The 57,671-nt window shown below is 51.7% G+C and carries 53 protein-coding genes (1 of these 53 running past the window's edge); 13 read left to right on the forward strand and 40 right to left on the reverse strand.

The genetic code is table 11. From position 1 onward, the window contains the following. Nucleotides 1–250 precede the first annotated feature (250 nt). Complete coding sequence (gene nfuA, locus ACT3XD_RS04085; protein ID WP_018916145.1) at nt 251–856, forward strand: Fe-S biogenesis protein NfuA; 606 nt, start codon at nt 251–253, stop codon at nt 854–856. 164 nt (nt 857–1,020) lie between these two features. After that, nucleotides 1,021–2,733, forward strand: coding sequence for a BCCT family transporter (locus tag ACT3XD_RS04090; RefSeq protein WP_192539028.1), 1,713 nt, complete (start codon nt 1,021–1,023; stop codon nt 2,731–2,733). Between the two features lie 87 nt (nt 2,734–2,820). On the opposite strand, the gene msrQ is transcribed toward ACT3XD_RS04090, so the two are convergent. The 3 genes from msrQ to ACT3XD_RS04105 form a co-directional block, all read right to left on the reverse strand. Beyond that, nucleotides 2,821–3,447, reverse strand: a complete 627-nt coding sequence (gene msrQ, locus ACT3XD_RS04095; protein ID WP_192539027.1) for a protein-methionine-sulfoxide reductase heme-binding subunit MsrQ — start codon at nt 3,445–3,447, stop codon at nt 2,821–2,823. After that, the gene (gene msrP, locus ACT3XD_RS04100) at nt 3,447–4,472 is read right to left on the reverse strand and encodes a protein-methionine-sulfoxide reductase catalytic subunit MsrP (protein WP_192539026.1); all 1,026 of its coding nucleotides are present in this window, start codon (nt 4,470–4,472) and stop codon (nt 3,447–3,449) included. The genes msrQ and msrP overlap by 1 nt, the downstream gene beginning before the upstream one ends. Nucleotides 4,473–4,669: 197 nt before the next feature. Further along, nucleotides 4,670–5,701: a DNA-binding protein gene (locus ACT3XD_RS04105; RefSeq protein WP_192539025.1), complete on the reverse strand. Its 1,032-nt coding sequence runs from the start codon at nt 5,699–5,701 to the stop codon at nt 4,670–4,672. Between the two features lie 248 nt (nt 5,702–5,949). Between ACT3XD_RS04105 and ACT3XD_RS04110 the strand changes: the two genes are divergently transcribed. Both ACT3XD_RS04110 and ACT3XD_RS04115 read left to right on the forward strand, forming a co-directional pair. Next, a complete protein-coding gene (locus tag ACT3XD_RS04110; protein WP_192539024.1) occupies nt 5,950–7,089 on the forward strand; it encodes a tyrosine-type recombinase/integrase in 1,140 nt (379 codons plus the stop codon). Nucleotides 7,090–7,181: 92 nt separating this feature from the next. After that, entirely contained in the window at nt 7,182–7,598 is a 417-nt protein-coding gene (locus ACT3XD_RS04115; protein ID WP_192539023.1) for a SufE family protein, read from the forward strand. 9 nt (nt 7,599–7,607) lie between these two features. On the opposite strand, the gene yidD is transcribed toward ACT3XD_RS04115, so the two are convergent. From yidD to ACT3XD_RS04145, 6 genes are read right to left on the reverse strand one after another with little or no spacing between them, the layout of a single operon-like run. Beyond that, nucleotides 7,608–7,886, reverse strand: a complete 279-nt coding sequence (gene yidD, locus ACT3XD_RS04120; protein WP_225736252.1) for a membrane protein insertion efficiency factor YidD — start codon at nt 7,884–7,886, stop codon at nt 7,608–7,610. 56 nt (nt 7,887–7,942) lie between these two features. Then, the gene (hisI, locus tag ACT3XD_RS04125) at nt 7,943–8,410 is read right to left on the reverse strand and encodes a phosphoribosyl-AMP cyclohydrolase (protein ID WP_192539021.1); all 468 of its coding nucleotides are present in this window, start codon (nt 8,408–8,410) and stop codon (nt 7,943–7,945) included. A gap of 5 nt (nt 8,411–8,415) precedes the next feature. Beyond that, the gene (locus tag ACT3XD_RS04130) at nt 8,416–8,862 is read right to left on the reverse strand and encodes a transcriptional repressor (RefSeq protein WP_192539020.1); all 447 of its coding nucleotides are present in this window, start codon (nt 8,860–8,862) and stop codon (nt 8,416–8,418) included. A gap of 31 nt (nt 8,863–8,893) precedes the next feature. After that, entirely contained in the window at nt 8,894–9,892 is a 999-nt protein-coding gene (locus ACT3XD_RS04135) for an alpha-L-glutamate ligase-like protein (RefSeq protein WP_192539019.1), read from the reverse strand. Beyond that, a complete protein-coding gene (locus ACT3XD_RS04140) occupies nt 9,889–11,412 on the reverse strand; it encodes an inactive transglutaminase family protein (RefSeq protein ID WP_192539018.1) in 1,524 nt (507 codons plus the stop codon). The genes ACT3XD_RS04135 and ACT3XD_RS04140 overlap by 4 nt, the downstream gene beginning before the upstream one ends. Before the next feature lie 38 nt (nt 11,413–11,450). Beyond that, on the reverse strand, nt 11,451–12,287 hold the full coding sequence (locus ACT3XD_RS04145; protein ID WP_192539017.1) for an ATP-dependent zinc protease family protein: 837 nt from the start codon (nt 12,285–12,287) through the stop codon (nt 11,451–11,453). A 281-nt stretch (nt 12,288–12,568) separates the two neighbouring features. Here ACT3XD_RS04145 and ACT3XD_RS04150 point away from each other — a divergent pair, with 281 nt between their 5' ends. The 4 genes from ACT3XD_RS04150 to ACT3XD_RS04165 all read left to right on the forward strand — a co-directional run bounded on the left by ACT3XD_RS04150 (nt 12,569) and on the right by ACT3XD_RS04165 (nt 19,817). Further along, nucleotides 12,569–14,299 carry a putative bifunctional diguanylate cyclase/phosphodiesterase gene (locus ACT3XD_RS04150; RefSeq protein WP_192539016.1) on the forward strand — a complete coding sequence of 577 codons (1,731 nt, stop codon included), beginning with the start codon at nt 12,569–12,571 and terminating at the stop codon, nt 14,297–14,299. Nucleotides 14,300–14,573: 274 nt separating this feature from the next. After that, nucleotides 14,574–18,869, forward strand: a complete 4,296-nt coding sequence (locus tag ACT3XD_RS04155) for a CHASE domain-containing protein (protein ID WP_225736251.1) — start codon at nt 14,574–14,576, stop codon at nt 18,867–18,869. A 10-nt stretch (nt 18,870–18,879) separates the two neighbouring features. Beyond that, entirely contained in the window at nt 18,880–19,149 is a 270-nt protein-coding gene (locus ACT3XD_RS04160) for a response regulator (protein ID WP_318782771.1), read from the forward strand. A 29-nt stretch (nt 19,150–19,178) separates the two neighbouring features. Next, complete coding sequence (locus tag ACT3XD_RS04165; protein ID WP_225736249.1) at nt 19,179–19,817, forward strand: diguanylate cyclase; 639 nt, start codon at nt 19,179–19,181, stop codon at nt 19,815–19,817. A 284-nt stretch (nt 19,818–20,101) separates the two neighbouring features. Here ACT3XD_RS04165 and ACT3XD_RS04170 read toward each other — a convergent pair whose 3' ends face one another. The 4 genes from ACT3XD_RS04170 to gorA form a co-directional block, all read right to left on the reverse strand. After that, nucleotides 20,102–20,497 (reverse strand): ectoine synthase, encoded by a 396-nt coding sequence (locus tag ACT3XD_RS04170; RefSeq protein ID WP_192539014.1) that lies wholly within the window; start codon nt 20,495–20,497, stop codon nt 20,102–20,104. Between the two features lie 78 nt (nt 20,498–20,575). Next, complete coding sequence (gene ectB, locus ACT3XD_RS04175; RefSeq protein ID WP_192539013.1) at nt 20,576–21,844, reverse strand: diaminobutyrate--2-oxoglutarate transaminase; 1,269 nt, start codon at nt 21,842–21,844, stop codon at nt 20,576–20,578. Nucleotides 21,845–21,909: 65 nt separating this feature from the next. After that, nucleotides 21,910–22,488, reverse strand: coding sequence for a diaminobutyrate acetyltransferase (gene ectA / locus ACT3XD_RS04180; protein WP_192539012.1), 579 nt, complete (start codon nt 22,486–22,488; stop codon nt 21,910–21,912). Between the two features lie 270 nt (nt 22,489–22,758). Further along, on the reverse strand, nt 22,759–24,141 hold the full coding sequence (gorA, locus tag ACT3XD_RS04185; RefSeq protein ID WP_192539011.1) for a glutathione-disulfide reductase: 1,383 nt from the start codon (nt 24,139–24,141) through the stop codon (nt 22,759–22,761). Between the two features lie 140 nt (nt 24,142–24,281). Here gorA and can point away from each other — a divergent pair, with 140 nt between their 5' ends. Next, nucleotides 24,282–24,929, forward strand: coding sequence for a carbonate dehydratase (gene can, locus ACT3XD_RS04190; protein ID WP_192539010.1), 648 nt, complete (start codon nt 24,282–24,284; stop codon nt 24,927–24,929). A gap of 108 nt (nt 24,930–25,037) precedes the next feature. Here can and msrA read toward each other — a convergent pair whose 3' ends face one another. The 5 genes from msrA to ACT3XD_RS04215 are packed head-to-tail and all read right to left on the reverse strand — an operon-like array spanning nt 25,038 to nt 33,734. Continuing rightward, entirely contained in the window at nt 25,038–25,661 is a 624-nt protein-coding gene (gene msrA / locus ACT3XD_RS04195) for a peptide-methionine (S)-S-oxide reductase MsrA (RefSeq protein WP_192539009.1), read from the reverse strand. Nucleotides 25,662–25,671: 10 nt separating this feature from the next. Further along, a complete protein-coding gene (tamB, locus tag ACT3XD_RS04200; RefSeq protein ID WP_444280543.1) occupies nt 25,672–29,688 on the reverse strand; it encodes an autotransporter assembly complex protein TamB in 4,017 nt (1,338 codons plus the stop codon). A gap of 9 nt (nt 29,689–29,697) precedes the next feature. Then, nucleotides 29,698–31,548, reverse strand: coding sequence for an autotransporter assembly complex protein TamA (gene tamA, locus ACT3XD_RS04205; RefSeq protein WP_192539008.1), 1,851 nt, complete (start codon nt 31,546–31,548; stop codon nt 29,698–29,700). 53 nt (nt 31,549–31,601) lie between these two features. Next, nucleotides 31,602–32,432: a hypothetical protein gene (locus ACT3XD_RS04210; RefSeq protein WP_192539007.1), complete on the reverse strand. Its 831-nt coding sequence runs from the start codon at nt 32,430–32,432 to the stop codon at nt 31,602–31,604. Nucleotides 32,433–32,441: 9 nt separating this feature from the next. Beyond that, the gene (locus tag ACT3XD_RS04215; protein WP_192539006.1) at nt 32,442–33,734 is read right to left on the reverse strand and encodes a nucleotide sugar dehydrogenase; all 1,293 of its coding nucleotides are present in this window, start codon (nt 33,732–33,734) and stop codon (nt 32,442–32,444) included. A 208-nt stretch (nt 33,735–33,942) separates the two neighbouring features. On the opposite strand from ACT3XD_RS04215, the gene ubiG reads away from it, so the two are divergent. Both ubiG and ACT3XD_RS04225 read left to right on the forward strand, forming a co-directional pair. After that, nucleotides 33,943–34,686, forward strand: a complete 744-nt coding sequence (gene ubiG / locus ACT3XD_RS04220; protein WP_192539005.1) for a bifunctional 2-polyprenyl-6-hydroxyphenol methylase/3-demethylubiquinol 3-O-methyltransferase UbiG — start codon at nt 33,943–33,945, stop codon at nt 34,684–34,686. Beyond that, nucleotides 34,687–35,361, forward strand: a complete 675-nt coding sequence (locus ACT3XD_RS04225; protein WP_192539004.1) for an HAD family hydrolase — start codon at nt 34,687–34,689, stop codon at nt 35,359–35,361. Nucleotides 35,362–35,413: 52 nt separating this feature from the next. Here the strand turns inward: ACT3XD_RS04225 and ACT3XD_RS04230 are convergent, their stop codons facing one another. The 13 genes from ACT3XD_RS04230 to ACT3XD_RS04290 form a co-directional block, all read right to left on the reverse strand. Continuing rightward, entirely contained in the window at nt 35,414–36,175 is a 762-nt protein-coding gene (locus ACT3XD_RS04230) for a YciK family oxidoreductase (protein ID WP_192539003.1), read from the reverse strand. 30 nt (nt 36,176–36,205) lie between these two features. Continuing rightward, a complete protein-coding gene (ybgF, locus tag ACT3XD_RS04235) occupies nt 36,206–37,000 on the reverse strand; it encodes a tol-pal system protein YbgF (RefSeq protein ID WP_192539002.1) in 795 nt (264 codons plus the stop codon). A 48-nt stretch (nt 37,001–37,048) separates the two neighbouring features. Then, complete coding sequence (pal, locus tag ACT3XD_RS04240; protein ID WP_018916118.1) at nt 37,049–37,594, reverse strand: peptidoglycan-associated lipoprotein Pal; 546 nt, start codon at nt 37,592–37,594, stop codon at nt 37,049–37,051. A gap of 41 nt (nt 37,595–37,635) precedes the next feature. Beyond that, nucleotides 37,636–38,928, reverse strand: coding sequence for a Tol-Pal system beta propeller repeat protein TolB (tolB, locus tag ACT3XD_RS04245; protein WP_192539001.1), 1,293 nt, complete (start codon nt 38,926–38,928; stop codon nt 37,636–37,638). Beyond that, the gene (tolA, locus tag ACT3XD_RS04250) at nt 38,928–40,205 is read right to left on the reverse strand and encodes a cell envelope integrity protein TolA (protein ID WP_444280544.1); all 1,278 of its coding nucleotides are present in this window, start codon (nt 40,203–40,205) and stop codon (nt 38,928–38,930) included. Before tolA ends, tolB begins: the two co-directional genes overlap by 1 nt. Beyond that, nucleotides 40,198–40,632, reverse strand: coding sequence for a protein TolR (tolR, locus tag ACT3XD_RS04255; RefSeq protein ID WP_018916115.1), 435 nt, complete (start codon nt 40,630–40,632; stop codon nt 40,198–40,200). The genes tolA and tolR overlap by 8 nt, the downstream gene beginning before the upstream one ends. Before the next feature lie 11 nt (nt 40,633–40,643). Continuing rightward, nucleotides 40,644–41,324: a protein TolQ gene (gene tolQ, locus ACT3XD_RS04260; protein ID WP_018916114.1), complete on the reverse strand. Its 681-nt coding sequence runs from the start codon at nt 41,322–41,324 to the stop codon at nt 40,644–40,646. Nucleotides 41,325–41,396: 72 nt separating this feature from the next. Next, complete coding sequence (ybgC, locus tag ACT3XD_RS04265) at nt 41,397–41,810, reverse strand: tol-pal system-associated acyl-CoA thioesterase (protein WP_192538665.1); 414 nt, start codon at nt 41,808–41,810, stop codon at nt 41,397–41,399. Beyond that, a complete protein-coding gene (gene ruvB / locus ACT3XD_RS04270; RefSeq protein ID WP_018916112.1) occupies nt 41,807–42,844 on the reverse strand; it encodes a Holliday junction branch migration DNA helicase RuvB in 1,038 nt (345 codons plus the stop codon). The genes ybgC and ruvB overlap by 4 nt, the downstream gene beginning before the upstream one ends. 76 nt (nt 42,845–42,920) lie before the next feature. After that, the gene (gene ruvA / locus ACT3XD_RS04275; RefSeq protein ID WP_192538666.1) at nt 42,921–43,526 is read right to left on the reverse strand and encodes a Holliday junction branch migration protein RuvA; all 606 of its coding nucleotides are present in this window, start codon (nt 43,524–43,526) and stop codon (nt 42,921–42,923) included. Between the two features lie 68 nt (nt 43,527–43,594). Further along, nucleotides 43,595–44,119: a crossover junction endodeoxyribonuclease RuvC gene (gene ruvC / locus ACT3XD_RS04280; RefSeq protein WP_412767948.1), complete on the reverse strand. Its 525-nt coding sequence runs from the start codon at nt 44,117–44,119 to the stop codon at nt 43,595–43,597. Between the two features lie 194 nt (nt 44,120–44,313). Further along, nucleotides 44,314–46,095 carry an aspartate--tRNA ligase gene (gene aspS, locus ACT3XD_RS04285; protein WP_192538668.1) on the reverse strand — a complete coding sequence of 594 codons (1,782 nt, stop codon included), beginning with the start codon at nt 46,093–46,095 and terminating at the stop codon, nt 44,314–44,316. Between the two features lie 66 nt (nt 46,096–46,161). Then, nucleotides 46,162–46,440, reverse strand: coding sequence for an FmdB family zinc ribbon protein (locus tag ACT3XD_RS04290; RefSeq protein ID WP_192538710.1), 279 nt, complete (start codon nt 46,438–46,440; stop codon nt 46,162–46,164). Nucleotides 46,441–46,627: 187 nt separating this feature from the next. Between ACT3XD_RS04290 and ACT3XD_RS04295 the strand changes: the two genes are divergently transcribed. Then, nucleotides 46,628–47,569, forward strand: coding sequence for a D-2-hydroxyacid dehydrogenase (locus tag ACT3XD_RS04295; protein WP_192538669.1), 942 nt, complete (start codon nt 46,628–46,630; stop codon nt 47,567–47,569). A gap of 15 nt (nt 47,570–47,584) precedes the next feature. Here ACT3XD_RS04295 and yccX read toward each other — a convergent pair whose 3' ends face one another. Then, nucleotides 47,585–47,860 carry an acylphosphatase gene (gene yccX / locus ACT3XD_RS04300; protein ID WP_192538670.1) on the reverse strand — a complete coding sequence of 92 codons (276 nt, stop codon included), beginning with the start codon at nt 47,858–47,860 and terminating at the stop codon, nt 47,585–47,587. Continuing rightward, nucleotides 47,860–48,855: a YihY/virulence factor BrkB family protein gene (locus tag ACT3XD_RS04305; protein WP_192538671.1), complete on the reverse strand. Its 996-nt coding sequence runs from the start codon at nt 48,853–48,855 to the stop codon at nt 47,860–47,862. The genes yccX and ACT3XD_RS04305 overlap by 1 nt, the downstream gene beginning before the upstream one ends. A 154-nt stretch (nt 48,856–49,009) precedes the next feature. Here ACT3XD_RS04305 and ACT3XD_RS04310 point away from each other — a divergent pair, with 154 nt between their 5' ends. Continuing rightward, nucleotides 49,010–50,107, forward strand: coding sequence for a bifunctional nicotinamide-nucleotide adenylyltransferase/Nudix hydroxylase (locus ACT3XD_RS04310; protein WP_192538672.1), 1,098 nt, complete (start codon nt 49,010–49,012; stop codon nt 50,105–50,107). A gap of 15 nt (nt 50,108–50,122) precedes the next feature. On the opposite strand, the gene ACT3XD_RS04315 is transcribed toward ACT3XD_RS04310, so the two are convergent. The 7 genes from ACT3XD_RS04315 to ACT3XD_RS04345 all read right to left on the reverse strand — a co-directional run. Continuing rightward, entirely contained in the window at nt 50,123–51,040 is a 918-nt protein-coding gene (locus ACT3XD_RS04315; RefSeq protein WP_192538673.1) for a LysR substrate-binding domain-containing protein, read from the reverse strand. 54 nt (nt 51,041–51,094) lie between these two features. After that, nucleotides 51,095–52,513 carry a cardiolipin synthase gene (gene cls, locus ACT3XD_RS04320; RefSeq protein ID WP_192538674.1) on the reverse strand — a complete coding sequence of 473 codons (1,419 nt, stop codon included), beginning with the start codon at nt 52,511–52,513 and terminating at the stop codon, nt 51,095–51,097. 126 nt (nt 52,514–52,639) lie between these two features. After that, a complete protein-coding gene (locus ACT3XD_RS04325) occupies nt 52,640–54,145 on the reverse strand; it encodes a fumarate hydratase (protein ID WP_018916101.1) in 1,506 nt (501 codons plus the stop codon). A 187-nt stretch (nt 54,146–54,332) separates the two neighbouring features. Next, nucleotides 54,333–55,160, reverse strand: a complete 828-nt coding sequence (nei, locus tag ACT3XD_RS04330) for an endonuclease VIII (RefSeq protein WP_192538675.1) — start codon at nt 55,158–55,160, stop codon at nt 54,333–54,335. Between the two features lie 3 nt (nt 55,161–55,163). After that, nucleotides 55,164–57,188: an excinuclease ABC subunit UvrB gene (gene uvrB, locus ACT3XD_RS04335; protein WP_192538676.1), complete on the reverse strand. Its 2,025-nt coding sequence runs from the start codon at nt 57,186–57,188 to the stop codon at nt 55,164–55,166. 20 nt (nt 57,189–57,208) lie between these two features. Further along, the gene (locus tag ACT3XD_RS04340) at nt 57,209–57,616 is read right to left on the reverse strand and encodes an OsmC family protein (RefSeq protein ID WP_018916098.1); all 408 of its coding nucleotides are present in this window, start codon (nt 57,614–57,616) and stop codon (nt 57,209–57,211) included. After that, nucleotides 57,616–57,671, reverse strand: partial view of a hypothetical protein gene (locus tag ACT3XD_RS04345; RefSeq protein WP_018916097.1) — the 3' portion only. Its footprint extends 142 nt past the window's final position; the window shows 56 of its 198 coding nt (coding positions 143–198); its start codon lies beyond the right edge, outside the window; its stop codon occupies nt 57,616–57,618. The genes ACT3XD_RS04340 and ACT3XD_RS04345 overlap by 1 nt, the downstream gene beginning before the upstream one ends.

Consider the following 57,671-nt stretch of genomic DNA (forward strand, 5'->3'; position numbering starts at 1 on the left):
GAATTCTCCAGCGTCTTAATCGAATTTGGCGTTGGTTTTATCGTATCGATAACGAAACAGGCCAATATGATACCAAAGGCCGCCAGACACGGCAGCTATGAATGCAGTCTATGAAGTTTCCTTTGCTGGCCTTAGCTTAAATAGCCTACTAAAACAGTCGGGATTGTGTCGGCGCGCCGTTTTGCTTACCATAGCGTGAAAATGACATGTGAAGTGGTATTGCCACAGTTCACGGGAGGGAAATAGCCTCATGACCACGACTATCGAAGCACCCGGTATCGACATTACCGACAGCGCCCAGGAGTACCTTGCGGAATTGCTTGAAAAGCAAAACGTTGAGGGCATCGCCGTGCGTATCTTTATTACCCAGCCCGGCACGCCTTATGCAGAAACCTGCTTGGCATACTGCCGTCCCGGTGAAGAAGAACCCGCCGATGTTAAGCTTGAGCTTGAAAAGATCAATGTTTTTCTGGATAAAAACAGCTTAGCGTTTTTAGAAGAAGCCGTCGTTGATTTTAACGCCGATCGCATGGGTGGGCAGCTGACCATCAAGGCACCCAATGCCAAGATGCCCAAGGTGAATGCCGATAGCCCCTTGGAAGACCGTATCAACTACGTGCTGTACAGCGAAATCAATCCAGGGCTTGCTTCTCATGGCGGCGAAATCAAACTGATTGAGCTGACTGAACAGAAAATGGCCATTTTAGCCTTTGGCGGCGGCTGTCAAGGTTGCGCGGCAGTAGACTTAACCTTGAAGGATGGCGTTGAAAAAACTTTGATGGAGCGTATTCCAGAGCTTGCCGGAATCCGTGATGTTACTGACCACACTGATACCACCAACGCTTATTACCGCTAAACGATGTTGCCATAGCCTCAAAACCCAGCCTTTCGGCTGGGTTTTTTTATTTTATTTAGGTGCCTTTCAACAGTACCTACTGCGTTGAAAGCGTTTCTAGCACGCTTTATAAAAGCATGTAATTATCCAATAAAGATTGAGCAAACCTTATACATGGACGTCGATTGAGCGTAAGGCTCAATGCCGGTGGTGGGTGCCCGGCAAGCGGCTATCCCCAAGGAGACACCACCATTAATATTCAGTGCGCATTTTCAAATATCCATAAGCCTATCTTTTTTGGCTCACTAGGCCTGCTGCTAATCGTCACGCTGCCATTAATTATCTTTCCTGAAATGGGCCGCGTGTGGGTAATGGCTGCGCAAGGGTTTGTCACTCAAAACCTCGGCATGCTTTACCAAACGATGGGCATCGCGTCACTGGGATTCATGATTTACATCGTGTTTAGTGATATTGGCCAGATCAAGCTCGGCGATGTCGACGCTGAGCCTGAATTCTCGCTATTTTCATGGGGCGCCATGCTGTTCGCGGCAGGGATTGGGGGCGCAGTGGTTTTCTGGGGCATGGTCGAGTGGATGTATTATCTGCAGAACCCACCGTTTCATGTTGAGCCCTTCTCCGAGGAAGCGACGGCATGGGCGGCTACCTATGGCATGTTCCACTGGGGGCCTATCGCTTGGTCTATTTATCTTGTGCCGGCACTGCCTATGGCCTACTTCCTCCATGTGCGTAAGCACAAGGTACTGCGTATCAGTGAAGCGATCCGGCCGGTTTTGGGTGAGAAGCTCGCGCGTAGTTGGCTGGGTAACATTATCGATATCCTGTTTATCTTTGGCATGCTGGGCGGTGGAGCGACCTCATTAGGCATTTTGGTACCGCTGATTAACCAGGGGTTAGGCAACCTGTTTGGCTTCACCCCTAACCCAGTCAGTCAGATCGGGGTATTGGTGGGTACTACTGCGCTATTTGCCATCAGTGCCTGGCGGGGCTTGAAAGGGGGCATTGAGATGCTCTCCGATATCAACATGTGGCTCGGCCTGGCGGTACTGCTGTTTGTGCTGACGGTAGGCCCTACCGTATTTATTCTGGACACGGGCCTTAACTCGATTGGATTAATGCTCAGCAACCTGATTCAGATGGCGACCTGGACAGAGCCGTTTGGCAACTTTGATGGTTTTGAAGAAACCGGTTTTCCGCAGGCATGGACGATTTTTTACTGGGCGTGGTGGCTGGTGTTTGCGCCCACCGTGGGTCTTTTTATTGCGCGTATTTCAAAGGGGCGGCGGATCAAGACCATGGTAGCGGGCTCGATTTTCTTTGGCTCCTTAGGTTGCGCGCTGTTTTTTATCATTCTGGGCAACTATGGCCTTTATCTGCAGCTATCAGGCACGCTGGATGTTATTCAGTTGATGAACGATCAGTCAGCAAACGTGGCCTTCTATGCGGTTCTCGCTGAACTGCCGCTTTCCTGGTTGGTAACCTTAGCTGTCGTGATTTTACTTGCTATCTTCACCGCAACAACATTTGACTCCATTGCTTACATCCTGTCATCCGCCGCGGAAAAGAATCTGGATAAGGAGCCGGCACGTTGGCATCGCCTGTTCTGGGCATTCACGCTTTCACTGTTGCCCATGTCGCTACTCTTTTTGGGCGGCCTTGAAACCCTGCAGACGGCGAGTATTGTGAGCGGGGTGCCGCTGTTGCTGATTGCGCTACTCTTGATGATCTCCATGGTGCGAGCGGCGCAGTATGATTTACGCTATCAACCCAATTACGAAGAGCCGGAGATCAACATTGAGGAGTTCCCGGAAAACGACCCCTGGACAGAAGAGGGCTCATGGGAAGTAACCGATGATGAAGGCTATCAAGAGAAAACCTAAAGCATGTAAACATGCACTTAAGCTAACTACACAAAGGCCACCCAAGCGGTGGCCTTTTTACTTAAGCAGATTAGCGACACAGATTAATTATGCGGAGTGCTTCAGCCGTTGGCGTACCTTGGGCAGCATGCGTGATATGGCGGGAATCCGCAGGCACATTAATAGCGCGCCTGCCATGGCGTATAAAAACCACTCCTGCATATCGGCACGTACTATCCATAAGAAGTGCAGCAGCACTAGCGCTAATATAACGTAGATAAGCTTATGCAGCGTTTTCCAGCGCTTGCCCAGTTTGCGCATAGCCCAGCGGTTGGACGTGGCGCCAAGGGCGGCTAAGCCTAACAGCGCTAGCATGCCCACGATGATGTACGGTCGTTTAATGATTTCACTGCCTAGCTGGGCCCAGTTAAGCCCCAGAATAAACAGCACATAGCACACCTGGTGTAAAAAAGCGTAGGCGAGCGTCCAAAGGCCCAACTGACGACGGATAACGCTAAAGCCTTTCCAGCGTGTCAGCTTGGCCAGTGGCGTAAGTGTCAAGGTAAGCAGCAGTAGCCATAAGGCGGCTTGGCCTATATTTAACAGCAAATAGCGCCCAGGTTCTGGGCCCGCCATATTGTTGGCAACCTGCAAGCACCACCAGCCCAAAGGCACCAAGGCGCCAATGAAAACGCCTATTCGCCATAGCGTAATAAAATAAGTCGGCATAGGCATTAGTAGTGGGTCCGAAGATCCATGTCAGCGTATAAGCTGGCTACTTCATCGCCATAACCATTGAACATGCGCGTATCGATGATATTGGTATTGAACAGGCTGTTAGGTAAGCGGCGCTCGGTTGCCTGGCTCCAGCGGGGATGATCGACTTCTGGATTCACGTTGGCATAGAAACCATATTCATTGGCCGCGATTTGCTGCCACGAATTAAGCGGCTCCTCCTCAACAAGCGAAATGCGCACAATCGACTTGATGCTTTTAAAACCATACTTCCAAGGCACTACCAGGCGCAGCGGTGCACCGTTTTGATTGGGAAGCTCTCGTCCGTACATACCCATGGCGAGAAAACTAAGCGGGTGCATCGCCTCATCAAGGCGTAGACCCTCCACATAGGGCCAGTCGATAAGGCCAAAAGAGGAACGCTGACCCGGCATCTGCTCAGGATCCACCAGCGTTTCAAAGCGTACGTACTTGGCCTTTGAGGTTGGTTCTGCGCGCTGTATAACGTCGGCCAGCGAGATGCCCAGCCAGGGAATGACCATCGACCAAGCTTCCACGCAGCGTAGCCGGTAAATACGTTCTTCAAATTGGGAGGGCTTGGCGATATCTTCAAGGGCGAAGCGTCCTGCGTTATTGACTTCACCATCAATCACCACGCTCCAGGGCTGGGTGACCAGTGATCCCGCTTTTCGGGCAGGGTCGCTCTTGCCGGTACCAAACTCGAAAAAATTGTTATAGCCGCTGGCATCAGCAAAGGGCGCCATTTTGTCCTGGCTGGGGTCGCTAGGCACGATAGCTTGCCATTCGGCCGCATCACGTTTGGCCTTGAACCACTCAGGAGCATCCCCTTCAGGAACATCGGCATAGTCAGAAGGCTGTTCCTGGGCCGTGGCATTGCCTGCTAACGCCAAACCGGCGCCGAGGCCCGCAAGCCCACCCATAAAGCGTCTGCGCGATAGATAGATCGACTCAGGAGTAACCTCCGATTCGTGCAAGTCACTGGGCTTGGCAATTTTTATCAGCATGGTGATGCTCCGGCCAGTCATCACTTGTCGCGTAGAGCGATAAAGCACTGAGTGGCTCTAAAAGTGACGGGCCATTGATAAGTGGATCTAGACATAATGCCTTCTCTATAAATAGCCTAGGTAATGTCTCAAGGCGTAAATTAGAATTCAACGCAAATGCCTTAAATGTTCTGGTTGGCCGTTAGGTTTTAAGTAATTTACTTATCGCCTTTGGGCTGCTTTTCTCTGACGTTTATAGACGCAGGTAGTTCAGAAAGCTGTTGCTGTAGCGCGGCCATCTGCTGAGCCATTTCGCTCTGCCATTTGCGCTCAATATTTGCCTGTTCTGCTTGCTGCTTGCTGCTGGCCTGGGCGTCTGTCAATTGCTGGCTTAGTGACGCAAGGCGCTCTTCCAGTGTCGTAATGTGCTGCTCAAGCTCTTTTGATTGCTGGGCGTATTTGGTTGCCTGAGTCTGCTGTTCGAGTAGATCGTTGCGATTAAGCTTTAGCTCCTCGGTTAACGCCTCAATACGCTGCTGTTTCTGATGCAGCCGTTTCTGCGAAGATTTTTCTTCCTGGGCGCGCTCTTGACGAGCTTCGTCCAGCATTGTCATTAACCTTCCCTCGGCGTTTTCATTGCGCTGTTCTTCTTGAGCCAAGCGTTTTTTCCAGGCGCTCTGCTGATCTTTTAACTCAGCGACATGCTGCTGAGTAAGCGTCGCATTGTGTTGCTGCAGTGCTTCGTGGGCTTTTTTCAGCTGCTGGCTTTCTGCCCGTGCCTCATTAGCGGCTTGAAGCAAATGCTGTTCATTTGCCTGGCTCGCGGCAAATTCGCGGTTAAGTGCTTCCAGGCGCTGCTCTGTATGGCGGAGATGGTCGGCCAGGGCGCTCTCACGCTGCTCTGCATTGGCGGCCAAGTGGGCGGCATCGATAGCCGCTTGCTGGGCTTCTTCTACCTGACGGTTTGCCTCCTCTCGATAGTGGGCCAGCGCTTGGTTGGCGACATCCTGCGCTTCACGCCATAGCTCACTGGCCACGTTGACCACAACTTCAGGAACGCCTTTAGGCGGCGGAATATCCCTGTTCTGCTCACGCTCGGTGCGCCAATGGCGGAAGTGTTCACTAATCGTAGTAAAGCTTCCTGTTCCTAATACCTCGCGGATTCTTTGCACGCTTGGCGTATCACCGCGGGTTAAGAGCGTATCAATTGCCTGCTGAACATCACTGTACTGAATGCCACTGCGCGCCATGCTCTTTGCCTTCCTGAATAGATTACTGAATAACGCTATTTTCTGCGTAATTGCTTACAAACACAATAATTACGTTATATGTAATACGTAATAATATTTATCAATACATGAATAAATTCAAGATTACTCTTATTATCTTGAATTTAATGAATCATATCGCCATACTTATAACCCTAGAAAAACAAACACATGGAATTTAAAACGGCATAGTGCTCATTAGCGCTGCTGATTAAGGAAAAGACCCGGTTATGACGCAATTAGGCGTAATTATTGAGCAAAATGAGGCTTTTCCAGCGCAAAATGGGGCAGGGCAGCCCATCGCATCGGCGCGGATAGACGCCACTGACGATGCTCAAGCCGTTGCGGCATGGCTCGCCGAGTATCAAGACAGTCCGCAAACGTGGAAAAGTTACCGCCGTGAAGCCGAACGGCTACTGCTTTGGCTAGGCAACCAGCAGCAACCGCTAACCGCCATGAACCGTGAAGCTCTGCGCCAATTCGAAGCGTTTCTAGCAGATCCACAGCCAGCCAATCAGTGGGTAGGGCCTTCAAAGCCTCGTTACCACCCAGACTGGCGGCCATTTCGGGGGCCGTTATCGCCAGCCAGTCGGCGGCAGAGCTTGATTATTTTGCAGGGGCTATTCAGCTGGCTGGTGGAAGCTGGGTGGGTAAATCACAACCCATTTCGGCTAATGCGCGACAAATCCCGTCGCTTAAACAATCAGTCGTCGCGTATTGAGCGCTATCTTGAGCGCGACCTGTGGGAATGGCTGTGGCAATGGCTTAATAGGCCTTTAACTCCTGCTAATAGTGGAAAGCGTGCTGAGTACGAGCAGGCCAGACGCCGGTTTATTTTTGGCTTTGCTTATTTGCTGGCACCTCGCATCAGCGAAATAGCGGATGCGCGAATGGGCGATTTTTATCAAGCAGAAGGGCGCTGGTGGTGGTCCGTAGTAGGTAAGGGGAGTAAGTTAGCGCGTGTTCCTTTACCCGATGATATGCAGATATGTTTGGCTGATTGGCGGCAGGCATTAGGGCTTGAGGATAAGCCAGCGCATCTGGATGAAACGCCTGCCGTTCGGGCATTGGATGGGCGGCGCAGTATTGGCCATAATCAGCTATATCGGCTAATTCGAGATACGTTTACGGAGGCGGCCAATGCGCTTGAAATGGAGGATGGCTCGCCTGCTTATGTGGCGGCGCTGCGCAAGGCAACGCCGCACTGGTTGCGCCACACCTCAATTACCCATCAGGCACAGGCCGGAATCAGTTTGCGCCACCTGGCCGAAAGCGCTCGCCATGCACGCCTGGATACTACGTCGCGCTATCTGCACACCGAAGATAATGAGTGGCACCAGGAACAGCAGCGCCATCGGCTTACGCCATAAAGCTAATTTCAAAAGCAAAGCTATCCACGCAAGGTGCGTTGAACCCGTATAATGATGCGACGTTTTTAAATCGAATGTAAAAAGGAACGCGTATGAGCACTTCCGGCGCCGAGCAGGCCCAGCAGGAGCTAATCGAAGATTTTGAAATGTTTGATAACTGGATGGACCGTTATCAATACATTATCGATATGGGCAAGCAGCTCCCTGATTTTCCAGAGGAGTGTAAAACAGAAGAATTCAAGATACAGGGCTGCCAGTCAAACGTATGGATGCGCCATGATGTTCAAGGCGATCAGCTAATTTTTAACGCTACCTCGGATGCGGCCATTGTGTCTGGGCTTATTGCGGTACTACTGCGTATTTATAGCGGGCGTACCGCGGCTGAAATACGCACAACGGAGCCGCATTTTCTAACGGATTTGGGGCTGGACAAGCATTTGTCACCGACACGCAGCAATGGCCTGCATGCCATGCTTGAACGTATTTACCTGGTTGCCCAGCAAGGATAATTGGAACGCTCAGAGGCGAGGGTGGTGGTTACAGCAAGAGGAGGGCGGTGACTGCTCGTCATCCTCTTTGCATAGCTGTTCACTGCGTCCGCCGGGGACCGGGTCCATGCCGCCGGGATTGCCGGGGTGGCATTTGATAATTCGCTTGATCGCCATCCATCCGCCCTTAAGCGGGCCATGAACCTGGATAGCTTCAATAGTGTAGGATGAGCAGCTGGGCCAAAACCTGCAGCGCGGGCCAAGCAGTGGGCTGATAACATACTGATAGGTGCGCACAGCGCCCACCATTAAGCTAATGATCAACTGACGTAAGATCCTGCCTGCCGCCCGCGCCCAGTAAATCACTACTGTTTACCGTAAAGCTCATCAGGATTGATAAGCGGCTCGCTATTAATGGTGGCGTGTTCATGCGTTAGCGAGAGATAAAAGCAGCTTCGCCGACCGGTATGGCAGGCAGGGCCGGTTTGTTCTACCTGCAGTAAAAGCGTATCGCCATCGCAATCAAGAGCGGCTGATTTTAAATGCTGTTGCTGTCCTGATGACTCACCTTTGCGCCAGAGCTTTTTACGTGAACGCGAGTAGTAGCACACCCGGTGGGTATTAAGCGTTTCTTCCAGCGCTTCGCGGTTCATCCAGGCCATCATTAACACTTCTTGCGTATCATGCTGCTGGGCGATGGCGGGTAGCAATCCATCAGCATTGAAACGCACGGCATCAAGTAACGTGGCGGTGGCAGGCAGCTCATCTTGCGGAGAAGCCGACTCAAGTGCCTTAAATAGCTTATCGGTCGGCTGTTGATCAAAACGGGACATAAAGATTATTCACTTTTGGCTCGGCAGTTTTGGCAAAGGCCCTGCAACTCAATTGTTTGCCGCTCAACACTAAAGCCTTGTCGGTTAGCAAACACTGCTAGCTGGTCGCTTACTTCATCTAAATGCAGCTCTTCAACATAACCACAATTACGGCAAATCAGCAGCTGGAAGCCGTGAATATGCTCAGGGCAGGCACATGCCACGTAAGAATTTTGTGACTCAATGCGGTGCACCAGCCCCTGGTCGATCAAAAATTCAAGCGCGCGATAGACCGTAGGGGGGCGAGCGGCCGCATGCTCAGTTGAGAGCTGATCCAGCAGGTCGTAGGCTTTCAAGCCGCCACCATTATTAGCAATCAGCTCAAGCACACGGCGACGAATCGGGGTAAACCGAACGCCGCGGCTATGGCACTGTGATTCCGCTTGTTGAAGTAGCGTATTCGCTTCAGTCATTGGAGCACTCATTAAACGTCATCACTCTAGTCTACGCGCTTGATAGAGTTGTGTCAGAGGTTTCTACCAGCTCACTTTTACGGGCAAAGTGATGCTGGGCAAACGCCACACGCTCTTCAACGGCGACTCCTTCAGGCTGACGTTCAATCAGGTCAAGCCGACGGCGCAAACCTTCGCCATTGGTCATTTGAATCGCAAGGCCAGGGCGCGCATTTAACTCAAGCAGCATGGGTCCATGTTGCCGATCCAAAACCATATCCGTGCCCAAGTAGCCCAGGCCGGTCATTTCATAACAGCCTGCTGCCAGGTTTAACAAGGTGTCCCACTGGGGAACCACCAGGCTTGCCAAGTCATGACCTGTATCGGGGTGGCTAAAGCAGGGGCGGTCAAACTGAACACCACGCAGGGCTTCGCCGGTGGCGATATTCAAACCCACTCCTACGGCGCCCTGGTGCAGGTTGGCTTTACCATCGGAGGCGGCAGTAGATAGCCGCATCATTGCCATGACGGGATAGCCTTTGAATACGATAACCCGGATATCCGGCACGCCTTCGTAGGTATAGGCCATCAGACTTTCTTCGAAATTAATCAGCGTTTCGATAATCGCCACATCGGGTGAGCCGCCCAGCGAATATAGCCCTGATAGGATGTTGGAAACATGGCGCTCCACGTCTTCAAGGGTCTGTTGCGCACCACTGGGCTTCACAAACTGATTATCGACGACTTTTTCGATAACCAGAATGCCTTTGCCGCCACTGCCTTTGGCAGGCTTGATCACAAACCCGTTATGGCCAGTGAGCATATCGCCAATATGTTTGACGCCAAACTGCGTGCCAACGGTGCCAATCAGTTCAGGCGTAGTAATGCCATACTGCTGTGCTAACAGCTTGGTTTTCAGTTTGTCATCGACCAGCGGATAAAGGCGGCGTGAATTATAGCGGCCGATGTAACGAATATTACGCCGGTTCATCCCGATGATACCCTTATCCCGCAACCGCGTTGGCCACGTCCAATTCTGCAGCCAACTCATGATGGCTTCTCATCGTCGGTGATCGGCTTAAAGCGGCGTAGTTCCAGCAAGCGGTAGCCGGTGTAGTTACCCAGCAGCAGAATAAGCGCCATTAAAATCAGTTGAACACCCAGGAAATTAAAGGTGATGTGGCGCACCCAGGGATTGTTCATAGCCAAGTAGGCGAGTACAGCGGTTAATAAGCTGCCGCCCCCTTGGATGAGTACCTGTTTGGGACCTTCTTCTTCCCAGAGAATCGACATCCGTTCAATAGTCCAGGCCAGGATGATCATGGGGAAAAAGGTAACCGTAAGCCCGGCACTTAGACCCATGCGATACGCCAATACGGTAAAAATAGAGATAATGGCGATAACCGTTATGATGACTGCCGAGACCCTGGCCACCAATAGAAGGTTTAGATAAGATAAATAGTTACGTATAACTAAACCAACTGCAACGATAAGCAGAAAGCCGATCAGGCCGGTAAGCAGCGTTGTTTGAATAAAGGCGAGGGCAATAAGCACCGGCATAAACGTGCCCGATGTTTTGATACCCACCAATACGCGCAAGAGCACTACCACCAGCGCACCAATCGGTATTAGTAGAATAGTTTGGAAGAGCGCCTGCTCTTCAAGCGGTAGGCTGTGAATTGAGAAATTCACCAGCGTATCGTCAGAGTAGTGGTTACGCACTGCCGCTGAGGCCGGTTGATAGTGCGTAAGCATGGAGAACATCACCCGCGAGTTAGTGCCGCCTTCAACTTCCAGTACCGCGCGGCCACCCGTTTCCCACAGCAGCAAGTTTTCAGGCTGACCCTGCTCTCCAGTGACAGGATTGAAGAGCGCCCATTGATTAGCAGGTTCATCAAAGACCTGGATCCAGCTGCTCAAGGCTTGCCGGCGGCGGCCATCTTCAAGCAGTAGGCCACTGACTTCACGGGCTTGCACACCCGCTTGATTGAGCAGTCGCACTATTAGCGTTGAGGGAGCTTCTTGGGTAAGCAGGAGTCGAGCATTTTCACCCTGACGCTCGCCGTTTATATCAAGAATAAGCTCACGTGCAAACGTGGCGTTATTAGCGCTACGTGCCCATGCTCTATCAATTAGCTGGCTAGCTGCAGAGTCATAAGGGCTTTCCCAAGGCGTTGACGACGTTAGCCCCGGCGGTGTTTGTATGGGAGGACGTGCATCAGGTGAAACTAACATTTGTACGGAGTAGTAAAGCTGCTGACTACCCGCCGCGTCCCGAATGGTCCATTGTGCCTGACGACCTAGCTCATCCGCCTGATATGCTAAGCCATAGCCAGAAGAGGCGGTATTTTCGGTAAGCACCCGAAAGCCTGTCTGGTGAGAGGGTAGCGCTAGATCAACCTGTACCGGGCCATTTTGAGCATTGAAGTTAATCACTGCCTCAATTTCCCACACCTGACGCTGTTCGCCTGGTACCCAAGGAATTTCAAACTGAAGATGCCTATGCACACTGGTGGCAATACCTGCCACCAGAAGTAAACCTACAATGATATAAAACGGAAGCCGGGACATGAAAATTCCTTTTAGCGAAAAGCGGCGGGGGAGCGCGGTTACTCTTCGGTATCGTCTTGATCAACCGCTTCGTCTTCAGCGGCTTGTTCAGCGGGTTCGCCACCAGGAAATTCCGGGCGCTCATGAATATAGTTTTGCGCCACATCAATGATCGCAATATCCATCAGGAAACGACGACCCAGCAGTATCGGATAATCCAAATGGGTGCGATCGTTTAGGGTAAACTGAACGTTTTCGCGGATGGGGCCAAGCGTCATCAATAAGGAAATCACTGGGCGCGATGCTTCGCCGGAAGCTTGCACTATACGTACACGACGCTCGACAGGCGCTTCAATCCACTCATCACGCAGTGATTCCACAACAACGTCATCGTCATTGAGGGCCAGCTTGAAGCGTACCCAATCTTCGCCGTCACGCTCGAACCGGGTAATCTCAGAGGCTGACAAGGATGACGTGTTGGCACCAGAATCGACGCGGGCTTTTAAATAGGTACCGATACTGGGTAAACCGACCCATTCGTTACGGCCCAGCGTGGCCTTGGTTTCAAGAGACTCATCAATATTACACTCTTCGCGAATAACAATCGGCTCTTCGCCGCGAGCCTCAAGCTCTTGTATATCGCTGCGTAACAGACGCACAAGACTTCCAACCTCACGAACGTCGGCTGTCAGAGTCTTTTGCTGGCTGAGCTGCTGGTCTTGATGCTGTGCGTTAGCACCGCATTGCTGCGTTAGCGTGTCTTGCAGTTCGAGTATTCGCGAATTAAACGACGCTTCGCTTAATGGCGGTGGTTCATTTGATTCTGGCGGCTGTAGGGCACAGCCTGAGAACAAAAGTGATAAACCAGCCATCAGCCACAAAACACCTGGGCGCATAACGAGTGACATCCTTGAAAAATAAAAAGGAATGATAAGGAGATGGGGGACTAGTGTCCAACGACATCACATTATTTCGAGTATCTTAATTACGCAAAGTGATTCAATATAATTAGCCTGAAAGACTGGGCCTAGCGTCAACATCCTCGCACTTACGGAAGGTTACATTGTGGCGGAGGCGCAAACTATTGCTATCCAACATTTCTATACCATCCAATTCAACGCTAAAGCTAGTAGACATGCACTATGCTGCAAAAAAATACAACGACAGGGACTGTTAGATGCTGAGTAAAAAATTTAACTTACCTTCGGTCATTCTTATTGTGGAAGATCAAGCCTCTGACGCGCTTGCCCTAGGAGAGCTAGTACGAGATCTAGGTGACGTTTATATAGCCAGCGATGGCTTTTCGGGTCTGGCTATGGCAAAAGAGGCCAAACCAGACCTTGTGCTTTTGGACATTGAAATGCACGGGATGGATGGTTTTGCGGTTTGCAAAGCATTGAAAACCGACCCTGATTTATGCAATGCAGCTGTCATTTTTGTTACCTCGCATGCCGAAACGGGCAATGAGTTGCGTGCGCTGGAATATGGGGGCATTGGCTTTATCCGTAAACCACTAAATTTTCCTGTGGCAAGAGCGCATATAAAAGCACACCTGGCATTACGAAGTGAGGCAAAGAGACTAACCCACCATGATGCGCTGACAGGCTTACCAAATCGAATTTTACTTCAGGAGCGCTCAGAACAAGCCTTGAACATTGCGCGTCGTAATCACTGTCGCGTAGCAATGTTGTTATTAGATCTAGATAATTTCAAAGGTATCAATGATTCATTAGGACACTCAATTGGCGATGCAATACTAAGAGAAACCGCTACGCGCTTGTTAAATGCATCGCGGGCACTAGATACCGTCAGCCGACAAGGAGGTGATGAGTTCACTATCCTCCTGTTGGATGTGAGTAGCTTTGAGGTTGTAGCAAGCTTTGCTAACAGGATATTGGCTGAAATTGCAGTACCATTCTCTCTTGAAGGGTATCGTTACGACCTTTGCGCTAGCATCGGGATCAGTTTATTCCCCGATGATAGTGAAAACGTTGAATCGCTTTACCGCCATGCTGGTGCTGCTATGCACCAAGCAAAACTCGAAGGACGTAATCGCTTTCGTTTCTTCTCATCTGACATTGACAGTAGCATTCGCCATCGACATTTTCTTGAACAGCAAATGCGCAGCGCGCTTGAGGATGGCATTTTTGAGGTGTTTTACCAGCCTAAAGTTGATAGCAAAAGTGCCTCAATAGTAGGGATGGAGGCGCTGGTACGGTGGCGCGATGCAAATGGCTGTTTAATTTCGCCTATGGATTTTATTCCTCTGGCCGAGGAGACTGGGCTAATTATACCCATCGGTAAATTTGTGCTGCAAAAGGCCTGCCATGATACCCAGGAACTAATTAAAGAAGGCAGACAACTCGTCGTCAGTGTGAATATTTCAACCGTTCAGTTTCTTCATGAATCCTTTTTGCAGATGGTCAACAACACGTTGCTTGAGTCGGGGCTAAGACCTGAGTTTCTTGAGTTAGAAATTACAGAGGGAGTGCTGGCAAAGGATATTAGTCATACTCAGCATATCCTTTCTTCCTTGCGCGAACGGGGCATACGTATTGCTATTGACGACTTTGGTACAGGATACTCGAATTTAGCTTATCTCAAACGCTTCCCAATTGATGTTTTGAAGATCGACAAAAGTTTTGTCCATGAAATGCTCTTTAATAAGAGTGATATAGCCATTATCGAAGCCATTATTAACCTTGCTCAAGCGCTCGACCTTGAGTTAGTTGCTGAGGGGGTTGAAACTCAGGAGCAGGCAAATTCTTTGCGCAGCCTTAACTGTCAAATCCTGCAAGGCTATTTATTTTCCCGACCACTCCCGTTCATTGAGTTTAGAGATTTACTTTGGGAAACCACTACCTCCATTGAGGCACCCGGCAAGCATAGTAGGTATTGGAGGGGTTAACGGCTCTCTTTGTAGGCCTCACTTTTTCGCATTGGGGCAATAATTGTCTATGAATAATAAAATCGCGCTAGTCCCTGCAAATCGCTGGCCTATTGCTAGTTTAATCGCTGGCGTGGGATTTAGTGTTGCTGCCTGCTGGATAGTTGCACACTTCAATCAGGTCCAGCGTGAAGAAGCGTTGACTGCGGCAGCCGAAACGGCTGCAGATGGGGTAGTTAGTCGCATTGAGCTTTATCAATACGGATTGCGCGGCGCGCGCGGTGCTATTCAAACAATGGCAAGCAGTCAGGCCATCACACGAGAGGGTTTTGACCTCTACAGTAAGACGCGTAATGTTGACGAAGAGTTTCCTGGCGCGCGTGGGTTTGGCTTTATTCGCCGAGTGCCGCTGCAAGACGAAGCTGAGTTTCTCACCCAGGCCCAGGTCGATGGGTGGCCTGAATTCGCCATTCGCCAAATCGCCCCGCATCAATCTGAACGCTACATCATACAGTATATTAATCCGGTGGAGCGTAACCTCGCCGCCATAGGTCTGGATATAGCTTCTGAGGCTAACCGTCGACAAGCAGCGCTGTCTTCAATGCGCAGCGGTGAAGTACGTCTAACAGGGCCTATTACGCTGGTGCAAGCCACAGGCAAACCACAGCAATCTTTTCTCATCCTGATGCCTATCTTTCGTAGCGGCACCCCACCCGACACTCCCGAAGCACGAGAAGCACAAACACTGGGCTGGAGCTATGCAGCGCTGAGCATTGATGCCGTACTCAACGGGCTGCGGCAACCCGAGCAAGCTATTAGCCTTAAATTGCAAGATGTTACCGATCCTGAAAAGAGCGTTGAGTTTTATTCCAGTGGCGATGAAAACCCTAACGATATCGTGCTTTCACGTACGGTCGAACGAGATGTGTATGGACGAAGATGGCAGCTTCGGTTCGAAGCCCATCCACCGTTTATCCGTGAGCTTAATCAGCTCTCTCCGCTTCTGGTATTAAGTATCGGGGTGTTGTTTTCCATGCTTATGGCGGCCCTGATGGGCGTCCTCAACATCAGTCGTAAACGACGACGCGGCATTATCGCTGAACAGGCAAAACTTGCGGCAATTGTCGAGAGTTCGGCCGACGGCATCATTGGAATGGACCGTAATGGCAAAGTCACCAGCTGGAATAAAGGAGCTGAAGAATTATTTGGCTACAGCAGCAAAGAGACTTTGGGACAGCGTATTGGCCATCTGATTATGCCTGAACAAAAATTAGCTGAGGAGGAAAACGTACTTGCTTGCATTCAGGCTGGAAAGTCGACATCAGCCTTTGAAACACAGCGACAGCACAAAAACGGAACGCTCATTTCAGTTTCAGTCACCATGTCACCTATTTTCAATTCAGAAGGTCGTGTTATAGGAGGGGCAAAAACTGTTAGAGATATTTCAGAAAGAGTCGCCGCTGATGCACAGATTCATAAGCTGAATAGCAGCCTAGAGGCCCAGGTAGCACAACGTACATCTGAACTGCTTCAGCTCAACGTGCTATTAGGCAGCGTACTGAGCTCAGCTTCTGAGGTGGCAATTATTGCCACGGACTTGCTTGGTGTCATTAAAGTTTTTAATACCGGTGCTGAGCGCATATTAGGCTACGAGGCAGCTGATGTGATTGATCAGCACAATTTGATTGATTTCCATACAGAGGCAGAAATGGCACTTCGTGCCAATGAATTGGCATCCCAGTATGGATGCACGGTGAACGGATTTTGCGTATTAGTACATGAGGCTGAACGGCACGGCGCCGACACGCGCGAATGGACCTACTGTTGTAAAGGCGGCGTTCCTTTACCGGTTTCGGTCTCTATTACCGCTATGTATGACGATCATGGAGACATCAACGGTTATCTCAGCATCGCTGTAGATTTAACGACACAAAAAGCGTCCGAAAGTGCAGTCTCATCGGCGCGTGACCAACTGCTTATGGCCGCCGATGCGGCGGAATTGGGGATTTGGTCTTGGGACATGGCCGATAATTCACTCAGCTGGAATGCACGTATGTTCCAACTCTATGGGCTATCGTCGAACGAGGTACCTTCAGGCTTAAGCTATCAACACTGGCATGAGCGCATCCATCCAGACGATATGGATATGGCCGAAAGCAAGCTACACAGCCTGCTAGAAAAAGGGGAGGCGTATAATCCTGTTTTTCGGGTGGTACGCCCTGATGGCACCCTGTGCACGGTGCAGGCAGGTGCACAGGTCGAGCGCGATGAGTACGGTACACCAATAAGAGTGACAGGTATCAACCGTGATATAACTGCCCAGCTTGAGTTGCAAACACGCCTGCAGCATGCGAAGGAACAAGCGGATGCCGCTAGCGCAGCCAAATCATCATTTGTAGCGAATATGAGCCATGAAATTCGCACCCCTATGAATGCAGTGTTGGGAATGCTTCAGCTTGTTCAGAACACCGAGCTGAATACCCGCCAGCTTGACTACATCAGCAAAGCCGAGTCGGCGGCAAAGTCGCTACTGGGATTACTCAACGATATTCTCGACTACTCAAAGATCGAGGCTGGAAAGCTGCAGTTGGATATACATGTTGTTGATCTTGAAAACCTGATGCGTGACTTAGCCATTATTCTTGCGGGTAATCTTTCAGGAAAAGACGTTGAGGTCATGTTCGATATTGACCCTCAATTGCCCAGCGCATTATATGGTGATGGACTGCGCTTACAGCAAGTGTTAGTCAACCTAGCGGGCAATGCGCTGAAGTTCACGCAACACGGTCATGTAGCTGTCAAGGTCGGACAACGGCACCGGCAGTCAGAGGAGGTGCGCTTACGCGTTGAAGTAATTGACAGCGGAATTGGCATTAACCCTGAACATCTCAAGCGTATCTTCGATGGTTTTACCCAAGCTGAGGCGTCTACCAGCAGACGTTTTGGCGGCACGGGGTTGGGCCTGGTGATATCGCAGCGGCTTATCGAATTAATGGGAGGAGAGCTACAGGTCAGCAGCCAAGTCGGGATAGGCAGTTGCTTTTGGTTTGATATCAATATGCGCATTGCTCAAGAACCGCCGTTAGGCACCTTGCTACCGGGAGCAGATCACACTAAGCATCTGCTGGTTGTTGATGATAATGAGGTGGCCGGTGAGCTGTTAGTACGCATGACTCAGTCTATGGGATGGCAGGTGGATCTTGTCCGCGATGGCCGACAAGCCGTGGATCGCGTTCAGCAAATGCAGCGTGGCGGCAATGACTATGACATCATACTGATGGATTGGCGTATGCCTGAACTGGATGGCTTAAGCGCAGCACGCAAAATACATCAGCAAAGTCTGCAAAAAAAACCGCCCATCATTATGATCACTGCTTGCGGCCAGGAAGTACTATCTGATTCACAGCAGTTGGGTGATGCTCCCTTTGTCGACGTTCTTAGCAAGCCTGTCACACCCCAACAATTGATTAATTCGATCAACAATGCGCTTATATCGCCAAGTATGCCGCAGCCCACTGCCTCCAACATGCGGTCATTGCTTCCAAAGCGCTTAGAAGGACTGCGCTTTTTGGTTGTTGAGGACAATATGTTAAATCGCGAGGTCGCCTTTGAGCTATTAACCCAAGAAGGTGCTGAAGTAACTCTCGCAGAGGGAGGGCTTGAGGGTGTGACGTTAGCCACCAAGTCTACCCCCGCTTTTGATGCGGTATTAATGGATATCCAAATGCCTGATATTGACGGATTGGAAGCTACCCGTCTAATTCGCGCTGACGGCGACCAAGGTGGTGTAAAGATCATTGCCATGACGGCCAATGCGTCGGAGCAAGACAAGCAAGCATGTTACGCTGCGGGTATGGATGATCATCTCAGCAAGCCGGTTGACCTCGAGCGACTGATTGCCACGCTATTAAGCCATACAACACAGGAAGTGGCCGGAGCAGAAGTAGCGCCACCTCCAACCGAGTCGATTAATACTATTGTCGAGCCGGAATCTTCGATTAGTCGTCGCTTTGGCGGTAACTACAAGCTGATTCGTACTATGCTGGGAAAATTCGCGGATGAGCAAACCAAGCAGCTTGGGCGCCTGAAAGAAGCCTTTGAGCAGGGCGATAGGGTAGGCGCTATCAGTTTGTTGCATGCTATCAAGGGCAGTTCCGCAACGATGGGCGCCACGGCGTTTGCAGATCGTGTAGGAGCCCTGGAGCAAGATTTACGAAATACCGAGTCCAGCAAACAATCGCAAGGACTGAACCAGAATGATGTCGATACTGATCATCTATTTACGCTGTTACAAGCCAGTGACGGTATGTTGAGGGCGATGTTTGACCTTCCGGTAATGGCATCCACGGCATTTGTACCAGTGAATGAAGACAGTGCAGACTTATCCATTGAGCAGTGGCATGAAGTACTGCGAGCTATATTGCAGCTTTTAGAGGTAGGCAGCCTGCAAGCGATCGAAAAGAGTGAATCGCTTCAGGGACTCACTCCACAGGCTATGCGGAGTGAGTACGATGCTTTTCTTGATCTGGTAAGATCTCTGGATTTTGCGGCAGCGCTACTCGCAGGTCATGACCTGCTGCATTCAAACTGAGGGACGATTAGTGCAACAGTGGCAAGCCGTTTCAAAAAACAAGCCTAAATTACTGCTAGTCGATGACCAGCGCATTAATATTATGGTGTTGTATGAGCTGTTTCGTGAGGAGTGTGAGGTATTCATGGCCACGGATGGGGCTCAAGCCCTAAATATGTGCCAAACGATAGCACCGGATTTGATTCTGCTTGACGTTAATATGGACGGCCTGGATGGCCATGAGGTCTGTCGTAGACTCAAAGCCGACCCTGGACACGCGATATCGTCATTATTTTTGTAACGGCTCTAGGCGCGGTAGAGGATGAAGTGTTGGGTCTCGAACTTGGAGCGGTTGATTTTATCGTCAAGCCGATCAACCCCGTTATTGTCAAAGCACGGGTCAATACGCACCTAACGCTCAAGCGGCAAAGTGACATCTTGCGCTCGTTTGCATTGATCGATGGCTTAACAGGTGTCGCTAACAGGCGCATGTTTGACGAACAGCTAAATCGAGATTGGCGCCAGTGCCTGAGGGAGCAATATACGCTGTCGGTGATCATGATTGATGTCGACTATTTTAAGCGTTACAACGATCTTTATGGACACTTGAAGGGCGATAATTGCTTGCAGCAGGTAGCTGAAGCTCTAGTCGGTGTATCCTTCCGGCCGTATGATTTGATAGCGCGTTATGGTGGTGAAGAGTTTGCGTGCCTGTTGCCTAAAACAGATTTGGCGGGGGCTTTACATGTTGCAGAGCGTATTGAGGCAAGCGTGCAAGCATTAAAGCTTGAACATATGGGCTCGGAGGTAGCGCAGCATGTGACTATCTCATTAGGTGTGGCATCGGTTATCCCAGACAGCAACATGGAGCAACAAGCGCTGTTGGCGGAAGCGGATAAGCAATTGTACAAAGCGAAGCAGGCTGGTCGAGCTCGTGTCAGTTATGGCGCATTAGCAAGCTCGTCATAATGGTTATAAAAGACCCGCCAGAGAATAGCGATCCGACACTAATAGAGCAAAAGTATATTGCGTGATAATGAATATCATATTTAACATAATATATATTATGCGAACAACTAGAGGATCTTTGTGAAGCGCACAGAACCCGCAGCCTACTATCCTCAGTATCTAGGTTGAAGGCCGCCTCTAACCCCTGAATTGGGTCAGGTACATAGACATTAAAAAGCAGCCTGCTTGAGCAAGGCTGCTTTCCAAGGACATATGTCCAAGCACTAAAGGCTGTGTATCAGTGCTTATTCATCAGCTGGTGCGTAGGAGCCGTCTTCGCGGTGCACTTCTTTACCTGACAGCGCGGGAGTAAATACGCAGGCAACGGTCATGCCTTTTTCTTTACCGCGCAGTAGGTGCTCGTCATGCTGATCCAGCAGGTAGATATCGCCTGCTTTAATGGGCCAAATTTTGCCATCGGCCAGGGTTTCTACTTCACCTTCGCCTTCATAGCAAAAAACCGCTTCATAGTGATGTTTGTACTGAATATGGGTTTCAGTACCTGGAAAAATGCGCGTGATGTGAAAAGAAAAACCCGCGTTGTCTTCAGCAAGTACTAGACGCGTGCTGTCCCAGTTGCCGTTTTCAGCGGTTACCAGACGATCAGTTTTGCGCGCTTCTTCTAGATTACGAACAATCATAATTTACTCCATCCCTGAACGGCTGGCAGTACCAGCCGCTGAGTTTTTCGTTAGGGTGATTCGTAAGACTGCGTCAAATTACCTATTAATAACCGTTTTGACAGCCGCTTCCAGGATATCCAGCGCTTCAAGCAGGTCTTCATCGGTAATGGTTAACGGGCAAAGACATTTAACGACTTCGCCGCCCTGGCCACTCGTTTCAATAATCAAGCCGTTTTCAAACGCTTCGCTGGTGATTTTATCGGCAAGATCACCTGAGACAACGTCGATACCGCGCATCAAGCCGCGGCCGCGCTCGGTAGCTGGCATACCGTTTTCAGATAATAGAGTTGCCAGCTTCTGGAAACGCTCTTCTACAATACGCGCTTTGCGCTGAATATCGCGCTCAAACGTATCGTTAGACCAATATTTTTTAAGCGCTGCGGTCGCCGTTACCATGGCAAGGTTAAAGCCACGGAAGGTGCCGTTATATTGACCCGGTTTCCACATATCGAGCTCTGGGCGTATCAATACATGGGCAAATGGCAAACCAAACCCTGAGAGAGACTTAGAATTAGTCACGATGTCAGGCTTGATACCCGCATGTTCAAAACTGAAAAACTTCCCAGTACGGCCACAGCCGGCCTGGATATCATCCACGATCAATAGGATATCGTGTTCGCGGCAAATGCTTTCAAGGCGTTTCAACCAGTCCAGACCTGCCACGTTAATACCGCCCTCGCCTTGCACGGTTTCAACAATGACGCCTGCCGGGATATCCAGTCCACCTGATTGGTCACCGAGTAATTTTTCAAAATAATCAAGCGTATCGGCATGCTCACCCATGTAACCATCGAAAGGTAAAAAGCTTGCGCCCTGAGTAGGAATACCGCCGGTTGCTTCACGGAATTTACGGTTACCTGTCGTTGCCAATGCACCCATGGTCACACCGTGGAAACCATTGGTGAAAGTCACAATATTGTGACGGCCTTTGGCAACACGTGCCAGACGAATAGCTGCTTCAACGGCGTTCGTGCCCGTTGGGCCTGGCAGATGAACTTTATAATCCAGCCCGCGCGGTTTAAAAATGAGTTCTTCTAATGTTTCGAGATATTCCCGTTTTGCTGCCGTCCACATATCCAGGCCATGAACAATGCCGTCGCTGGATAGGTAATCAATCATGGCTTGCTTGAGATGCGGGTTGTTATGGCCGTAATTAAGCGTTCCGGCACCCGCCAAAAAGTCGATATATTCACGACCGTTTTCGTCGGTTAAACGAGCATTTTGCGCTTTGGTAAACACAACAGGAAATGAACGTGAATAGGTACGAACATTAGATTCCATACGTTCAAGTGTTTGAGTCTTCATTAGCGACCTCCTTGTGATCATTAAGCTGGCAAGAGTGTGACGAGATAATGCAGCGATAGTGCAGATTAGATGTGATCAGCCTGAAATGGGCCGATGCGAACCAGGTTCTCCGGATCATGTTCTCCACCCAGCTGTTCGGTAGAGAAATATTCTCGGCTATTAAGCGGCGCATGCCAGCGAGCTGCTAAGCGGCGAAACAAGCCCCAGGATGCCAGATTGTCAGGCGTAATCGTGGTTTCAAGATGATGAACGTTAGTGAGTTCAGGGCGTGACAGGATGGCTTCAACCAAGCGGCGAGCAAGTCCGGTGCCGCGGGCCTTTTCACCTACTGCCACCTGCCACAGAAAATAAGTGTCTGGGGCGTTATCTTTTACGTAACCAGAAACAAACCCGACAATTTCGCCCTCTTCGTTAGTGGCAACGGCGCATGTATCACGGAATTGCGTCGCAAGTAATAAGTAGGCGTAAGCAGAATTGACGTCCAGAGGAGGACACGCTTTCACTAATTCATATACTCCCCAACCATCTTCGGCATTCGGCTTACGGATAAACAGCGGTGTTTCAGAAAAACCAACCACTGCATCGGCTACCGTGGGGCGTGCAAGCTCAGATGACGATGTAAAAGGCTGTATTGGCGTATTCATAGTTATGCTTCGCTGTAGCGAATTTGATGCCCATTATAACAACTGATTCTTAACAATTCAAAAATCATATTATCCACCGCCCTATTTTCCATAATTTTTGATTATAGTTGGCTCATTTAAGCCGCTCTTGGTGCCCTAAGTGGTGGTCTGCGTAATGAGACAATATGAGTTTAGTCTGACTTTGCAAAAGGTGAGGCATAAAAAAAGCGAGCCTGATGCTGGCTCGCTTTTTTAAACACTTCTTTTTGAAAAGTTAGAAAAAAAGGGGGGTCAATGTCGAGTCACTGTTCTCATGGTGACAAATTCTTCGGCCCCGGTCGGGTGGATGCCAATAGTTAAGTCAAAGTCACGCTTGGTAAGACCTGCTCTAACAGCAATGGCAATACCCTGCATAATTTCCCCCGCTTCATCTCCTACCATATGGACACCGACGACTCGATCGGTCTCATCATCCACAATGAGTTTCATAAGCGTGCGTTCCTGACTTCCCGAGAGGGTATGTTTCAGCGCTCGAAACTCAGTGGAATAAACCCGAATCTTGGCCAGTTTTTGCCGTGCTCCCTCTTCACTGAGCCCTACTGTGCCGATATTAGGATGACAAAAGACAGCAGTAGGTACCGTAGCGTAATCAAGAGGAGTTGGCTGCTTATCTTTAAAATGGTAATCAACCAGTTGCATGGCTTCAGCAAGAGCGACAGGCGTTAATTCAGGGCCGGCAGTTAAGTCGCCTAGCGCTAAAATAGATGGCACTAACGTTTCATAGCGCTCATTGACGGGAATTTTTCCGTCTCCATCCAAACAAATTCCCAGCTCTTCCGTGCCCAGCCCTTGAACGTTGGCTACACGCCCCGTGGCTGCCAGTACCGCATCCACCTCTAACACTTCACCGGTGGTCAGGTGGACGTTATAGCTGGATCCCGTGGCCTCGATACGCTCGATATTGGCATTAAAATGAAGGTTGACCCCCTTTTTGTCCATTTCGTTACGGGTGAACTCGCGCACCTCGTGGTCAAACTGCTTTAAAAATAGATCACCACGATAGATTAGATGGGTTTCGCTACCTAAGCCGTTAAAGATACTTGCAAATTCAACCGCGATATACCCACCGCCCAACACCAGGAAACGTTTTGGAAATTTTTCTAAATCAAACACCTGGTTTGAGTCCAGCGCATGCTCGTTACCTGGAAAATCGGGCACCCATGGCCAACCGCCTGTCGCCAGCAAAATTTTATTCGCCGTGATATGAGTAACGCCATTTTCATCTTTCAATGCCGCCGTATGGCCGTCAACCAGCTGTGCGCGGGCATTGAAAAGTGTGACGTCTGCTCCTTCAAGCATGCGCTGATAAATTCCGTTTAAGCGCTTAATTTCACTAGTTTTATTATCTCTTAACGTGGCCCAGTCAAACGTAGCAGGTTCTGAAAGGCTCCAGCCAAATCCTGCGGCGTCGTCGAAGCTGTCGTGAAAATGGGCCGCATAGGCATAAAGCTTCTTGGGGACACAGCCTACATTGACGCAGGTGCCGCCTAGATAGCGGTCTTCTACGATAGCGACCTTAGCGCCTGTCGCAGCTGCGGTACGGGCAGCACGCACGCCGCCTGATCCTGCACCGATCACTAGCAGGTCATACTCATATTCAGAATCGGCTACCATTATCTGCTCCTAATAAGTTTTTATACGCATTAAACGCTTAGCTGCGCCCGCTTATTGACCTTCGTCGCAGGGAAGGTTAAAACCTTCTCCACTTACTTGCATTTCGCCTTAACCTGACGATGTAATGAAACGGAGATTCAATGTCTGATTCTATTTCGACGCTTCTCGACAATAATCGTGCCTGGGCTGAACGCATGTGCGAAGAGGATCCCGAGTATTTTAAGCGCCTTTCAGATCAGCAAAATCCTGATTATTTGTGGATAGGCTGCTCTGATAGCCGGGTTCCCGCTAATCAGATTATTGCACTCCCCCCCGGTGAAGTCTTCGTTCACCGTAATGTTGCCAACCTTTTGCATCATACTGATATGAACGCGCTTTCTGTCGTTCAGTATGCCGTTGATGTACTCAAAGTAAGTCATATTATGATTGTCGGTCACTACGGCTGCGGCGGAATTAGAGCGGCAGTAACAGGCGGCGAGTGCGGTGTGGTTGATTACTGGCTACATTCGGTGCGTGAGCAATACAACCAGCATCGAAACACACTTGGACATCTTCCCCTGGATGATCAAATAGACCGTATGTGCGAACTCAACGTTAAAGCACAGGTTAACAGCTTATGCCGTACTAAAATTTTGCAGCGGGCCTGGCAGCGTGGCCAGTCCATTTCCGTGCACGGCTGGGTCTATGGTTTAAGCGATGGTCGTGTAAAAGACCTTAAATGTACGGTCACTGGCTTAGATCAGGTAGAAACGCTTTACCGTATCGATCGCATACAGTCTGGCGATTAAGCACCAGGCGACTATGGCTAAGCAGCACTTATAGCTAAGTAGTACTGTATTTAAGTAAGTACTATGGCTCAGCAGCATAGTCGCCTTTATTTGACTGTATTTGAGCGGTTACCCACCAATAGGGCAAACCACCCCAGTGCCCTTCAAACCACAATAGCCGTTCGGATTTTTATCGAGATATTGCTGATGGTACGTTTCTGCAAAATAAAACGTATCCAGCGGTTCGATGTCCGTGGTGATTGCTCCCCGGCCTACTTTACTCAAAGCACTTTGATAAGCTTCTGCGCTCTGCCTCGCTGCGGTTAGCTGCTCATCGGTGGTCGTATAAATCACCGAGCGATACTGTGAGCCAATATCATTGCCCTGACGATTTCCCTGAGTGGGATCGTGCTGCTCCCAAAACACCTGAAGCAAGGTTTCAATGGCCACTTTGCTTGGGTCATAGATCACGCGGACAACCTCAGCATGCCCAGTTCGCCCGGAACAAACTTCCTGGTAAGTGGGATGCTGGATAGTACCGCCCGCATAGCCTGCAGCTGTAACGTAAACACCGGGCTGCTGCCAGAAAAGACGCTCAACACCCCAGAAACACCCCATCCCCAGTACGATTTCTTCATGGTTTTCAGGATAAGGCGCATGTAGTGAGTGACCATTGATAGTATGGTGCTCACTGGTTTCGACGGGCGTTGTACGTTCTGTTTCTGCGCCTTTACCATCGTTTAATTGCGTCATGTCAGTCTCTCTATTGCTGCTTATAAATTACAGGGTTGCCTTGGCGGGAGAAGGTGTAAATCAAATCCACCGCCTGATTAGCACCTGACACAGCCTGTACATATAGATTACGCCATAGCGTATAACGTAACGTTAGTTCGGCAATCGGTGAGAAAATTCCCACCCCATAGCTAATACGCAGATCATCGGATAGTTGACCACTCAAGGCTACCTGACTGTCATCCCCTACACCGGTCGTATCCAGTGCCAGGTCATCGATACCAAACGCTTCACCAATGGAGCCAACAGCTCCACCCGTGCGGCCCAGTGACATGCCAATCAAGGCTGTGGTCAGGGCACTGTCCATACCGCCGCTGGAATCTGATGCTCGACCTCTTAATAGATACGAGAGGGCCTGGTTTTCAGGCATTGAAGGCTCCGAGAAAATCGTCACGTTGGGTTCTTCAGCGCTACCCGTTACGCGTAGTCCTGCAATGACATCGTCTGCGGTCACGTCCGGATTACGGATAGCTTCGAAATCAAGAGATGGCAGCGACGGCGGGCCGCTAAACAGTAGCTGGCCGCGTCGGATCAATAGGTCCTGGCCAAAGGCCTGGAAACGGCCATCAACGAGATTTACATCGCCAAACAGCTGAAGCCCGCCGCTGTCTTGGCGGATTTCCAGCGTGCCACCCAAGCCTGATTCAAGCCCATAGGCCGAAATTAGCATGTCTCTGCCCAGCGTCAAGGTGATCAGAACATCTAGCTCCATACCCGCTTGAGCTAACTCATCGGCGGCACTTGGCCCGCCATTTTCAGCCACGCGCCGCGCTTCTTCTTCAGCTTCGCGATCCTCGCGCTCGGTAATAATGATTTCATCCGAGCTGGGTTCAATCGCAGAGGAGGACTTTGAGCCAATCTCGAGCCGCGCCCAGGGTAAGTCGACATTACCCCGCACCTGGAGTAGTTCTGGCGTAATGCGTACTCGAATATCCGGTGCGGCCTCTAATCGGCCAAACTGGGGCAATACCAACAGTAACGGCTCTTGCGTGGCGTTCAAGTCGATCCCAATCCGCCAGTCGTCCGCGCCGGGCCAATAGGCGTCCCCGGTAATGTTCAGTCGGCCACGCTCGGCCGCCACGAAGCCATTAATATCCCCTTGCTCACCATCAAACGAGAGGGCTAACTCGCCATCGCGTACATCAACAGGAATATCGGGGCCGTGAACGCGCAACCCACGTAGTGCCAACGTGCCCTGCAAATCCGGCTGGCTGGTGGTGCCGCCAATCTGCACTCGGCCGTTTAGTTCACCCTCAAGACTATCCATGCTCACGACCATAGGACGATAAGGGGCAAGAGAGAGATTGTTGGCTAGCAGCTCGCCATCTAACGTGCCTCGTCCAAGCGGGTCATTGAGCGACAGGTTAAGCCTTAAATCGCCCGCTTCAGAGAACGATAGGACTATGTTGGTATCCGCCTGTGCCTGGTTCGCCTGAAGGTTTGCATCCAGATTAATAACCGGCAGTTGAACAGGCTGCCCATAATCGTTGATCGCGGTAATCGCAAGCTCACTAAGCACTTGAACATCGGCCTGCCAGCGTGCGCCTCCTTGGCGCCAATCAACGACCATGTCCGCCGTTGTATCCCCCTCGAACGACCACTCTTCAGGTAAGAAAGGTTCGAGCATCTCCATAGGCACTTCGCGTACGGTTAATACCGCACGCCCCTGGTCGGGGGAAGCATTGATCGGTTCCTGAGAGCAGACCAGACCGCCCTCTTCACGCCGTAAGCAGAAAGGCGACAGGCGTGCCTGCCCATTAGCCAGGTTGTAACTCAAATCAAGCGGCGCCTCCAGACGAATATTGCCCGCTTCTGAGTCAATTTCCAGAGGAGTTAGCCGGCCTTGATACTGCTGACCCTGTTGATTGAATCGCCCGTCCAGCGCTAATAGGGCTCGGCTAAGGGGGCTATCAGGCTGTCCCTGCACATTCACTTCCAGACGGTGTTGAGACAGCCGCCCTGTCAAATTCAGGTCGGCAGAGGATAGCCGTTGGCCGCCTGCAAGAATTTCCTGCAGGCCAAGCTGAATATCTAGCCTTGGGTCTTCAAGCCCCTGCACATTGGCATTCATCGATAGCCGTTCTACGCGGTTATCCGCAAAGCGCAGGTCGCGCCCCGATAGATCGGCAAGCAGCGCTGGTTGCTCGAAGCTACCGCTTGCCTGTAGATTGCCGGTTAAAGTACCCGCCAAGTCAGGCGATAAGGTACTTAACTCCCGCAGGTCTATGTCGGCATTTAATGACATTGTCTGCTCGCTAAGCTGCCCTGACGCTTGAAGACGGTTATTCCCCTGAGTGAATAACAGCTCGTGGATATCCACTTCTAAATTGCTGTTAGCGTCAAGCGCTGCCTGCAGCGTTAATGGGTAATCGCGCAGCTCACCTTCAATGTCGATATCCGCGATGCTAACGGACCACAGATCACCTAGCTGGCGCACGTTCAGATCAATATCGCCGGTTAAATTGCCGTCCATCTGATCAACAAAGTGGGCCGGATCAAATCGATCAAGGCGTATGCGGGTATCAATGGTTAGAGGAGCCAGCCAATCGATGCGCCCTTCACTACGCAGCGTGCTTTCCTCGACTTGTAGCGCTAAAGGGGCCCAGCGGAAATGGCTAAAGTCGCCATCGCCGTTAAGCGTTATCTGGGTAGGCGGCAACTGTGGCCCTTGTGCCTGAAGGCTGACCTCGGCACGGTAGGCTTCCAGGCTACCCGCAACCGTCAGGTCAACCGCTTCCACCACGTAGGGTTCATTGGTATTTTCGCCCTCCGTCTGTGGCTCCTCCGTTAGCGGCCATTGCAAGCGCTCGCTTTGTAGGCGAACCTGAAAGGGTAAATCCGGTGCCAAGGCATCTATTTGCGCATTAAGAGAGGCAGCTACCACGCCTGCAGCATTCAGCTCAGCCTGCAGGTTATTGAGTGGCCCGGAAAGGTCGAGCACAAGCGTTTCGCCACTTAACGCGGGGAATAACTCGGGCAGAAACAGCTCAGCATTTAACTGCGCTTCTAACGGATAATTGCCCGTCAGGTTAGCGTTACCCACAAGCGTTGCCTGAACATCGTCAGTCACTACTTCGAAGGTGTCGATTGCCACTTGGCTTTCCTGGGTGCTGCCCGCTAGCTGTAGCCGCTCAATAGAGTATTCGAAGGCACCTTCAAAATTTACATCGGTGACGGTCAGGTCGCTAACCTCCACATCAACCGGCAGTACTATCTCAGGTAAGGTAATCGGCTCGCGCGCGGCTAAACGCTCGTTGACAGGAACTGCTTGTGACGCATCTTCTTGGGGCTGGGTAATGGAAATAGCACCATCAATCCCTTCAGCGGTTAACGGCGTCTGCGTATCCTGAGTGAGCTGTACGCCAGACGATGGCGGTAAATAAACGTTTAGCTGATCGAGGCGAGTCGGTGCTAACGCCACCTGACTTTGTTCAGCGGTGGCCGAGGATTCAAACGATACCCAGTTGATATGCGTTCCATCCGCAAGCTGAACATCGACATTGTCTAGACGGACAGAGCGCAGCTCAATGGGAAAAGGCAAATGCAGCCTGAAGGGATCACCCGAATCCTGGGGCGGCTCTTCAGGCGTATCGCTGGCGCTTAAACGAATGTCTGCCCCATCAACCTGCAGGGTATCCAGACACAGTCGCCCTGAAAGCACGCAGTCATCGGCCCAGGCAAGCTCCAGGTCATCAATGACTACCCTGATATTGCCTAGCTCAAGGTGAAAGCCTTGTAGCGTGAATTGATCGAGAAGCGCCCCGTCCTGATGTTCAAATGAAAAATAGCCGCGCTGTTCCCCCTGAGAAAACAGTACCCCTGTTCCCCAGGGAGATAATGCTGTACCCAGCAGTACTGCGATTAAACCAAACAGCCAGAGTGGCAGCACGATAACCAGACGTACCAAGCTCCATATCAATAGCCACATACGATGGCGTGGTGAGTATTGATGGCGCGGCGTGGCGGTAGAAGATTCAACCTGGGACAAAGCGTGCTCCTAGAATTCCGGGCCGATGGAGAAATGCAGACGAAACGCATCTTCATGATCGAAGGGATGTGCTACGTCCAGGCGAATAGGCCCCACGGGCGATATCCAGCGGACGCCTACCCCGGCTCCGGTTTTTAAATCATTCGGCCCCCAGTTATCGAAAGCATCGCCGGTATCGATAAATGTAGCTCCCCACCAGTTTTCTCTAACACGGCGCTGGTACTCAAGGCTTGAGGTAATCATCTGTTGGCCGCCGCGTAGCCGACCATCGGCATTACGTGGAGAAAGGCTTTCATAAGAGTAGCCGCGCACGCTGCGATCACCGCCTGCAAAGAAACGCAGTGACGGTGGCAGTTTGGAAAAATCGTCGGTTTCAATCGCACCAATACTCAAGCGGGCAGAAAAGCGGTTGTCGTTGTTGATGGTGCGTATCCACTCCGTATCGCCTGTTACACGCGTAAACTTGGCGTCCGAGCCCCAGATTCTGTCCGAATATTCGACTGAAAGCTGCTGACGGTCGCCCCAGAGAGGAAACCGCTGCGGGCGGGTACGCGTACGCGACCATTGAATACCTGGGTAAAAGAGCCACACCTCGTCAGCCTCTCCGCCTTGGGTAAAGTCTTCATAGGTAGTCCGGAAATACAGCGTTTGTACCCAATCGTTTTCAAATTGCCAACGGCGAGCCACTTCAACAGAGCCTTCCAGCGACTGAGTGTCGCTATCGTCGATATTACGGATCCCGTACTGCAACCGGTAACTATCGCGCAGTGGATCTTCAAGCGGAATGTTGTATACCCCAGTGAAACGTTGCTCGGGCGCGGAGAGATAAAGGTCGTGATCAAGGCTGTGGCCTAAGCTGTTAATCCACGGCTGATGCCAGCTAAAACGCAAGCGTGGACCTACATCGGTTGCATAGCCGATACCCACTTCAAACTGATGGCGATCGGCAGGCTCAACGCTTACATCAATGGGTAGCGTAGTATTGTCACGCTTATTGATGTTCAGTACGCTTAACAAAGCTGCGCTGCTGATCAGTGGCCGCTGAGGTTGAGAGGCAGTGGCCTCGCTAAACCAGGGATCACCGCCCCCTGGAGGGGTAATAGTAAGTTCTTGGGCCGTTTCCAAGCGTGGGCGTACGGTAACGGACTTAAACCAACCGGTTTCTCCAAGGCGCTGATTATAAGTGGCCAATGATTCTGCCAGATAGGGATCATTTTCTTCAAAGGTTTGCATCTGCTGCAAACGGTCGGGATCGATATGGCTACCGGTAATATTTACCTTGCCAAACCGGTAACGGGTTCCGCTATCGAAATCCATATAAAGTCGGGCACTTTGCAGATAAGGGCGCACTTCCATACGTCGATCTGTAAAGCCCCAGTCAAAATAACCGCGCTCAATGGCAAGCCCTGCAAATTGGGTCCGTAAACGATCCCAGGGGGCATGACGCAACGGATCACCCTCGCTTAAGGGAAAATTATCCAAGGCTTCTTGAAAAGGCGGGTCGTCTTGAGCATCGCCTTCGATATTGATCGATAGCACTTCAATTTCAACACGCGGGCCAGGCTCAATCGTTAGCCTGATAGGTGGCGTAAGTTCAATGGTAATATCCGGCTCATAGTAACCAAAGACACGCAGGGCTTCTTGCGTGCGGCTACGTATCTCGGCTTCCAGGCGCACATCGGTATATTGCTCAGCGTCAATATTCTCCAGATATGCACTCACGTTTGCCTCAACATCGCCGTCGATGCCACTGATGTCGGCAGTGAGCGCCCATGCAGGCATCACACTCGCCGCGCATAGCGGTAATATGATAAAACAAGCCACCTGAGTGGCGGAACGCCATCGCCGTTGTCTTCCCATACATAAAATCCCTAATAAATCAGCGACTCAGAGCTGTTTTGTTACGTAACCTATTACCGAAGCATTTCTATTTGAGCACTAAACGCTAATTGAGCTTGGCGAATCTGGCGTATATCGCTTTCAAGAGCCGCTAAACGTTGACTCCACTGTTGTTCAAATGCTGCCATCTCTTCATTATTAGCCGAGGCTGACTCTAACTGTAGCGTATTTAGCTCAGTTTCTAGCATATTAAAGCGCTCATTCATGGCCTCATTCTGGGCATCCAGCCGCTCGTCTAACGTTTGGCTCAACTGGTTGGACTGCTCTTCAATTGAGGTTAGCTGTTGCGTTGTGGTCTGCTCCAGATAATTGACTTCTTCAACAAGATTCTGTCGCCCCGTCGTGCCCGCCTGCTCAAGCGCATCTAGCGAGCTACTCAGCGCCGCTAGTTGACTGTCGCGTAAGGCAGCCTGCTCCTGATATTGACTAAGGCGCTGTGAAAAGGTTGCCATGGTTTCACTGGAAGCTTGATCCTCATTATCAGTAAGCACGCCGTAAAGCTCTTCTCGAGTATTCGTCAAGGCTATAGAAAGCTGCTCTTGCTCTTGAAAAAGTGTCGACATCTGAGCTTGTACAAAGGTTATCGTATCTTGTACGTCAGTGTCACCCGACTCCAGCCGAGCATGAACATTAGATACCTCACCACTCACCCGATGAAGCTCGGATTGAAGACGCTCACGTTCTAACCACAGCCCAACCGAGGCGGCGGCGAGTAAAGCAAACAGCAGGAATATCCCAAGCCATAATGGCCACACAGCCGGGCCTTTACGGTGGCGTAAATGCTGGGCCGTTAAGCTTTGGTCCACATCGGGAACAATTCGCTGAGAAGGCGTCGAATTGGGCATGGCGTTTCCTCAAAAAGACGTAGGGTCGGCGCGACGACCAATACCACGGTACTTTAACCCGCAGCTGGCAACAAATGTAGGGTCGTAAATATTTCGCCCGTCTAACACTAACTTAGCACTAAGTAACGCGGCCAACCGATGCCAGTCTGGGTTCCAGTAGGGCTTCCACTCGGTCACAAGCATTAATGCATCGGCGCCTTCGCAGGCTTCATAAGGGTCCTGGTCGAACGTTTGCAGGTCTTCCCGATAGCCGACTTCCTGATGCAGGGCCGCCGTCGCCGCTGGGTCATGTAGCCTTACCTTAACGCCCTGTGCCCAGAGTGCTTCCAGAAGTGTCAATACGGGGGCGTGATCAATACGTGCCGTTCCGGGTTTAAATGCCGCCCCCCAAATAGCCACCGTTTTACCTTCAAGCTGGCCCTCAAAGTGGCTCCAAAGCTTGCGAAACAGGGTCTCTTTTTTCTGCTCGTTGATATCCATGACTTGTTCAAGCAGAGCAGAATAACGTCCGCTTTTGGATTGGACGTCTGCCAAGCGCATTAAATCGCGAGAGAAGTTAGGGCCGCCAAAGCCACAACCGGGGTATAAATATTCAAAACCAATGCGCGTATCGGCGCCCATGCCCTGACGTACATGTTCGACATCAACGCCTAACGTGTCTGCCAAACCGGCGATTTCATTCATATAGCTAATACGCGTGGCCAGCATGCCATTAATGGCCAGCTTAGTAAGTTCGGCTGCCCGGCGCGGCATAGGTTGAAACACTTCTTGGCGTCGATTAAAAGCACGCAAAAGCTCGCGTATTACATGTTCGCCCTGTGCGTCATCGCAACCCAGTAGCCAACGCGTTGGCCGAGTAAAGGAAGCCCAGGCGCGACCTTCTTCCAGCGTGTCAGGTAAGGCAACGCTGCTATGCTGGTCTTGCATTAAATCGTGTAAACGCTCCGTTTCACCCACCGGGAACGTTGAGTTATTGACTAGAACGGCGCCTTGCTGAACGTTGAGGTCTGGCTGCTGAAGTAGCGTGCTGGCCGCATTACGCTGGCTTGGGGAAAGTGCAAGCCAGATAACATCGGCGGGAGACGCCTGCGCTATATTATCAATAAGTTCCAGCGTACCATCGGTCAGGCCTTGCTCAATATGCGGCATTAATTCAGGTTCACGACGAAGCCAGTCAACTTGAGAAAGCACCGCCCAAGGGGCGCTTTCGTGGGGTAGCCACTGAACCTGATGGCCTACCCAGGCTAACGCAGCAGCAGCGGTCACAGCACTTAACTCGCTGCCATAAAGTAATACTCGCATTTACCAGACTCCTTGCGCGACGGAAAAGCGAGAAAGTATCGCCATGAAATTCATACAATGGTCCTTTTCATGCGTTCTGACCCAGGAGTGGTTAGAATGCCCATAATACTGAACGATTGAGTGGATACCACTCACCACTTGACGTCAACACCCAGGCTGGATGGAAAAAGTAATCATCCATTGCTGATTGAATATGGGAGCCAAACACATGCAAGCGACACCTCAGGATAGCACTGCTGGCCACTATCAAGGCAACGTCGATGCAGCGGAAGTTGCTAAATTTGAAGCACTTGCTAGCCGCTGGTGGGATCCTAAAAGCGAATTTAAACCGCTGCATGATATTAATCCACTGCGCCTGAACTTCATTGACGCTCGCGCGGGCCTTGCGGGCAAAAAGATACTGGATGTTGGCTGTGGCGGCGGCATCTTAAGTGAGTCCATGGCGCATCGCGGTGCCGATGTAACGGGTATCGACCTTGGCGAAGCACCGCTTGGCGTGGCCAGACTGCATGCTGAAGAGAGCGGCGTCTCTGTGGACTATCAACATATTAGCGTTGAAGCATTAGCGGCCCAGAAGCCGGGCCATTTTGATGTAGTGACCTGTATGGAAATGCTGGAGCACGTGCCCGACCCTGCCTCGGTTATCCGTGCTTGCTGTGCCTTGGTGCGCCCGGGTGGCTATGTATTTTTCTCCACGCTAAACCGTACGCCCAAGTCTTACGCCTTTGCGATTTTAGGCGCGGAATATGTCTTGAAGCTGCTGCCGCGTGGAACTCATGACTATGCCAAATTTATTCGCCCCTCAGAAATGGCCGCCTGGTCGCGTCAGGTTGGGTTAGAAGTGCGTGAGCAAACGGGATTGACTTATAACCCTCTTACTCGCCGCTACCGCTTGGTGTCTGATGACGTCTCGGTTAACTATATGATGTATTGCCGCAAGGTGAGCCAATAGATGTCGACCACTGCACCACTAGCCATTCTGTTTGATCTTGATGGCACGTTAGTCGATACCGCGCCCGACTTGGCACAGGCAACCAACGTATTGCGCGAGCATCACGGGCTGGCGCCGCTGCCCTATGAACAGATTCGCAGACAGGTTTCTAACGGAGGAAGCGCGCTGGTGACGCTGGCGCTGGGGCTTAAACTTGGGGCTCCTGAACACGATACGGCGCGTCAGTTTCTGCTGGATACCTATGAGCAAGCCGTAGCGGTACAGAGCCAGGTATTTGATCCGCTGAATCAATGGTTGATTGAATGGCATGGCAACCAGCGGCTATGGGGCATTGTTACCAACAAACCACGCCGCTATACCGAGCCGCTATTAGCCGCTTTGGCACTAGAGCCGGGTGCACTGCTGTGCGCGGATGATCTAAGTGTCAAAAAACCTGATCCTGAACCCTTATGGGAGGCAGCACGCCGTTTGGGAGTTGCACCTAATCAGTGCTGGTATGTCGGCGATCATGTGCGGGATATGCAGGCCGCAAAAGCCGCCGGAATGACGGCCGTTGCGGTGGGCTACGGTTACATTAGCGAAGAAGATGACTATCGTCAGTGGCCAGCGGATCTTTGGTTTGAAAAGTGCTCAACGCTAGTCGAAGCATTAAACGCATTCAACATCACGTCCTAAGAAGGCAAACGTAAGAAGGCCAACATCTGTTTAACCGCTGGGCTCATAAGATTTATGCGCGTGGCGGTTGAGCATCAAATTTCTGCCCGCTAATACCAGTACTCGCCGGCCCCATTAGCCATAAATAGGTAGGCATGATGTCTTCAGGGGTACGTAAGGTGTCGGGGTCTTCACCTGGATAGGCGCTTTGGCGCATTTGCGTACGTGTGGCTCCAGGGTTCAGCGTGTTGATACGTATATTAGCCTGACTTTCGAACTCATCGGCTATCACTTCCACAAACCCTTCTGTCGCAAACTTAGAAACCGAGTAGGCTCCCCAGTAGGCACGCCCTTTTCGCCCTACGCTTGATGATGTGAAAATAACCGAGGCATCCTGTGACTGCTGAAGCAGGGGTAACAGTGCCTGGGTCATCCAGATTGGTCCGTTAATGTTGACCTGCATGACCTGCTCCCATAACTCTGGGTCATACTGTTCAAACGGTGTAATACGACCTAGGAGCCCCGCGTTATGCAGCAGCCCATCCAAACGGCCAAATTCCTTATCGAGCGTGCTTGCCATATCGTGAAAGTCATCAAGCGTAGCACCTTCGAAATTAAGCGGAAAAATAGCCGGCTGTGGCCCCCCCGCCGCTTCTATTTCGTCATAAACCCGCTCTAACTTTTCGATGGTGCGACCCAGTAAAATCACGGTTGCCCCATGGCGTGCATAGCTTAACGCTGCCGTACGGCCAATCCCATCACCGGCCCCGGTTACCAGTATGATGCGGTTCTCAAGCAAATCAGGCGATGCTTGATAGTCGATTTTGCAGCTCATGATACGTCCTAACCAACTTAAAATGCGTTGTTACCCAGCCGACTGACGAAGAAAATCACTCGCCAATCCTGCTGCACTACTTTGCGGGTAATCATCACGCACTTGCTCTAACAGCTCGCGACTACGTTCTGCCTCGCCCTGACGCGCTTTTACCAAGCCAAGTTTATACAGTGCATCAGGCACTTTGCTACTGCTACTGAAGTCTGAGATGACACGGCTAAAGGACGCATCAGCGTCGCTTAGCTGGCCTTCGGCGGCATAGAGCTCACCCAGCCAATAATAGCCGTTAGACGCCAGACTGCTGTCAGCATGAGTGGTGACGAAGCCTTCAAAGGCTTTAATTGCTTCGTCAAAGCGACGTGCCTGAACGTGAGCAAACGCCGCCTGATAGTCCGATTGGGCATCTTCGCTGACGTTACGCGCAGAAGGCGCATTGACCACTTCCTGCGCCGCTTCCGGCTCTACCTGAGGAGTCGCCTGCTCAATTTGAGTCGGGCCGCTGTTCATCAGGCGATCTTCGATATCCAGATACTGCTGCTGGGATTGACGCTTCAATTGCTCAAGCTGGTGACGCAGCTCTTCAATCTGCCCACGCAGCTGCTGGATTTCCTGCTGGTGCTCTTCTACTTGATTAAACAGTACAAGATTACCGCCGGCAGATTCCTGACGCTGGGTCTGCTGATAGAAGCCGCTTGAGCTACCGGAAGAAAGATCTTGAACGAGCGGCTGTTGGGCAACCGCCGCGAGTGGCAATACGGACAGCGGGAGCACTAAGGCTCCCGCACCGCACAGCCTCTCAAAATAGCGTTTGAGACTGTGATTCATGACAACTCCGTAGATAACATCGGCGTGCCCTAAGGCACGCCAACGGAATCAGTAATTAAATACAACGCGACGGTTCTGGGAGTAAGCGCTTTCGCTTTGGCCGCTAGCTGCAGGACGCTCTTCACCATAGCTCACAACGCTCATTTGCGAGTTGGAAACGCCCTGAATGTTCAGGAAACGCTGAACGGCACGGGCACGACGCTCACCTAGCGCCATGTTGTATTCACGGGTACCGCGCTCATCGGTATGACCATGTAATACAACTTGTGCATTCGGGTTGGCACGCAGATAACGCGCATGGGCCATTACGGCAGACTCGTATTCGCTTTTGATAGTGTCGCGGTCGTAATCGAAGTAAATGGTACGTACTTCAGGGATACGAGAATCAGCTTGCTGACCAGCACCTGAGCCAGAACCCGTAGTAGAACCATACTGACCACCTGTACCAGCGCCCGAGGTGCCTGCACCCATGCTGCTGCCATCTTGGCTTCCGTAAGAATCACCATCTTGGGTTCCGCCGGTGCTGGAACAGCCAGCGATAACTACGATAGATAACGCGACTGCCAATGAGCGAACCAACGGTTTAAGTTGCATAATCAGACTCCTTGCCTGAAAGAAATTAACACTATCAATCATTAGTTTAAAAACGGCGACCATGCAGGATCCCGCACATCGCCTTGTGCTGCAGGAAGCCGGAATGACGACCGCCCATCGGCAGAAACGGCACTCAGCACCCCGTTGTTACCCTGTTGGGTAGCGAAGATTACCATGGTCCCGTTCGGCGCAACACTAGGAGATTCATCTCTTGTTGAATCACTTAGTACCACAAGCCGTCCGCCGTCTAAATCCTGACGAGCCACCTGATATCCACGGCTGGAACGGTGGACCAAAAAGATTTGATCGCCATCGGGAGAATAGCGTGCTCGAGCGTTGTAGTTGCCGGTAAACGTTAGGCGTTTTGTCTCACCGCTGCCTAGTGAATACTGGTAAATCTGCGGGCCACCACTGCGATCAGAGGTGAACAGCAGGCTACGACCATCGGGCGACCAAGCGGGCTCGGTATCGATGCTGTTGCTGTTGGTAAGACGTTCCACTGAGCGATTGCCAATATCCATGATGTAAATCTCAGGCTGGCCATCTTTGGATAAGGACATCGCAATACGACGGCCATCCGGCGACCACGTCGGCGCGCCGTTGATACCATCAAACGATGTTGCCATTACACGCTGGCCGGTGGCGACATCCTGAATATAAATCGCTGGACGCTCAGTTTCAAAGGAAACATAGGCAAGTTTGCGGCCGTCCGGCGACCAGGAAGGTGACATGATAGGCTGATCAGAGGTTAATACCTGCTGGCTATTACGCCCGTCTGCATCGGCTACGTAGAGCCCGAACTGCATATTGTCGCCAAGCCCTTGAGCCGTTACATAGGCGATGCTGGTAGAAAAAGCGCCGCGAATATCGGTAATCGCTTCAAATATCTGGTCGCTGATGTAGTGAGCCGCACCACGCAGGTCATTGGCATTGGCCGTAACGCTTTCACCAATCATACGGCGCTGGCCACTGATATCCATCAGGTCAAACTGAAGCTGATAGCCACTACCTGTCTGCTCAGCGCGACCTACCACTAGATAACGCACATCGAGCGAACGCCAGGTGCCGAACTCAACGTCATCGGCTTGGCTGGGCTTTTCAAACATGGCACTACGCTCTAGCGGTTCAAATAGACCGCTACGCTCCAAGTCATCCTGAATAATCTGAGCGATATCTTCGGACATCCCCTCATTGCCGGCAAAAGGCACCACGCCAATAGGCAAGGCCTGATCGCTGCCTCGCGTAATTTCAATGGTCAAGTTTGCGTTTGCAAAACTACTGAAAGCTATCAGTAAGCAGAATAACCAAAATTTCTTAAACAATTTAGTTTGCATCAACGGACTCCCCCTGGGGAAAAGTTCAAAGTAATTCTTGGGCGTATTTCGCGCTGCTGCGCTTCTGACAGTTGAAGTAGCTCGGAATAAGGAGCCGCTTGTTCAATAGCTTGAATGGCTGACTGATCAAACGCACTATCACCACTTGAAGTCGCTATAGTTGCTAGTAATACCTCCCCTGATGGACCTAAACGAACATTTACTATCGCCCGCATTCCATCGCTAGCCCCACCAGGGATGATCCAAGCTTGCTCAACTGCACGGCGCATTATATTGCTGAAATTATTTACAGCCTGCTGCGCTTGTTGCGCATTTGCCGCGGCCTCCGCTTCACCGGCTAGCTGACGCTGCATGGCGGCTTCCGCTGCTTCCGCTGCCTGGCGTTGACGTTCAGCTTCTTCACGTGCGCGCCGCTCTTCGGCCTCCCGCTCACGCTGTGCTTCTGCTTCACGTTGACGTGCGGCTTCTGCTTCTGCTTCGGCCTCTGCTTCAGCGGCAGCTTTGGCCTCTGCTTCAGCGGCAGCTTTGGCCTCTGCTTCAGCGGCAGCTTTGGCTTCTGCTTCAGCGGCAGCTTTGGCTTCTGCTTCAGCGGCGGCTTTGGCTTCTGCTTCAGCGGCGGCTTTGGCTTCTGCTTCAGCGGCGGCTTTGGCTTCTGCTTCAGCGGCGGCTTTGGCTTCTGCTTCAGCGGCGGCTTTGGCTTCTGCTTCGGCGGCCGCTTGCGCTTCTGCCTCTGCAGCGGCTTGCGCTTCTGCCTCTGCCTCTGCCTCTGCCTGTTCACGAGCCTGCTGGACTTCAGCTTCGCGAGCCTGCGCTTGTGCCGCCTGCTCCTGAGCTAGGCGTTCGGCTTCCTCAGCGCGTCGTTGAGCTTCGGCTTCGGCAGCCTCTTGCGCTTGCTCTAATGCTTGCGCCTGCGCTTCGGCTTCACGACGAGCGGCTTCTTCAGCCGCTTGCTGTTCGGCCGCCTGGTTATCCGGCTCCGGCTCAGCTGCCTCGGGCTCGCTTACGCTAGGCTCGGCCGTTGGCTCCGTTGCGCTATTCATCGCCGCTTGCTGCTCGGTTGCTTGCTGAGCCTGGTCGGTAAACGTTTCTGTACTGACCAGCGTTGCTTGTACGATGGAGGAAGAGTCCGGTTCTGCCGTTGAGCTGGGCCAATTAATAAAACTAAAAACAATAATAGCCAAATGCACGCCCACCGCGAGTACGGTTGGCAACTTATAGCCAACATCCTGCGGGTCGCGCGGCGTATCAGCGGTCACTTGCGTCTTGCCCTTACCCATCTTGCGGCGGCTCTGAAAGCAATCCTACATTTTCAACGCCGGAACGCTGTAGCGTGCTCATTAGCAAAACGATCTGGCCATACTGCACGTTACGGTCACCGCGCACCATGACAGGCGTGCCCGGGCGACGTTGTAGAATCGCCCCGACGCGTTCCGACATCTGCTCAAGTGAAACTGAGGTTGAGTCTTCGCCCAGGGTAATGAAATACCCGCCTTCGCGATCAACCGAGATAATGATGGGATCACTATCCTGGGTATCTATCGGCTGCGATGAGACCTGCGGCAGATCGACCTGAACGCCTTGAGTCAGCATAGGGGCAGTAATCATAAAAATGACCAGCAGCACCAACATAACGTCGATAAAGGGGACGACGTTAATCTCCCCCATCGGTTTATTCTTGCCGCTACGGTTGAAAGGACCTTGCATGGCGAACTCCCTTAACTGGCGCTAGGCTTGCCGTCGCGGCCTTGCAGGTTACGGTGCAAGATGGCGTGAAACTCTTCGGCGAAGTCTTCATATTTACCGAGTAAGCGAGACGCATTGTTGGAAAGACGGTTATAGAAAATAACCGCAGGAATCGCGGCAAAAAGCCCCATGGCGGTGGCAATCAAGGCCTCGGCAATCCAGGGCGCGACCGTTGCCAGGGTTGCTTGCTGCGTCATGGAAAGGGATTGGAAAGAACCCATGATGCCCCATACGGTGCCGAAGAGGCCGATGTAGGGGCTTGCAGATGCGACCGTGGCGAGAAACACCAGATGCTGCGTTAGACGATCCTCTTCACGAGACCACGCCACGCGCATACTACGCTGTACGCCTTCAAGCACCGTATCGGCGTTGCGGGTTTTAGGCATCAGGCGATTGAATTCACGAAAACCCGCCTGAAAGATATGCTCAGCGCCGTGGCGCGGGTCATCAGCAGGAATTTCCCGGTATAGCTCATTCAAGTCGACACCTGACCAGAACGACTCTTCGAACTGGTTATACTCCTGCTTAGCTCGGCGCAAGGCGATACTGCGCTGAAAGATGACTACCCAAGACAGGATTGACCCCACCACCAGTAGTAGCATCACCAGCTGCACAACAACGCTGGCATTCATTATAAGGTGCGGGATGGACATGGTGTTATCGTTCACAGGTGCCCTCATCAATCAATTAAGTCGGTAATACCCGACAAAGTAGTGGTTTCCAGGTTACGAAACCGTGGTTGCTGTTTGTAGACCTGTTTTAAATGCAGCGGGCCACGCTTTGGGCCGCATGCGTTCTGCACTTAGGCAGGCTATCTCGACTGTCGCACTGCAAAGGAGTTCCTCTCCCCGCATTACACGTTGCTCAAACGTTACCCGGCAGCGGCCTATTTCGGTGATATGTGCCGTGACGTCGACCACGTCATCGAGACGCGCCGGTTTCGCATAGTGACAGGCTAAGCGATATACCACTAGCTGTGTACCTTCGTCTAGTAACGTTTGCTGATCAAGACCTTGCTCACGTAGCCATTCACTGCGCGCGCGCTCCATAAACTTCAGATAGTTAACGTAGTAGACAATGCCACCGGCATCAGTATCTTCCATATAAACACGTACGGGCAGCGAGCGCGAAATACTCATGGGCGTCGCTCTCCTTCCATATCAACAGAGTGCTCATTGGGAACGCGGTTAAAATGCAGCCAAGCCTGACGCGTGACGGTACGCCCGCGGGGCGTGCGCATCATTAGGCCTTGCTGGATAAGGTAGGGCTCGATAACGTCTTCGATGGTATTACGTTCCTCACCTATGGCCGCGGAGAGTGAGTCAACACCTACCGGACCGCCCTCGAACTTATCAATCATTGCAAGCAGCAGGCGCCTGTCCATGTGATCCAGGCCATAGTGATCCACGTTGAGCATATTCAGCGCAGCATCAGCCAGGGAAACATCCACCGTGCCGTTGCCTTTCATTTCTGCATAGTCGCGCACCCGGCGCAGCAAGCGATTGGCGATACGCGGCGTGCCCCGAGAGCGGCGGGCAATTTCGATAGCGCCCTCAGCGCTGGTTTCCACCCCCAGCAAGCGCGCTGAGCGAGTGACGATTTCGGTCAGCTCTTCGAGATTATAAAATTCCAGCCGTTGAACGATGCCAAATCGATCGCGTAACGGCGATGTCAAAAGCCCTGCCCGGGTTGTTGCACCCACCAGCGTGAAGCGAGGCAAGTCCAGTTTGATCGACCGAGCCGCCGGGCCTTCGCCAATCATGATATCGAGCTGAAAATCCTCCATGGCCGGATAGAGCACTTCTTCAATCGCAGGAGATAAGCGGTGAATCTCGTCAATAAACAGCACGTCACCGGGCTCAAGGTTGGTCAGCATGGCTGCCAAATCCCCTGCCCGCTCGAGCACGGGCCCTGACGTTGACTTGAGTCCGACGCCCATTTCGGTAGCGATAATATTGGCAAGCGTCGTTTTACCCAGCCCTGGTGGGCCAAACACCAGGGTATGGTCGAGACTCTCTTCGCGAAGCCGGGCCGCGCCAATAAATATTTCAAGCTGCTCGCGAACCCTCGGCTGGCCGATATAGTCATCAAGTCGCTTGGGACGAATGGCATAATCAATTCGCCCTTCTCCCTGCTCTGGTTCAGCCGCTATCAACCGGTCATGTTCTAACATAGATGCTCTTCTTGAATACTGTCTTAAATACCTGGCAATCTGCTTACTCTGGGTTACTGCAAAACGACGGGGTAGCTCAGCCGCTCATTCGCTGTGTTAATGCTGCCTTGATCAAGGCCTCTGTCGATTGCTTGGGGTCAAGATCTGCCAGCATTTTGCTGGCTTCGGTTAGCTTGTAACCTAGGCTTACGAGCGCGGACTCAGCGTCGGCCAAGCTATTGCGGGTAGGTCGCCCGTTGGTAGCTTCAAGGGGAAGCGGCGAATCAGAGCCATGCTCCCACTCGGGGAAACGATCGCGCATTTCAATAATAAGCCGTTCGGCCGTTTTCTTGCCGACACCAGGCAGCTTGGTTAGCGCTTTGCTGTCATCATCACGAACACAGCGCATAAACGCGTCTTCATCCATGCCGGACAAAATAGCCAGAGCCAGTTTAGGGCCAACGCCGTTAACCTTGATGAGGGCTCGAAACAGCGCCCGCTCATGCTCACGCGCAAACCCGTAAAGCAGGTGAGCATCGTCTCGAATGGTTAAGTGGGTATAAAGCGATGCTTTCTCACCCAATGCCGGTAGCGAAACAAGCGTATTCATTGAGGTCTCAAGCTCGTACCCCACGCCCTGGACATCAATTACAATCCAAGGCGGTTGTTTTTCCAGCAGATAGCCACTCAGACGTCCGATCATAAATACGCTCGCGATAGTAAAAACAGGCGTTTACTATAATGCTACTCTGTACAAGTGACCAGTAGTGGTTAAAGACGCCAACGCCCGGTTGAGGCACGCCGGCTTCGCCCACTGGAAGCGCTGGGAAGCCTATTGCCCGTATAGGAGTGGGTTAACGCAATAGCTAATGCATCAGCAGCATCGGCTTGCGGCGTGGCGGAAAGTTTTAATAGTGCAGTAACCATATGCTGCACCTGCAGTTTATCCGCACCGCCATGCCCCGTTACGGCTTCTTTAATGCGTCGCGCCGCGTATTCCGCCACGCTTAATCCGTGGTTGGCCATACATACCAGGGCCGCGCCCCGGGCTTGGCCAAGCTTAAGTGCTGAATCAACATTTTTAGCCAAGAATACGCGTTCAATGGCAGTGTCCGTCGGTTTGTATAAACCCACCACTTCGCTTAGCCCCGCATATATTTGCGCCAAACGCTGCTCCAGCGGCCCGTCTGATGTACGAATACAGCCGCTGGCCACATAGGTGGGCTTCACCCCGACCATATCAATGACACCGTAACCGGTAATTCGGGAACCAGGATCGATACCCAGAATGCGCACCGGTAACGCAGTGCGTGTTTCGTCCATATACGTTTACTCGTGCTATGCGACAAAGCCCTAGGCGACAAAAGCGCTGATGCAAAAACACCGACGCCAGAGCGTCGGTGTTTTTAGTCAGCTTACGATCGAAAGCCTGTCTATTAGAGGGTTCTATCTCAAGAACCATCCCAAGGGCTGTCTCAAGGGCTATCGATTTACTCGCCAGCCGTTTCAGGTTTGGCTTTTTGACGTAAGCGGATATTGAGATCTTTTAGCTGATCAGGGCTAACCTCACCCGGTGCGTCGGTCATCAAGCAGGCCGCGCTTTGCGTTTTCGGGAAAGCGATAACTTCACGGATAGTCTTGGCACCAACCATCAGCATGACCAGGCGGTCCAGGCCGAATGCCAAGCCGCCATGGGGCGGCGCGCCGTACTGAAGCGCGTCCAGCAAGAAGCCAAACTTCTCTTGCGCTTCTTCTTCACCGATACCCAGAATTTCAAACACGGTGCTCTGCATGGTTTGATTGTGGATACGGATAGAACCGCCGCCAAGCTCGGTACCGTTCAACACCATATCGTAGGCACGCGATAAAGCTTTGGCCGGGTCGGCCTTGAGCTCTTCCGGCGAGCAGGAAGGCGCAGTGAACGGATGGTGTAACGGGCTCAAACGACCGTTATCATCGGCTTCGAACATCGGGAAATCGACGACCCACAGCGGCGCCCAAGCTTGTGTGTAGAGATCCAGATCTGCACCCAATTTGACGCGCAGCGCGCCAATGGCTTCATTGACGATGCGCGTTTTGTCGGCACCGAAGAAGATGATATCGCCATCTTCTGCGCCAAGACGGTCAAGCAGCTCTTCAACGATATTTTCCATGAACTTGACGATAGGCGACTGAAGCCCTTCAAGCCCTTTAGCACGCTCGTTGACCTTGATCCAGGCCAGTCCTTTCGCGCCGTAGATACCCACGAACTTGGTATATTCGTCGATCTCTTTACGCGAAAGCTTGGCACCGCCCGGTACCTTGAGCGCGGCCACTCGGCCATCTTCAGCACTGGCCGGGCCTGAGAATACTTTGAAGTCGACCTGCTTCATCAGATCGTCAACGTCGGTCAGTTCAAGCGGAATACGTAGATCCGGCTTGTCTGAACCAAAGCGGTCCATGGCTTCTTGCCAGGTCATGCGCGGAAATTCGGGAAGTTCAACGCTGAGCACTTCCTGGAAGAGCTGACGAATCATGGCTTCGGTAATGCCCATGATGTCGTCTTCTTCAACGAAAGAGGCTTCGATATCAATCTGAGTGAATTCAGGCTGACGATCGGCGCGTAGGTCTTCGTCACGGAAGCACTTGGCAATTTGATAGTAACGGTCAAAACCCGCCACCATTAATAGCTGCTTGAAGAGCTGCGGTGACTGAGGCAGTGCAAAGAAGCTGCCCGCATGGGTGCGGCTAGGCACCAGATAGTCACGGGCGCCTTCGGGCGTCGCGCGCGTAAGGATTGGCGTTTCGATATCCAAAAAGCCCTGGTTTTCCAGGAACGCACGCACGGTATGCGAAATACGCGAACGTAGACGCAGTTTCTCGATCATGTCTGGGCGACGCAGATCAATATAGCGGTGCTTCAGGCGAACTTCTTCACCTACTTTGCCATGTTCGTCAAGCTGGAACGGCGGTGTGGAAGCGGTGTTCAGCACTTCAACGTCTTTGGCCAATACCTCAATCATCCCGGTGGGCATGTTGGGGTTCTGGGTGCCTTCCGGACGCAGTCTGACACGACCCGTAATACGCAGCACATATTCGCCGCGGGCACGGTCGGCAGTTGCAAACGCTTCGGCAGTATCCGGGTCTACCACAAACTGAGCGATACCATCGCGGTCACGCATATCGAGGAAAATAACCCCACCGTGGTCGCGACGACGATGTACCCATCCGCAAACGGTGACCGTTTGATCCACCAATGTCTCGTTTAGCTGGCCGCAATAATGGCTGCGCATGTCAAATCCTGTTCTGTTTCGTGGCAAATAAAGTGTCGCGGGCCAGGCTGGCCCAGGCAACCGCAGTTAGGCCGCAGTGCCTGTAGACTTGGAAGTAGTGTCGCTTTTAGCGCTGTCTTTACCCGCCGTGCCTTTGGCATCGGCGACTAAGTTCTTTTTACTTCCCGTTTTAAAATCGGTTTCATACCAACCACCGCCCGCTAGGCGGAACCCTGCTGCGGATACGAGCCGCTCAAGGTCATTACGGTTGCACGCAGGACACTCTTTTAACGGGTCTGCGCTGATTTTCTGTAATTTTTCCATGCGATGGCCGCAGGCCTTGCACTCATATTCATAGATAGGCATGTTGATGACTCCTAAAAAGCTCAACGACGACAGGATATTGGCGAATATAAACACAGCCAGCTGCGAATATTTGGCCTGCCGAGATAAAATCCAAGGCTGCGGTTGATAAAGCGACAATATTATACCCTTTTGTGCCCCCTGCCGAGCAAGGTTAACTAGCCCCCGGCACTTAACTGGAGAGAATAAAATGCCTAACGCAGTAATGTTAGATGCTAAAAGCCTTGGACCCCAGATTGATTTAAGCGCTATCCGTGACGCGGTTACGCATCTTGAAGTATTTGATCAAAGCACCACCCAACAGGCAAAAGAACGCCTGGCCAATGCTGAAATCGCGCTGGTTAATAAAGTAGTGCTAGATGCTGAAACCTTAAAACAGCTGCCGTCACTGCGCTTGATTTGTGTGATGGCCACTGGACTTAACAATATCGACCTTGAGGCGGCTAAAGCACAAAAGATCAGCGTTAAGAATGTAACGGCGTATGGCACGGCCAGTGTGTCCCAGCATACGCTGATGTTGATGCTGGCCCTGGCTAACCGGCTTCCGAAATATCAGCAGGAGGTAGCAAATGGCGCCTGGCAGCGCAGCGACTTTTTCTGCCTTCAGGACCACCCCACTCTGCAGCTGGCAGGCAAACGCCTGGTGATGGTTGGCCAGGGCGAACTGGGTACGGAAGTCGCACGTTTGGCAGAAGCGTTTGGCATGCAGGTAAGCTTTGCAGCACGTCCTGGCAATGAGGCAAATGATTCACGCCCTTCACTGGATGATTTACTGCCCGAGGCGGATATCATCAGCCTACACTGCCCGCTAAATGCCGATACGCAGCACCTAATTGATCAAAAGCGCTTAGCAGTGGCTAAACCGTCACTACTACTGGTTAACTGCGCTCGTGGCGGTATTATCGATGAAGTGGCTGCCCTTGAAGCATTACGTCAAGGCAGCATTGGCGGATTAGCCGTTGATGTGCTGCCCGTAGAGCCGCCGAGAGAGGGGCATCCACTATTGGACGCGTTAGAAGAGCCTCTTAACCTGATCGTGACGCCGCATAACGCATGGATAACGCCGGAAGCGCGACAAAATATTATCGCGCTTACGGCGGAGAACATTACTCAGTGGAAGCGTGGCGAGTAATCGTGAAATGGTTAATTAATGCATTGAGAAGTGCTCAGGCACTGAACTAGCGTCCACTGCCTCGCATTCAATATGGGTTACCCGCGCTTGCGCGGGCCCCTTCCAAAGCCACTCACTAAGCGCTTTAACCTTTTCGCTATCGCCACACATGAGCACCTCAACCCGACCGTCGGCCAGGTTTTTGGCATGGCCGGTTATCTTGGACTGCAACGCCTGTTCCTGGGTGGCGTAGCGATAGCCAACACCTTGTACTTTTCCTGAAACAAACGCGCGCAGGCAACAGGCTTTCATCACCGTTCACCGGTATCTTGTACGTGGTCTTTGTGGACATGGTCTTTGTGAACATGGTCTTTGTGAACGTGGCCTTTAGGCTCTAGCGGCTCAACGCCCAGCAGCTCGTGCTTAACCAGCACCGCACTATTGCGCGGAATCAGCTTTCTGCCCCGACGTAGTAAAAGAGAACGCGTAAACGCAGCACCGAATAATAAAATAAGCGACGAGTAATAAACCCATAGCAATACCATTACGACTGAGCCGGCGGCTCCATAGGTCGACGCCGTCGCGGTATACGCTAGATAAATCGCGATTAGCGTGCGGCCAATGGTAAATAAAACGGCAGTAACCACGGCGCCAATAAATACATCCTGCCATCCCAAGACCACATCAGGTAACACTTTGAAAATGGTCGCAAAGAGTAACGTCACTACCGCTAAAGAGATCAGTGATTCCACAATAGTGGTCAGATAACCGGCTAGCGGAAAAATATCGTTTGCGGCTTGCAGCATACCGCGTACCACTACGCCTAGAACCAACGAAACCAGTAAAATAAAACCGATTGAAAGAACCACGGTGAGCGATAGAAGCCTGGTTTTGACGAATATAAACATGCTATTGCTGGTAGGTTTCGCCGTCACCCCCCAGATAGTGTTTAGAGAAAACTGCATTTGTGCAAACACCGTGGTAGCACCGACTAAAAGCGCACCAAACCCCAATAGCGTTGGCAGTAAACCCGATTCTTCAATCCGCGACTGGGCTACGGCACCCTCAATTGCTGACGCTACATCCGTTCCTAAAGAGCCTTGCAACTGGGCGACAATTTGCCCTTGAGCAGCATCTTCACCCAACACTATGCCGATGACCGTCACGGCAATAATAATCGTAGGGGCCAAAGAAAAAAGTGTATAAAAGGCCAATGAACCTGCGTAGCTAAACGCATTACGCTCAAGCCATAGGGCTACAGCATCCTGTACTACCTTCCACCAAAAGATGAGGGTGCTTTTAATCATATTCATTCCCTTGAGCAATTTAATAGTTACTTTATGCGTAATAGTTTATCAGCATAGCGAATGCTGGCGCAGCGCGCAGTATTGATCACATTGCACGCTATAATCTTGCCCTCCATAATGGTCTTCTTATCAACCAAACGTTCAAGGAAGCAACATGGCCCCTGCCGCAACAAGCTCTAAGCCTGCTTACGCCTTCGATTGTTTGGTATTTATTGGTCGTTTTCAGCCTCCCCATCTGGGCCATTTAGCGATTATTCGCGAAGCATTAAAGCAGGCACGTCAGGTTATTGTACTGGTTGGCTCTGCTTGGCAGGCGCGTTCGCTGCGTAATCCATGGAGCTTTGATGAGCGTCAAACAATGATCCGTTCAGGATTTGATGACGCCGATAATCAGCGCTTGGAAATAAGCCCCTTGCTTGATGCGCTGTATAACGACGATGTATGGGTAAGGGATGTTCAGAGAAAAGTACGTGACCTAGCGGCTCCGGCCAATGCACGGCTGCCGCGAATCGGCTTGATTGGCGCAAGCCGAGGTCAATCAAGCTATTACCTTTCGCTCTTTCCCCAGTGGGAATCGGTGAGTGTACCGCTGGTTGAAGGCATTTCCGCAAGCCAAATCCGTGAACGGCTGTTCCGATCGCCCGGCTCCACCGGCGATTACCTAACCACGGGGGCTTACCACGACCTGCCGCCTGGAGTAGTGAATAGCGTCAGTGAGTTTTGCCAGGGAGAGGCTTACTATCAGCTACTAGAAGAGCAGCAATTGCTCGATCAGTATCGCCAAGCCTGGGCGCAAGCCCCCTATCCGCCTATTTTCGTCACTGTTAATGCCGTTGTGGTGCAATCAGGCCATGTGCTTTTAGTGCGCCGCACAGCGGCACCCGGCAAAGGTCTTCTCGCCTTACCTGGAGGGTTTATCAACCCCCATGAGCGGTTGCTGGATGCCTGTATGCGTGAACTTAGGGAACGGCTGCGCCTTAAAGTCCCCGAGCCCGTGCTGAAAGGTTCGCTGCGCGGGCAGCGTCTGTTTGACGAGCCACACCGCAGCTGGCGTGGCCGCACGCTGGCTGAAGCCTTTTACTTTGCGCTACGCCCAGACCAACAGCTGCCCCGCTTAAAACCTGTTAAAGGCGGCGACCATGCGCGCTGGGTCGCCTTGGCGGATTTAGAACCGGATAGCCTGTTTGAAGATCACTTCTTTATTATTCAGAATTTTCTTGGCTTGCCCGCGGATTTTAGCGCTCGGCCCTAATTCAGGCCCTAGCCGTTACGCCTGTAGAAAATCACGCGGTAGCTTCATCATCTGTCGCCAGAGCTTTTCGACGCCGGGCTTGTGAACAAGTGAGCAGCGATAAAGTCGGATCTCAAGCGGAATATCCCAGCTTTCATCGCCCGCTCTTACTAAACGGCCGCTTTTGAGCTCTTCACGTATACAGAAATCAGGAATCCAGGCAGCGCCAATGCCTTGAAGTACCATGCCCTTTAGCCCTTCTGCCATGGCTGTTTCATAAACTGTGCGCAATCTCATACGCAGTGGATCATTTTTCAGCAACATGCGCACACTTCGCCCCAAAAAAGCCCCTTGGGTATAAGCCAGATAGGGAATGGACGCATCACTGTGTAGCGAAAAGCAGGGCTTGCCCGTTTCATCCGGCAGTGAAACAGGTAGCATATTGACCTTGCCTATCGAAAATGACGGAAAAACTTCCGCATCCAGCTGCATGGTGGCAAAGGGGTCGTAATACGCCAGCATCAGGTCGCAGTTGCCTTCACGCAGCACATGAATAGCCTCCCCGACGTTCATGGCGACCAAGCGTGTGGGAAGCTCGCCCAGGCCTTTTTGAAGACGCGAGATCCAGGGAGGAAAAAAGCTGAGTGCCAATGAATGGGCCGCTACGATATCAAGCGCCTCATTGGCGATGGATAACCCCCGCAGATGGCTCAGAGACTCATTAAGTTGCTCAACTAGATTACGTGCGGTAACTAGGAATAACTGCCCTTCAGACGTGAGTCCTACCGGCGTAGTAGAACGATCAACCAGAGTAACGCCAATAGCCTGTTCCAACGCACGAATACGTCGGCTAAAGGCAGGTTGAGTGACATGCCGCTGACGTGCAGAAGCAGAAAAACTGCGTGTATTGGCCAGCGCGACAAAATCTTCTAACCATTTTGTTTCAAGATTCACCCAACACTCCTTTGCCCATCAAACATTTTGTAATTTGACCATTTACAGCGCCAACTACTGAACGGGTGACATTAGATAAGCCGCTCTTGAAACCACTTTTTTCCATAACGGACGCTGCTGTACTTCATCTATTGTGACACGCCGGCACTGGGCTAAATCCTGCTCCAGCATGGTGTGTACTTTCTCAGCAAATTCCGGGTTAGGAATAAAAGCAGTAATTTCGAAATTTAACCGAAACGAGCGGTTATCTAAGTTTACTGTACCCACGGTTGCTGCATCATTGTCGATAAGAATTACTTTTTGATGTAAAAAACCTGGAAGATAACGGTATATTTTAACACCTGCTTTTAACATGTCCGGTAAAAATGCAAAGGCTGAGAGAAACACAAGTAGATGGTCTGGGCGCTCGGGAATCATAACGCGTACATCTATACCGCGCATGGCCGCAAGGCGTAGCGCATCCTGTACGCCCTGGTCAGGGACAAAATAGGGGCTGGTAACCCACAGCCGATGCGTGGCGCTATGAATTAACTGCTGAATTAACAGGCTTGCTGTGTCTTGCCTGTCTGCAGGCCCTGAAGGAACAATAACTACGTGCTGATCATGATCAGGGTGGCTTTCCGCCTGCCAGTTTAAACTGGCTACCTCGCCTGTTGCCCAGTGCCAATCTTCCCAGAAAGCTTCCTGCAAGCCTAATACACTGGGCCCTTCCAGCATTAAATGTGTATCGCGCCAAGGCCCATGGCGTGGATGCTGGCCAAGGTACTCTATGCCGACATTGAACCCACCTAACCATCCACGCTTACCGTCTACAACGGCAACCTTACGGTGATTGCGGAAATTTAGCTGAAAGCGATGCTTAAAGCCTCTGGATGAACGAAAAGCGCTAACCTCTACTCCCTCAACGGATAAATCTTTAAGGTAACCTTCGCCCAGCTTACGGCTACCGATTTCATCGTAAAGAAAATACACCCGCACACCGCGGCGAGCGGCGTCAACAAGATGCTTCTGCAGGCGACGTCCCAGCGCATCGTCGCGGACAATAAAAAACTGCAGCAATAAGTAGTGCTCTGCCCTGTCGATCCCTTCAAACAGGCTGTCAAAGGTAGCATCACCATCAATCAGCAATGTGGCGTTATTGCCCCGTGTTAGCGGCATCATTGCTAACTGCTCAACGGCTTGAGTATCCGAGTTGGTAGGCGGCGCTAAAAAAGGTAACGCGCTTTCTTGATAGCGGGCCAATACACGCCTAAGGACGGTATCGCGTTCGCCACGGGCCATGACATAGCCATAAAAACGCGGACGCCCAAAAAACCAGTACGCCGGCAGCGCTACATAGGGAAAGGTAAGCAGAGAGATAATCCAGGCTACAGCGCCTTGCGATGTCCGACTCGACATTAACGCCATCACGGCCGATACAATCCCTAACAGGTGTATCAGCATAATGCCTGTCCCTAGCAGCCAAGAGGCCATACCCACTACTCCCTAAACGTATCGGTATATCTATCAAACGCGTTTTGGTTATTTGAGGTTTATGTACAAAAGCCCCGTATGAACGGGGCTCCTGTGAATTAATAACCAATCACAGCACAGACTGCGTTATGCGGTTTGAGCAATAATCTCCTTCCACTTGGCAGGCCCGGTCTGATGAACGGAGGTACCCAGGCTGTCTACAGCAACCGTTACGGGCATATCTTCGACTTCAAACTCGTAGATAGCTTCCATGCCTAAATCTTCAAATCCCACCACGCGGGATTTCTTGATAGCTTGGGCCACTAAGTACGCCGAACCACCTACTGCCATTAGATAAACCGCTTCGTTATCACGAATAGCGTTGATCGCTTCCAGGCCACGTTCAGCCTTGCCTACCATGCCTAAAAGCCCTGTCTCTTCGAGCATGGTACGGGTGAACTTATCCATCCGGGTTGCCGTGGTCGGGCCAGCAGGACCCACAACTTCGTCACCAATCGGATCAACCGGGCCAACGTAGTAAATAAACCGACCTTTCATATCGACGGGCAGCGGCTCACCTTTAGCGATCATATCGACCATGCGCTTATGGGCAGCATCACGTCCTGTCAGCAGCTTGCCGTTAAGCAGAAGCGTGTCGCCCGGCTGCCAGGTTTTAACCTCTTCAGGCGTGACGGTATCCAGATTCACGCGCTTGACGTTAGCCCCCGCTTCACGGGTGATTTCCGGCCAATCTTCCAATTTAGGTGGCGTTAATGCTGCCGGGCCTGAACCGTCAAGCGTAAAATGCGCATGGCGAGTGGCGGCACAGTTGGGAATGATCGCGACCGGTTTGTTCGCGGCGTGGGTGGGATAATCTTTTACCTTGATATCCAATACCGTGGTAAGCCCGCCCAAGCCCTGTGCACCAATGCCGCTTTTGTTGACCTTATCAAACAGCTCAAGACGCAGCTCTTCTGCCCGATTGCTCGGACCACGTGCCTGTAGATCCAGGATATCGATAGGATCCAGCAGCGCCTCTTTGGCGAGTAGCATGGCTTTCTCAGCCGTGCCGCCAATACCAATACCCAACATACCCGGCGGGCACCAGCCTGCGCCCATTTTGGGAAGCTGCTCCATGACCCAGTCAACGACACTATCGGAGGGATTCAGCATGGCGAATTTGGACTTCGCCTCACTGCCACCGCCTTTTGCCGCGACGTGAATATCAACCTTATCACCAGGCACCAGCGTGTGGTGGATAATAGCGGGCGTATTATCTTTAGTGTTCTGACGCTTGCCGTCAGGATCCGCCAGTACAGACGCGCGCAGCACGTTATCCGGCAATAGGTAAGCCCGGCGAACGCCTTCATTGACCATGTCGTCCAGGCTCATATCCGCGTCCCAGGTAACGTTCATACCCACATGAACGAACACAGTCACGATTCCCGTATCCTGGCAGATAGGCCGATGGCCGGTGGCGCACATTCTCGAATTAATCAAAATCTGCGCGATAGCATCTTTTGCGGCCGGGTTTTGTTCCCGTTGATAAGCCGCATCCATCGCGTCAATGAAATCTTTAGGATGATAGTAAGAGATATACTGAAGAGCATCGGCAACGCTTTGAATAACGTCGTCCTGGCGAATCACGGTCATGGAGTAACAGCTCCTTGGTTTTCGTCTTTTCTACGGCTTTTTTTAACATGCATGGGAATAGCCGCTTAAGCGTGCAAGGAGTATACCGTATTGACCCGCAAGCGGCAGCCTCTACCGTGCGTAATGACAGCTGCAATATATGTTTTAGTGAGATGTAAGCAGCCCTAAAAGATAACGGTATAATTATTTATTTAACGTATGGCTGGCAGCTGGGACAACGATACAAGCGCCGAGAACCGACCATCGTACGTTCAATAACATCGCCACAGCGATGGCAAGAGAGCCCAGCACGATCAAATACCGCAAACCGCCACTGGCGGCGCGACTCACCTGAAGCAACGGCCTGCTCAATCCACGCCTGAGTATTAGTCACTCCGGCTAGTTGGTAAGCCTGGCGAGTAATATCCACGATCAACTCTGCCAGCTGCATTTGCTGGGCGCTGGTTAAATCGGCTGGCCGGTGTTTGGGGTGAAGTTGCGCGAAAAACAAAATTTCCGAGCGCAGATAGTTACCCAACCCAGCCACGAGACCTTGATCTAACAGCAGCGACCCTAGGCCACGCTGGTAGAATTGCTTCATGGTTAAACGCGCCAGCACATGTTCGGGCGTTACCTGCTGGCTTAACAGGTCAGGCCCTAAACGTGCCAGGAAAGGATGTGTTTCCAGCTCGCTTTCCTGCCATAGGGAAATATCCGATGCACTATACAGGCTGGCCACCCTGCCCTCGGTTTCCAGGCGTGCTCTTAAAGAACGCTTGGTGGTAGGTGGCTCATCGACGCGATGAAGTTTCCATACTCCGTACAGCTGATTATGGGAATACAGCACCTGCTGATTAGCAAAGCGGATCAGCATGGCTTTGCCCCGTGTATCCACGGCAGTCACTTGAGTACCTATCAACAAATCAACCTGCTTGGCAAGTTCGGGAAAGGCAAACCAGGCATCATCAATCATCCGGCCGCCAATCTGCTTTTCAATCCGGTCGGCTGCCCGACGTATTTCCGGTCCTTCCGGCATAACCTACCCTAGCGCCAGCTGTTTTTCTTTCATTTGATGCACTTGGTCGCGCAGGCGCGCCGCCTCTTCGAACTCCAGGTTCTGGGCAGCTTCGAACATGGCATCCTCCAGCTTGCTGATAGCGGCTAGCAAATCATGCGGGCCCATATTGGCGATATCATACTGGCCTTCGCCCTCGGCCACCTTGCGCTCAGCGCCACGCTTACGGCTGTTCTTTTTACCTGGCGTTTGCGCAGCTTCAAGTATATCCGCTACGGAGCGGGTAACGGTTGTTGGCGTAATACCGTGCTTTTCATTATGCGCTTTCTGTTTGGCCCGACGACTCTCGGTCACATCAATGGCTTTACGCATTGAATCGGTAATACGATCCCCGTATAAAATAGCCTTGCCGTGAGCATTACGCGCAGCTCGACCGATAGTCTGAATCAGTGAGCGTTCAGCACGCAAAAAGCCTTCTTTATCCGCATCAAGAATGGCAACCAGCGACACCTCGGGGATATCAAGCCCCTCACGAAGCAGGTTAATCCCCACCAGCACATCAAATTTGCCTAAGCGGAGATCGCGAATGATTTCCACCCGCTCGACCGTATCGATATCGGAGTGCAAATAACGGACACGCACACCATGCTCGTCAAAATATTCGGTTAAATCCTCGGCCATGCGCTTGGTCAGCGTGGTCACCAGTACGCGCTCGCCTACTGCGGTACGCAACCCAATCTCGGAGAGTAGATCATCCACCTGGGTGCTGGCGGGGCGTACTTCGATTTCAGGGTCCAGAAGCCCCGTCGGGCGTACTACCTGCTCGACAACCTGGCTTGCATGTTCAGCCTCATATTTACCCGGTGTCGCCGAGACAAAGATTGCCTGAGGTACAATCGACTCCCACTCTTCAAACTTCATGGGTCGGTTATCCAGCGCCGAGGGCAACCGAAAACCGTACTCCACCAGCGTCTCTTTACGCGAACGGTCGCCTTTATACATACCGCCTACTTGCGGCACGCTGACGTGAGACTCATCAATAAACAGCAGCGCATCGTCAGGCAGGTAGTCAAAAAACGTGGGCGGCGGCTCACCTGGCGCCCGGCCAGATAAATAGCGCGAGTAGTTCTCGATCCCGTTGCAGTAACCCAGCTCAAGCATCATTTCGATATCATAGAGCGTACGCTGCTCGAGGCGCTGCGCTTCTACCAGACGCTCGTGCTTGCGCATCCAGTCAAGGCGCTCTTTCAATTCAGCCTTGATCGAGTCGATTGCCCCCATAATGGTCTCGCGGGGGGTAACATAGTGCGATTTAGGATAAATCGTCATACGCGGTACCTGACCCCGTATATCCCCGGTTAACGGATCGAACAGGCGAATAGTGTCGATCTCGTTATCAAACAGCTCAACACGCACCGCTTCTTCATCAGAATCGGCCGGAAAGATATCAATTACATCGCCACGTACACGGTAGGTACCGCGCCGAAAATCCATATCGTTGCGGGTATATTGAAGCTCCGCCAAGCGGCGCAGAAAGGCTCGCTGATCGATTAACTCGCCGCGGGTAAAGTGCAGTCGCATCTTTAAATACTGGTCGGGATCACCCAACCCGTAAATTGCCGAAACGGATACCACAATGAGCGCGTCACGACGCTCAAGCAGCGCTTTAGTGGCCGAAAGGCGCATCTGCTCAATGTGATCATTGATAGAGGCATCTTTTTCGATAAACGTATCGGATGACGGCACATAGGCCTCAGGCTGATAGTAATCGTAATAAGATACGAAATACTCAACGGCGTTATCGGGAAAGAAGGCCTTGAACTCCCCATAAAGCTGCGCCGCTAGCGTTTTATTGGGCGCCATCACGATAGTCGGGCGCTGAAGTTGTTGCACTATGTTCGCCATAGTGAACGTTTTGCCCGACCCGGTTACCCCCAGTAGCGTTTGATGGGCAAGACCTGACTCCAGGCCGCCGACCAACTCTTTAATGGCGTTTGGCTGATCACCGGCAGGCTTAAATTTCGACTGCAACCGAAACTCTTTGCTCATCGTCGCTCCTAACTGGGAAATTAAACCGTTTGCGTGGTGATATCGATTGTTGACTGAGTCATCAGCCGCTGAATAGGACAGCGATGGCTGATATCCTCGAGCCTGGCCCGCTGCTCCGGGTCAGTAATACCATGCAGCGTTAGCACCACATTCAATTTGTACGTGCCTTTGGCTTCCTGGCTATCATCCCGCTGAACCGTTACGGTAATCGCTGTAAGCGGCCACTGCTTACGCTTGGCATACATTTGCACCGTAATCGCCTTACAGGTGCCCAGGGCGATATCAAAATAGTCGTGCGGGTCTGGCGCGCTGCCTTCACCACCGACCACTTCGGGAACATCGGCATATAAGGCTTCCAGGCTATCGACTTCAACTCGTTGCCGAAACGCGTGGTTACGCTGACTGATTACCGTAATAGGCGGATGCATCAGGATACTTTCACTCCTAGTTTCAACTTCTCGACGGCGTTGATTAGCGCCTCAC

The organism is Halomonas sp. AOP7-B1-5 (assembly GCF_052353045.1).
In the GTDB taxonomy this organism is placed as follows: Bacteria; Pseudomonadota; Gammaproteobacteria; order Pseudomonadales; family Halomonadaceae; genus Vreelandella; species Vreelandella colorata.

Bases quoted from the DNA above. Each gene is read 5' to 3' on its own strand.
- tamA (WP_192539008.1), bottom strand. From the start codon at position 31,548: ATGGGAAGACAACGGCGATGGCGTTCCGCCACTCAGGTGGCTTGTTTT.
- tolR (WP_018916115.1), bottom strand. From the start codon at position 40,632: ATGCAAGGTCCTTTCAACCGTAGCGGCAAGAATAAACCGATGGGGGAG.
- ACT3XD_RS04340 (WP_018916098.1), bottom strand. From the start codon at position 57,616: ATGCATCCGCCTATTACGGTAATCAGTCAGCGTAACCACGCGTTTCGG.
- tolA (WP_444280544.1), bottom strand. From the start codon at position 40,205: ATGGGTAAGGGCAAGACGCAAGTGACCGCTGATACGCCGCGCGACCCG.
- ybgF (WP_192539002.1), bottom strand. From the start codon at position 37,000: ATGAATCACAGTCTCAAACGCTATTTTGAGAGGCTGTGCGGTGCGGGA.
- cls (WP_192538674.1), bottom strand. From the start codon at position 52,513: ATGGCCTCTTGGCTGCTAGGGACAGGCATTATGCTGATACACCTGTTA.
- ACT3XD_RS04225 (WP_192539004.1), top strand. From the start codon at position 34,687: ATGTCGACCACTGCACCACTAGCCATTCTGTTTGATCTTGATGGCACG.
- ACT3XD_RS04210 (WP_192539007.1), bottom strand. From the start codon at position 32,432: ATGCCCAATTCGACGCCTTCTCAGCGAATTGTTCCCGATGTGGACCAA.
- tolB (WP_192539001.1), bottom strand. From the start codon at position 38,928: ATGCAAACTAAATTGTTTAAGAAATTTTGGTTATTCTGCTTACTGATA.
- aspS (WP_192538668.1), bottom strand. From the start codon at position 46,095: ATGCGCAGCCATTATTGCGGCCAGCTAAACGAGACATTGGTGGATCAA.
- pal (WP_018916118.1), bottom strand. From the start codon at position 37,594: ATGCAACTTAAACCGTTGGTTCGCTCATTGGCAGTCGCGTTATCTATC.
- ACT3XD_RS04230 (WP_192539003.1), bottom strand. From the start codon at position 36,175: ATGAGCTGCAAAATCGACTATCAAGCATCGCCTGATTTGCTTGAGAAC.
- nei (WP_192538675.1), bottom strand. From the start codon at position 55,160: ATGCCGGAAGGACCGGAAATACGTCGGGCAGCCGACCGGATTGAAAAG.
- nfuA (WP_018916145.1), top strand. From the start codon at position 251: ATGACCACGACTATCGAAGCACCCGGTATCGACATTACCGACAGCGCC.
- hisI (WP_192539021.1), bottom strand. From the start codon at position 8,410: ATGTCCCGTTTTGATCAACAGCCGACCGATAAGCTATTTAAGGCACTT.
- ACT3XD_RS04305 (WP_192538671.1), bottom strand. From the start codon at position 48,855: ATGATTAAAAGCACCCTCATCTTTTGGTGGAAGGTAGTACAGGATGCT.
- msrQ (WP_192539027.1), bottom strand. From the start codon at position 3,447: ATGCCTATGCCGACTTATTTTATTACGCTATGGCGAATAGGCGTTTTC.
- ACT3XD_RS04215 (WP_192539006.1), bottom strand. From the start codon at position 33,734: ATGCGAGTATTACTTTATGGCAGCGAGTTAAGTGCTGTGACCGCTGCT.
- ACT3XD_RS04150 (WP_192539016.1), top strand. From the start codon at position 12,569: ATGCTGAGTAAAAAATTTAACTTACCTTCGGTCATTCTTATTGTGGAA.
- ACT3XD_RS04145 (WP_192539017.1), bottom strand. From the start codon at position 12,287: ATGCGCCCAGGTGTTTTGTGGCTGATGGCTGGTTTATCACTTTTGTTC.
- ACT3XD_RS04310 (WP_192538672.1), top strand. From the start codon at position 49,010: ATGGCCCCTGCCGCAACAAGCTCTAAGCCTGCTTACGCCTTCGATTGT.
- ACT3XD_RS04155 (WP_225736251.1), top strand. From the start codon at position 14,574: ATGGCAAGCAGTCAGGCCATCACACGAGAGGGTTTTGACCTCTACAGT.
- gorA (WP_192539011.1), bottom strand. From the start codon at position 24,141: ATGGTAGCCGATTCTGAATATGAGTATGACCTGCTAGTGATCGGTGCA.
- ACT3XD_RS04135 (WP_192539019.1), bottom strand. From the start codon at position 9,892: ATGAGTTGGCTGCAGAATTGGACGTGGCCAACGCGGTTGCGGGATAAG.
- ACT3XD_RS04140 (WP_192539018.1), bottom strand. From the start codon at position 11,412: ATGTCCCGGCTTCCGTTTTATATCATTGTAGGTTTACTTCTGGTGGCA.
- ectA (WP_192539012.1), bottom strand. From the start codon at position 22,488: ATGAATACGCCAATACAGCCTTTTACATCGTCATCTGAGCTTGCACGC.
- ACT3XD_RS04295 (WP_192538669.1), top strand. From the start codon at position 46,628: ATGCCTAACGCAGTAATGTTAGATGCTAAAAGCCTTGGACCCCAGATT.
- yidD (WP_225736252.1), bottom strand. From the start codon at position 7,886: ATGGTGGGCGCTGTGCGCACCTATCAGTATGTTATCAGCCCACTGCTT.
- ubiG (WP_192539005.1), top strand. From the start codon at position 33,943: ATGCAAGCGACACCTCAGGATAGCACTGCTGGCCACTATCAAGGCAAC.
- ACT3XD_RS04110 (WP_192539024.1), top strand. From the start codon at position 5,950: ATGACGCAATTAGGCGTAATTATTGAGCAAAATGAGGCTTTTCCAGCG.
- ACT3XD_RS04130 (WP_192539020.1), bottom strand. From the start codon at position 8,862: ATGACTGAAGCGAATACGCTACTTCAACAAGCGGAATCACAGTGCCAT.
- uvrB (WP_192538676.1), bottom strand. From the start codon at position 57,188: ATGAGCAAAGAGTTTCGGTTGCAGTCGAAATTTAAGCCTGCCGGTGAT.
- yccX (WP_192538670.1), bottom strand. From the start codon at position 47,860: ATGAAAGCCTGTTGCCTGCGCGCGTTTGTTTCAGGAAAAGTACAAGGT.
- tolQ (WP_018916114.1), bottom strand. From the start codon at position 41,324: ATGTCCATCCCGCACCTTATAATGAATGCCAGCGTTGTTGTGCAGCTG.
- msrA (WP_192539009.1), bottom strand. From the start codon at position 25,661: ATGACGCAATTAAACGATGGTAAAGGCGCAGAAACAGAACGTACAACG.
- ACT3XD_RS04325 (WP_018916101.1), bottom strand. From the start codon at position 54,145: ATGACCGTGATTCGCCAGGACGACGTTATTCAAAGCGTTGCCGATGCT.
- ruvB (WP_018916112.1), bottom strand. From the start codon at position 42,844: ATGTTAGAACATGACCGGTTGATAGCGGCTGAACCAGAGCAGGGAGAA.
- ACT3XD_RS04105 (WP_192539025.1), bottom strand. From the start codon at position 5,701: ATGGCGCGCAGTGGCATTCAGTACAGTGATGTTCAGCAGGCAATTGAT.
- ACT3XD_RS04170 (WP_192539014.1), bottom strand. From the start codon at position 20,497: ATGATTGTTCGTAATCTAGAAGAAGCGCGCAAAACTGATCGTCTGGTA.
- ruvA (WP_192538666.1), bottom strand. From the start codon at position 43,526: ATGATCGGACGTCTGAGTGGCTATCTGCTGGAAAAACAACCGCCTTGG.
- msrP (WP_192539026.1), bottom strand. From the start codon at position 4,472: ATGCTGATAAAAATTGCCAAGCCCAGTGACTTGCACGAATCGGAGGTT.
- can (WP_192539010.1), top strand. From the start codon at position 24,282: ATGTCTGATTCTATTTCGACGCTTCTCGACAATAATCGTGCCTGGGCT.
- ybgC (WP_192538665.1), bottom strand. From the start codon at position 41,810: ATGAGTATTTCGCGCTCGCTGCCCGTACGTGTTTATATGGAAGATACT.
- ACT3XD_RS04290 (WP_192538710.1), bottom strand. From the start codon at position 46,440: ATGCCTATCTATGAATATGAGTGCAAGGCCTGCGGCCATCGCATGGAA.
- ACT3XD_RS04115 (WP_192539023.1), top strand. From the start codon at position 7,182: ATGAGCACTTCCGGCGCCGAGCAGGCCCAGCAGGAGCTAATCGAAGAT.
- ectB (WP_192539013.1), bottom strand. From the start codon at position 21,844: ATGAAGACTCAAACACTTGAACGTATGGAATCTAATGTTCGTACCTAT.